Source organism: Candidatus Desulfofervidus auxilii (genome assembly GCA_030262725.1).
In the GTDB taxonomy this organism is placed as follows: domain Bacteria; phylum Desulfobacterota; class Desulfofervidia; order Desulfofervidales; family Desulfofervidaceae; genus JAJSZS01.
The window spans coordinates 1,289-45,162 of record JAJSZS010000016.1; the positions used below are offsets into that span (position 1 = coordinate 1,289).

Genomic DNA, 43,874 nt, shown 5'->3' on the forward strand with positions numbered 1-43,874 from the left:
AACATCCAAATGGTGGTTTTGGACATTTATCAAATCAACAACCTCAAGCACAATTTACTTATAATGCTATTGTACTTCTTAAGGAATTAGGAGTATTAAACAAAATTGACAAGAATAAGCACATAAACTGGCTTAAATTACTTCAAACACCAGATGGTGGATTTAGTCATATTCCAGGTCAATCGTCTCATATCACTCACACTTATTTTGCAGTCAAAGCTTTAATAGAATTAGAATCACTGAATCAGATAAATAAAGATAAACTCATCCAGTTCATATTATCCTGTGAACATCCAAATGGTGGTTTTGGACATTTATCAAATCAACAACCTCAAGCACAATTTACTTATAATGCTATTGTACTTTTAAAAGAGTTAAAGACATACTTCATAGAGCTATATGATAGATGTATTCAAGAATTAGAGAAAATTTCTGATCCCGCAAAAATAGATGAATTAGTAAATAATATTATAAGTGCTCAAGTTTTGGATGATAAATTAGTTAATACGATAAAAAAAGAAGTTGAGAATTTAAAAAACATTACAAAAAATAACTTACTGGAAAAGATTTTAAATATGATTCCGAATTTTGTATACTTTGATAGTATAGATTTTATAGGGGATTCAATCCCTCTTGACGAATACTTAAAGAATACAGAAAAGTATAAAACTTTTACAAACTTATTTAAATTAGCAGGATTAGACGTTAAAAAAATAAGAGCTACAAGAACACCTCATACTATAAGTCGCCTTTTTAAAAGTGCTACAGCAAAAATTACAGGAATGATTAATGAATTCTGGGAACAAGAAGAAGTAACTGTAAACTTAGAAATGATTGGGGATAAAATATTAGTATCTATTGATGATGCGCTCGGTGCCAAAGCTGATCCACCTAGTAAAAGAAGCGATGGTTTTAGATGGTTTTTATCTTTTTACATCAATTTTATGGCAGGAACAAAAGGAGAATTAAAAAATACAGTTTTACTTTTGGATAATCCGGGATGGGTATTACATCCTTCTGGACAAAAAGATTTGTTAAAAGCTTTAGAAGAAATAGCAAAAACAAATCAGATAATAATTGCTACACATTCTCCATTTTTAATTGATAAAAACAAATTGGAAAGAATAAGGATTGTTGAAAGAAAAGAAGATGAGGGAACAAAAGTATATGAAAAATTCTGGGATTCACTATATGATTCGTTGCAAGTAATCAGAGCAAGTATTGGAGCAGATATATCAGATTCTCTCTTTGGTCATAAAAACAACATCATTGTAGAGGGATTTTCAGATAAAGTGTATTTGGAAGCTATGAACAATTATTTAAAAAGAAAAGATAAGAAAACAATTGGCATTGATAAAGTTATGATCATCGGTGCGGGAGGAGCTGATAAAGTTCCTTATCTTGTAGCTTGGCTTAAAGCCGAAAGGTATAATTCATTGGCTTTACTTGATGCGGATAACGAGGGAAGGAGGGTTATTCAAGAAATAGAAAATAGGAATATTGAGATAGATAAGGATTTAGATGTTTTAATGTTAAATGAAATTTCTGAGGAATTCAAAGGAAAAGATATAGAAATAGAAGACTTATTTGATGAAAAGTTTTACAATATGGCTGTCAATAAAGCATACAGAGAGGTCTTTGAAAGTAAATTAAAAAAACTTGAGATTAAATTGGAAGAAATACCTACAAATGGTTTGAAAACTAAAAGATATTACAAGTTTTTTAAAAACAATAACTTAGGAGGATTTGATAAAGTTAAAGTTGCATTAGAAATTAAAAGAATCATAAAGGAAAGAGAAGAAGTAGCAGAAGAAACAATTTCTAATTTTGAAAAATTATTTGAAAAAATCAAAGAAAAATTCAAGAAAAAAGGGATAGAATTGTGATATTAAACTGGTTTGGATATTATGACAGTACCTTATATTTTGTTTCTAGCAGAGTTACTTAAGTATCAGTCTCTAAATAGGCGTTTAGAATTGGAAATAGAATTTATTAAGATTATCAAGGTTCTTGGTAATGGGTCGTTCATCTTAATTTAGATAAATAAATTACTTGATTCTTTAATGTAATGAAAGAGAGCAGAAATAATGTGTTAAAGGAATGGAAGGAAGTAAAATTAGGTGAGGTTTTAGAATTAAAAAATGGCGAAAGGCCAAAGATAAATGATTATGGCATTATTCCAGTTTACGGAGCTAATGGGATAATGGGGAAAACAAATGATTTTTTAGTAGATAATGATTTTACGATTATAGTTGGACGAGTGGGAGCTTCAGGCGAAATTCATTTAGCCAAAGGTAAAGTATGGATAAGTGACAACGCTATTTATAGTCAAAGTTATAAAAGTAAGAAAATTCATTTGCCATTTTTGTTTTACTTACTTACTTTTAAAAATCTTAAACAATTTGCTACAAAAACTACTCATCCAATAATTACTCAAAGTTTTCTCAAAAATCTTCCGATCCCCCTCCCTCCCCTTCCTGAACAACAAAAAATTGCTGAGATTTTAAGCACTGTGGATAGTGCGATTGAGAAGGTAAATCAAGCCATAGAGAAGACCCAGAGGTTGAAAAAGGGCCTGATGCAGGAGTTGTTAACAAAAGGCATTGGGTATAATGAATTTAAAGATACAGAAATCGGCAGGATACCGAAGGAGTGGGAGGTGGTGAGGCTAAAAGAATCGGAAGAGATAAAGCTTATAATGGGACAGTCTCCGCCGGGAAAAAGTTATAACAAAGAAGGAAAAGGACTCCCATTTATACAAGGAAAAGCCGAGTTTGGTAATATGTATCCCTCCGCTATATTATGGACTACTCAGCCTACAAAAATAGCAGAAGAAGGAGATGTTTTAATTTCTGTAAGGGCACCGGTTGGAGATGTTAATATATGCCCTTATAGGTTATGTATAGGGAGAGGGTTGGCAGCAGTAAGAATAAAGAAAGGTTCTAATATATTTTATTTTTATTGGTTTCAAAAGGAAAAACAACACATTGAAAATATTGGTAAAGGTTCCACCTTTAAGGCAGTCACTAAAGATGAATTATCCAATCTTTTTATTCCATTTCCCCCACTTCCTGAACAACAAAAAATTGCTGAGATTTTAAGCACTGTGGATAAAAGGCTTGAGCTTTTGAAGAAAAAGAAAGAAAAATTAGAAAGGATTAAGAAAGGTTTGATGAATGATTTGCTTACAGGGAAAAGGAGGGTAAAAGTATGAAGAGACATCATAATCTCAAAAAATATCTCACTACAACTGAATTAAAAGCTATTGATATGCTTGTTACTAAAATAAGTAAAATATGGCCAAATACGAAATTTAAACTCTTCGGCTCAAAAGTTACAGGAAACTTTGACGAAGAGTCAGATATTGATATTTTGATACTTTTACCTTGTGAAGTGAAAGAAGAGATTAGAGAACGAATAATTGATATCGTTTTCAATATAAATCTCAAATTTGATACAAATATAAGTCCTCTTATCCTCTCAGAAAAGGAATGGGTAGATCTTTCAGTACTTCCGATTCATTATTTTATAGAAAAAGAAGGAGTTACATATGGATGAAAAAGATCAAAAAGAAAAATTTGTTAAATATTGGATAGAGAAATGTCTTCAATCTCTTGAGGCAGCAGAAGATGACTTAAGAGCTGGTCGTCTTTCTTTTTCCGTTAATAGAATTTATTACGCATGTTTTTATATTGTCAGCGCTTTATTGCTCCAAAGAGGTTTTAAATTTAAGAAACATTCTGGAGTTAAAGCTTCGTTCCATAAAAATTTTGTAAAGCAAGGACTTGTAAGCCCTGATGATGGACGCTTTTACAACGAGCTATTTGAAGCAAGACAAAGAGGAGATTATATTGAATTTGTTTATTTTGAAAAATCACAAGTAGAGGAATGGTTAAATAGAGCAAAAATGTTTGTTGATACGGTAAAGAGACTAATTGAACAATTCAAAGAGAAATAAGAGGTATCCAAGATATGAAAATAGCCTTTGATGAGAAACATCTTGTAGAAGACTATATTATTAAACAACTTGGAGGAAAAGGATGGAGGTTTATCCCTGCCGATGCCCTTGAAAGGGAGAGCTATAAAGAACCTTTGCTAATCTCGACTCTTATAAGGGCTATCAGAAGGATAAATAAAGGGCTTGAGATTGGTGATGAAGAGATAAATAAGGTCTTAAATGAGCTAAAACTTGCCGGTACAGGGATAGAAGGGGCAAAGCGGATTTTAAACTTTTATAAATTAGGTGTTCCAGTAAAGTTTGAGAGAGAAAAGGTAGTAAAATATGTTTACCTCTTTGATTTTGAAGATATTGAAAATAATGAGTTTATCATCAGCAAACAAATAAATTATGAGGGCAGAGAAAGGATAAGAACCGATATAATGCTCTATGTTAATGGCATTCCCCTGGTAAATATAGAGTGTAAGAATCCCACCAATCCCTCAGTAAGCTGGTATCAGGCATATAAGCAGATAAAGGATTATGAGGGCATAGTGCCTGAACTTTATAAGTATGTCCAGATAGGGGTAGCGGCTGAGAGCAAGGCCAGATACTTCCCCATTGTCCCCTGGCAAGAGGATACAAAGAAACATGAATGGAGAGAGGAGTTAAGGGACTCTATAGATGCTACTATTGAGATGCTTAGAAGGGATAAATTGCTGGATATAATCAGAAATTTTCTCTTTTACAGGATTGAAAGGGGAGAGGCAACAAAGGTTATTACTAGATATATGCAATACAGGGCAGCCAATAAGATAGTGGAGAGGGTGATAAAAAATCTTAGAGGTAAGGAAGAGAAGAATAAAGGGCTTATCTGGCACTGGCAGGGGAGTGGGAAGACACTGACCATGATATTTGCGGCAAATAAGCTTTACTATATGAAAGAACTAAAGAATCCCACTATATTTTTTATCGTAGATAGGATTGAGCTTGAGGAACAGCTTTATAAAGAATTTTATTCCCTTGATATTCTAAAGCCTGAAGTTATTGGTTCAATAGAAAAACTTAAAGAAGTTTTAAGTTATGATGATTATAGAGGTAAAAGAGGAGTATTTATTACTTTAATTCATAAATTTAGACCTGAAGAGCTTAAAGCATTGCAGAAAGAACTTGAAAATATATCAAAGGAAAAAGAAACAATAATGAATCGTAAAAATGTTATTGCCTTTATAGATGAAGGGCATAGGACACAATATGGTATCCTTGCTGCCCAGATGAAAGGTATCCTTAAAAATGCATTCTTTTTTGCTCTTACAGGCACACCTATTTCAAAGAAAGGAAGAGATACATATCTTGAATTTAGTTATCCACCAAAAGAACTTTATCTGGACAAATATTTTATTACAGAATCTTTAAAAGATGATTTTACTGTAAAGATTGTTTATCAGCCAAGGCTTGAAAAATTACATCTTAAAAAAGATATGCTTAAGACATTTTTAGAGGTGGAGTTTGAGGAATTACCAGAAGAATTTAGGGAAGAGGTAGAAGAAAAAATAAAGAAGAGATTAAATGCTATAAAACTATTTCTTGAAAATCCAGAAAGGATAAAGGTAATTGCAAAGGATATTGCTCAACATTTTAAAGAGCATGTTGATGGGAAATTTAAAGCTATGATTGTAGCATCTAGTAGAATAGCTTGTGTTTTATATAAAAAAGAATTGGATAAGCATTTGCCTTATTATGCTGAAGTAGTGATAAGTTATTTTGGTAAGGAAGATGAAGAGCCGATTAAATGGTGTGTGCAAGAGGCACAAGCAAGATATGGAGGTAAAGAAATAGATAATTTGAGAAAAGACATAGTAGAAAGGTTTAAAGAAGAAGAGTATCCAAAAATCTTGATAGTGACAGATATGCTACTTACAGGCTTTGATGCACCCATTCTTCAAACCATGTATTTAGATAAACCACTTAAAGAACATAGACTTTTACAAGCTATTGCAAGAACAAATAGACCTTTTAAGGGATTGAAAGAAGCAGGAGTAGTGATTGATTATGTAGGGGTTTTGAAGGAATTTAAAAAGGCCCTTGAGATGTATAGCACAGAGGACATCAAAGGGGCATTGTTTAGCTATAATAGCTTGAGAGAAGAGTTTTTAGCATTAATTAAGGAAATTCTTGAAATACTTAAAGAAGTGCCAAGAGATTATGAAAGGGAGGTTTTATTAAAAGCAGTAGAAGTGCTTACAACTGATGCTGAAAGAGAAAAAGAATTTATTGAAAAATATAAAAATCTAAGAAAAATTTTTGAATTCCTTGGGCCAGATGAAGTTAAGCTTGAGTATTTTGAAACTTATAAGTGGATTTCAGCCATTTATACATATTATATGAAAATAGTAATGCAAAAACCCACTTATGAAGGATATGTACAAAAATATTATGAAAAAACAATCAAGTTTGTGCATAAAACAACAGAGATAGAAAAGCTTGAAAGAGAACTTCCGGCTATAACCTTTGATGAAGATTATCTAAAAAAACTTGAGGAAAAAGTAAAAAATAAAAAAGAAAAGGCAGCAAATATTCTTTTTACCTTAAATAGACTTGTCCTTGTTGAAAGGCATAGAAGTCCCATTTATGAATCTTTGGTGGATAAAGTTGAGAGATTGCTTGAATTATGGAAAGAAAAGACAAAGGATTATGAAAGGATATACATGGAAGGGGTAAAGATAATAGAGGAAATAAATGCTCTTTCTAAGAAACAAAAGTCTCTTGGTCTTTCAGACCTTGAATATTCAATGCTTCTTACCCTTGAAAGAAGGTTTGGAGAAAATAATAAATTGATAAATGAAGTACAAGGACTTTTTGAAAAACTTAAAAAATTTATGTTTCCTGGATGGATTAATCAACCTGTAATAAGAAAGGAAGTAGAAAGGGAGGTAAGAAGATTTTCAAGGGGTTTCAAAAATAAATATAATCTTTCCCTTCAACAGATTGATGATTTATATGAAAAGCTTATTGAAAATGTAAAGAATTATGGAGCTTGAATATAAAGTCTCTTATAGAAAAGTGAAGTATCCAAGATTAGAGTTTAAAACAGGAGGACTTTTGCTTATTCTTCCTTATGGTGAAGATCCAAAAACTATTTTAGAAAAACATAAAGATTGGATAATGAAAAAAACAGAATTTATAAAGGAATGCCTAAAAAATTCTTTAGATAAGAAATTGGTTGAACGAGAAGAAAAAGAATTTAAGGAACTTATTTACTCTTTGGTTGAAAGAACATCTAAAGAACTTGGGGTAAAAGTAAAAAATATTTATTTTCGGAAAATGAAAACTAAATGGGCAAGTTGTAGTAAAAAAAGAAACTTAACTATTAACATACTGTTAAAATATCTACCTGAATGTCTTATAGATTATGTAATTTTTCACGAAATTGCTCATATTATAGAGAAAAAACATAACAAAAAATTTTGGAGTATAGTTTCAAAAAAATTTAATCATTATCAAGAGCTAGAAAAAGATTTATTTGGATATTGGTTTGTCTTGGGTAAAAAATATAAAAACTCTTATTAATATTCAATGTCGTTTAAGAAAAAAGGTTATTTTAATTCCTCCTGATAATTTTTCTCCTAAATTGATAGCTGGAGTGGATGTTGCTTATAGTCGAAAAGATGAATATCTTTATGGTGCTGTTGTTATTTTAACGTTGCCAGAATTAAACATTATAGAGAAAAAGATAGCTATAGGTAAGGTGAAATTTCCTTATATACCAGGATTTCTTTCTTTTCGTGAAGTACCTATTTTATTAAAGGTATTTAAACAAATAAAACAAAAACCTCATGTCATTTTGGTAGATGGACAGGGTATTGCCCATCCACGGCGTTTTGGTCTAGCCTGCCACTTAGGGATATGTTTGAATATTCCTACAATTGGTTGTGCTAAATCATGCCTTATTGGTACATATAATCCAGTACCAAATCAATTAGGTAGTTATAGCTTTTTAAAAGATAATGAAGAAATTATCGGTCTTGTTTTACGTACTCGTAAAGGAGTAAAACCTATTTTTGTATCTCCTGGTCATCTTATAGACATAAAAACAACTTACAATATTACTCTTGCCTCTTTAAAAGGTTACCGCATACCTGAACCTATCCGTTTAGCTCATATAGAGGCTAATATAGCTAAAGCTTCTCTAAATCTCGACTAGGTTTAAAAACCACAGTACCATAAGGGGGAATTTCTACTATTTCCCCACTTACTGGATGTTTTACTCTTTTAGCTTGGCGCAATACTGGTTGCCACTTTCCAAATCTAACAATCTTTACTTCCTCTCCTTCAATAAGACATTCTCTAATAATTTCTAACGTTGCATTTACTACCTCTTTAATAAGCAATCTAGGTAATCCTAAACGCCTATGTACCTGTTCAACAATGTCTCTTTTTGTCATAGCTATTGCCTCACATTAATTTTAAATTGTTTTATTATACTTTGCACAATATTATTGTGCAACTTATCTACTTCCTCATCAGTAAGTGTATGGTCAAAAGCCCGATAGATTAAACGAAAAGTTAAACTCTTCTTTTCTTTTTCAAGTGGAGGCCCTTGATAGACATCGATAAGAAAAATGTCTTCTATTTCTGGTATCTTTAAATTAAGAACAAAGTCATTTATTTTTTGTGCAGAAAAATCTTCTGGTACTACTAAAGATACATCCCTTTCACTTGATGGATATTTAGGTAAAGGTTTAAATTGTTTTTCTCTTTCTATTAATTGAAAAACCTTTTCTAAATCAAGCTCAAAGATAAAAGCAGTTCTCTTTAAGTCCCACGCTTCTTTCACTTCAGGATGAATTTCTCCTAAGTAACCAATTTTTTCATTATTAGAATTTATCCAAGTTGCATTTGCAGGATGAAGATAAGGTAAATCTGCTGGTTCAAATCTTACATTTTTTAAACCTATTGCTTCAATTAAAGATTCAACAGCACCTTTTAAATCATAGAAGTCTGCTGATTCTAATCTAAAATGCCAAGAAGGATCAAAGTGATAGCCTGAAAGGATTCCTCCTAAATGATAACTTTCTTTTGGTAAGTCCTTTCCTATATCAAAAAATACTTTACCTAACTCAAATAGACGAAAGTGATAGATGCGTTGACGCTGATTTATATCACAAGCTTCTAAAAGTCCTGGTAATAAGGTGGTTCGCATTACAGCCCTATCACTTGTTAAAGGGTTTAAAAGTTTTATTGTTTTTCTCAAATAAGAATCATTTGGAAGGCGAAGTTTATCAAATACTTTGGGATCAATAAATGCGTAAGTAATAATTTCATGCCAACCTAATCCACATAAAATATCCTTTATTTTTTCTCGCCATCGTTGATAAAGAGGAATAGGTCTTGCTTCTAAAGAGAGAATTGGCATAGTAGAAGGAATTTTTTCATATCCATAAAGACGGGCAATTTCCTCAATAAAATCTATCTCTCTTTCTAAATCATGGCGATAACTAGGTGGCATTACTTCTAAGATTTCTCCTTTATCTTTTATATTTACTTTTAAAGCTTTAAGAATTTCCATAATTTCTTTTTTAGATATTTTAGCTCCTAAAACTTCTTTTACTTTTGATATTCTTATATTGACAACAGGAGGATATTTAGGGGATGGATAAACATCAATTGTTCCCTTTGCCACATTTCCTTCTGCTAATTCTTGCATAAAATAAGCAGCTCTTTGTGCTGCCAAATATGTACCTTCTGGGTCAACTTCTCTTTCAAAGCGATAAGAAGATTCAGTAATAATATTTAACCGTTTAGCTGTACGTCTAATAGTAATAGGGTGAAAATAGGCACTTTCAAGTAATACATCAGTAGTTTCTGAGGAGATTTCTGAATTCATTCCTCCCATTATTCCAGCTAAAGCAATAGGGCCATTTTTATCACAAATTAATAAATCTGTTTCTTTAAGCATTTGTTCCTTCCCATCTAATGTAATGAGTTTCTCATTAGGCTTTGCTAAACGCACAATAATATGTTTTTCATTAATTTTTTTAGCATCAAAGGCATGAAGAGGCTGTCCATATTCTAACATAACATAATTTGTAATATCCACAATATTATTAATTGGTCTCAAACCAGCTAATAACAGTCTTGCCTGCATCCATAAAGGAGAAGGTTTTATCTTTACATTTCGAATCAAACGAGCAACATAACGAAAACAATGTTCTGGATTTTCAATTGTTACTTTAAATTCTTTATCAATAGAAATGCCTGTTTCTTTTATTTCATATTGAGGATAATTTAATTTTAATCTTAAAATTGCTGCAATCTCTCTTGCAATGCCTAAAATACTTAAACAATCTCCTCTATTTGGAGTAATAGCAATTTCAAATACAGTGTCATCTAGTAAAAGTGCTTTAGCTAAATTAATACCTAAAGGAAAATCATCAGGCAAAATCCAGATTCCACTATGATCTTCTCCTACACCAAGCTCTTTTTGCGAACAAAGCATCCCTTCTGATATAATACCCCGGATTTTTATTGCCTTTACTTCTTGACCAGAAGGTAATAAACAGCCAGGAATGGCTAAAGGAGCTTTTATTCCTTTTTTAACATTAGGTGCTCCACAAACAACATTATAAGTAGCATTGCCTGTTGAAACTGAGCAAAGGCTTAATTTTTTTGCTTGCGGATGAGGAGAAACAGATTCAACCTTGCCGATAATAACTTTTTTTAAGTAATTATAAGGTTCTAAAATTTCTTCTACTTCTAAACCAGTCATAGTCAACTTTTCGGCAAGCTCCTCTGGAGAACAATTTATCTCTACAAATTCTTTAAGCCAGTTTAAAGGTATTCGCATTTTAAAATTGCTTTAAAAATCGAAGGTCATTTTCAAAAAAAAGACGAATATCGTCAATGCCATATTTTAACATAGCAATCCTTTCCACTCCCATACCAAAGGCAAATCCTGTATAAACTTCTGGGTCATAACCAACATTAAGAAATACCTTTGGATGCACCATCCCACAACCTAATATTTCTAACCAACCTGTATGGCCACATACACGACATCCCCTTCCACTGCAAATAACACAAGTAATGTCCATTTCTGCACTAGGCTCAGTAAAAGGGAAAAAGCTTGGGCGGAATCTTACACCAATACCCTTTTTAAAAAGAGCTTCCATAAAAGCAGTAAGAATGCCTTTTAATTGTGAAAAAGAGACATTTTTATCAACTAAAAGTCCTTCTACTTGATGAAACATAGGGGTGTGCCTGATGTCAGCATCACAACGATAAACAGCACCAGGGGCAATTATACGTACAGGTGGAGGCTGTTTTTCCATTACTCGAATTTGAATAGAAGAAGTGTGAGTGCGCAAAACAACTTCTTCGGAGACATAAAATGTATCTTGCATATCTCTTGCGGGATGATGAGGTGGGATATTTAGTGCTTCAAAATTATAATAATCTAACTCTACATCCGGACCTTCGGCAATCTCAAAACCCATATTACAAAATATTTCACATATTTCTCTTAAAGTTTGTGTAATAGGGTGAAGTGTGCCAAAGGTATGAGGGCGACGACCGGGTAAAGTAACATCTAAACGTTTAATAACAATAACTTTTTTTTCAGAAATAGCTTTTTCAATTAAATTTTCTAATTTCTCTTTAAGAACATTTGCTTTTTTACCTATAATAGGTCTTTCTTGAGGAGGAAGCTCTTTAACTTTTCTAAGGATTTGTGTAAGTTTTCCTTTTCGACCTAAAAATTTAACTCTTATATCCTCAATTTCTTCAATAGAAGAAGCTCCTTCTATGGCTTTAATAGCCTCTTCCTCAATAGCCTCAATTTCTTCAATAAAGTTTTTCATCTTAAACTGCTAATTGCTGTCGGGCTACCTCAACGAGTCGAGAAAAGCTTTCTTTATCTTTTATTGCCATATCAGCCAATACTTTCCGATTTAATTCAATACCAGCCAACTTTAATCCATGAATAAAACGACTATAACTTAATCCATTTTCTCTAACTGCTGCATTAATGCGTAATATCCAAAGGCGTCTGAAATCTCTTTTTCTTGCTTTTCTATCTCGATAAGCATAATTTAATGCTCTAAATACAGTCTCTCTAGCCCGCGCATAAAGTCTACCTCTACCTCCCCAATAGCTTTTAGCCATTTTAAGGATTTTTTTGTGTCTTTTTCTCCTTTTAGTACCAGTTTTTACTCTAGGCATATCTCACCTCTCTAAAAAGCATTAGGTAACATACGTTTTACTCTTTCTAAATCTGCTTTATGAACAAGAGCAAAATGACGCAAATGGCGTTTACGCTTTGCACTTTTTTTTCTTAATAAATGACTATGCCAACCTTGCCCCCTTCTAATTTTGCCTTTAGCAGTAATTTTAAATCTTTTTGCTGCACTTCTATTTGTTTTTATCTTTGGCATTTCTCACTCCTTTTATTTAGGCATAAGTATCATTGTCATATTGCGCCCTTCCATCACTGGAGGGGTATGTACTTTAGCTATATCTTTTGTTTCTTCTATAATCCGCTGTAATACAGCTTTTCCTAAATCAGCATGTACTATCTCTCTTCCTCTAAACCACATAATTACCTTTACTCTTGCTTTTTCTTCAGTAAGAAAACGTTTAATATGCTTTAATTTAAATTGAAAATCGTGTTCCTCTATTTTTGGTCTCATTTTTATTGCCTTTACTTGAATCTGCGCCTGCTTTTTTCTAGCCTCTTGTTGTTTCTTTTTAAGTTGATACTTATATTTACCATAATCCATAATGCGACATACAGGAGGATTAGCATTTGGAGCAACCTCTACTAAATCTAAACCTTCTTCCTCTGCACGACGCAACGCCTCATTAAGACTTACTATTCCAATCTGTTTTCCATCTATTCCAATCAATCTCACTTGTTTTGCCCTAATTTGTTTATTTACCCTTATTTTATTAATAAGATTCCCTCCTTTTTGGTCTTGGTATGGCAGTTTCTTCTTTTAATAATTCAATAAAGGTTTCAAGACCCATACTGCCTAAATTTTCTCCACTTCTTCTTCTTGGAGTCACTGTTTGTGTTTCCACTTCTTTATCTCCAATAACTACCATAAATGGAACTTTTTGCAATTGCGCCTCACGAATTTTATATCCTAATTTTTCATTTCGAAAATCTGTCTCTACTCTAAATTCTTCCATACAAAGCCTTTCATATACTTTTTGAGCATAAGCTATGTTTCTATCAGTAACAGTTAAAATACGCACCTGTACTGGTGCTAACCAAGGTGGAAATGCACCAGCAAAATGCTCTGTTAACACTCCAATAAATCTTTCTAAAGTGCCAAGGATAACTCGGTGAAGCATAGCCGGGCGTTTTTTTTGACCATCACTGTCTATATAAGTAAGGTCAAATCTTTCTGGTAAGGCAAAATCACATTGAATAGTAGCACATTGCCATTTTCTACCAAGGGCATCCTTTAATTTAATATCTATTTTAGGTCCATAAAATGCACCTTCACCCTCACAGATTCGGTAATTAATGCCTTTATCTTTTAAGGCTTGTTTTAAAGTCTCTGTTGCATGCTCCCATATTTCATCAGAGCCAATAAACTTATCTGGACGAGTACTTAATTCGACTTCATAATTAAAACCAAAAATCTGCATAACATCATCCACAAAATCTAATATTCCTTTAATCTCACTATTCAATTGGTCTGGACGACAAAATATATGAGCATCATCTTGGGTAAATTGCCTTACTCTTAACATACCATGTAAAACACCTGATTTTTCATGGCGACAGACTGTACCCAATTCAAAAAAACGCAAAGGCAAATCTCTATAACTTCTTATCTTTGAACGATAAATAAGAATATGGGCTAAACAATTCATAGGTTTTATGCCATAAAGATGTCCTTCTATTTCTGTAAAATACATATTTTCTTTATAATAATCCAAATGACCAGATTGCTTCCAAAGTTCTGCTTTTAATAACTGTGGTCCCATAACCATTTGATAACCGCGTCGCAAATGTTCTTTTATTTCAAATTCTTCTAAAATATGTCTTAAAATGGCTCCTTTAGGTAAATAAACAGGTAAACCAGCACCAATTTCTTCAAATTGTGTAAATAAATCTAATTCTTTACCTAATCGGCGATGATCACGTCGTTTTGCTTCTTCTAAATGATGAAGATATTTATCTAAATCTTTCTTATCAAAAAAAGCAGTGCCATAAATCCTTTGAAGCATAGGGTTTCTTTCATCACCACGCCAATAAGCACCTGCTACTGAAAGTAATTTAAAAGCCTTAATTTTATCTGTAGATTCAAGATGAGGCCCACGACACAAATCAATAAAATCACCTACTTTATATATAGAAACTATGCCATCTGAAATTCCATTAAGGATTTCTAATTTATAAGTTTCGCCCAAAGATTCAAATAATTTTTTTGCCTCTTCTTTACTAATTTCTTTTCTTTCAAAACGCTCCCCACGGGCAATAATTTTTTGCATTTCTGCTTCTATTTTTTCTAAGTCTTCTGGAGTAAAACCAGGTGGGTAATCAAAGTCATAATAAAATCCTGTTTCAATTGGTGGGCCAATAGTAACTTTTGCTTCAGGATAAAGATGTTTTACTGCTTCAGCCATAACATGAGCAGTACTATGACGTAGGATTTCTAAAGCTAAGGGAGAATCCATAGTGATAGGTTCAATCTCTGCTGATTCTTTTAATACAAAACTTAAATCTACTAATTGACCATTTACTTTTGCTGCTATAAGTTTCTCTTCAGGTATACCTAATTTAAGAAAGATATCTTTGACTTTAGTACCTACTGGAAGACAGATTTTCTTTTTACTACATTTTACCTCAATTTCTTCAGCCATTTTCCCCAAAATAAAAATGGTAGGCACGGGCGGGATCGAACCGCCGACCTCTACCGCGTCAAGGTAGCGCTCTCCCACTGAGCTACGTGCCTACAGTATTTTAAAATTATCAATTCTTCCAACCCCTGTCAAGCACAAAAGAAAATTATCAAAAAAAAGCAAAAAAGTCTAGACAAAAAAAGAAAATATTTTTTAAATATCCTCAATATGGGCAAACGTGTTCTTGTTACAGGAGGAACTGGGTTTATCGGTAGTCATCTTGTAGAATGGTTACTTAAAAAGAATTATGAGGTTTTTTGTTTGGTAAGGAATCCTGCTCGATTGAGATGGTTAAAAGGGTTACCAGTATATTTAATTATAGGTGATTGTCAAGCAAAGGATTTAAGATTGCCTCAGGTAGAGGTTGTTTATCATGTAGCTGGAGTGGTAAAGGCAAAAAAACCTTCTTTATTTTATAATGTAAATTATAAAGGTACAGTAAATCTTGCTCAAGCAGTCTTAAAACAAAAATTGCCTCTTAAGTACTTTATCTTTATTTCAACCTTAGCTGTTTGTGCTGATTCTCTTTCTCATTATGCTCATAGTAAGCTATTGGCAGAAAGAGAACTTTTAAAACTTCCTTTACCTCTTATAATCTTTCGCCCAACAGCTATATATGGCCCAAGAGATAAAGAATTTCTTAGTTTTTGTCGTTTGATTAAGTATGGTTTGGCTCCAATATTAAATCCTGAAGGAATTTTAAGTTTTTGTTATATTGATGATTTAATAGAAATATTAGGTGCTGTTCTTGAAAAGGAGATTCCTTCTAAAAAGATCTTTGCAGTTTCTGATGGAAAGGCATATAGCTGGGAAGAGGCTTTAAAAATAGTTGCATCTGCTTTGCAAAAGAAACCAATTTATTTTAAAATTCCAAAAAAATTAACTTATATTTTAGCTTTGATATTTGAAAAACTTAATATTTTTATTAAAGAACCTATAATTTTTAATCAAGATAAGTTAAAAGAGATCTTTCATAAAAATTGGTTTTGTGATATTTCAGAAATCCAAAAGCTACTAGGTTATACACCAAAGTATGATTTATTTTCAGGAATGGTAAAGACGATAAATTGGTATCAAAGACAGGGATGGATATGAGGTAAGTCATGGATATTTTTGCAAAATGTTTTAGATTTGCCTCCCAAGTAGAGGAAGTGAAATCAGAAAGAAAATATTTTTATTTTCGCACCATTTCTTCTATTCAAGGGCCAGAGGTAATAGTAGGGGGACGTCGTCTAATTATGCTTGGTTCAAATAATTACTTGGGATTAACAGAAGATCCTCGAGTAAAAGAAGCTGCTATCAAAGCAATAAAAAAATATGGAACAGGTTGTGCAGGTTCTCGTCTTCTCAATGGAACAGTAGATTTACATGAGGCATTAGAGGCTCAAATTGCCTCTTTTTTTAAAAAGGAAGCAGCAATTGTTTTTTCTACTGGTATGCAAGCAAATTTAGGCACTATCCAAGCACTTTTAACGCAAGATAGTGTTGCCATTTTAGATAAATTTGATCATGCCAGTATTATTGATGGCTGCCGTTTAGGATATGGAGAGTTTAAACGCTATCCTCATAATGATATGCAAGCATTAGAAAGATTATTACAGAATGAAAAAGAAAAAGCAAAACTTATTATTGTAGATGGTGTATTTAGTATGGAAGGGGATTTAGCTAATTTGCCAGAGATTATTCGTCTTGCTCGAAAATATGATGCAAGGGTAATGGTAGATGATGCTCATGGTATTGGTGTAATGGGGAAAAATGGTCGAGGTATAGCTGAATATTTTGGTTTGGAAAAAGAAGTGGATATTATTATGGGAACATTTAGCAAATCTTTAGCTACTATTGGCGGTTTTATTGCTACTAAAAAAGAAGTAATAGAATATGTAAGACATGTTGGGCGTGCCCTTCTATTCAGTGCTAGTTTAGCACCTCCTTTAGCAGCTGCGGCTAGTATGGCACTTAAAATTATTGAAACAGAACCAGAAAGAAGAGAAAAACTTTGGGAAAATACACGTTTTTGGTTAGATGGTTTAAAAAATCTTGGTTTTGACACAGGTTATAGTGTTACACCAATTGTGCCAGTAGTTATAGGTGATCCTAATAAGACATTTGAGATGTGTCGTCATTTAGAAGAAAATGGAGTATTTGTAAATGCTGTTGTACCACCTGCTGTCCCACCTGGAAGAGCTCTATTACGTACAAGTGTTATGGCTACTCATACTAAAGAACAGTTAGAAAGGGCACTTGAGGCGTTTGCTCAAGCAGGTCGAAAAGTAGGTATTATTCCGTGATAAAAATAAAAAAAGTTATTACTAAATCCCAATGGCAGACATTTTTACACCTTCCTTGGAAAATTTATAAAAATGATCCATATTGGGTGCCTCCTTTATTAAAGGATGTAAAATTCTGTTTGAATGAAAAAGAGAACCCATTTTATGACCATGCTTATCGCGAGCTTTTTCTTGCATATAAAAATGAGGAAGCTCTTGGACGTATAGTAGCTATTGTTGACGAAAATTATAATGCTTATCATCATGAAAAAATTGGTTGGTTTGGCTTTTTAGAAACAGTAAATGATTTTACAGTTATTTCTGCCTTGATAGATATTGTTAAAGAATATTTAGCCCATTTTGGGATAAAATATCTTTATGGCCCGGTGAATCCTTCTACTAATGAGACTTGTGGTCTTCTTGTAGAAGGTTTTGATGATCCTCCCTGCTTTTTGATGGCTTATAATCCACCATATTATGCTCAGTTGTTGGAAAAATGTGGTTTTAAAAAAATAAAAGATCTTCTTGCTTATGAAACTTCCTTACCTTTTTCAAAAACTTTACTTCAAAGATTTGAAAATATTTGTATTTGTTTAAAAAATCGCTATCCTGAACTAAAGGTCAGACATATTTATATGGAAGATTTTGAAAAAGAGTTAAAACGCATACAAGAAGTTTATAATGAAGCATGGTCTAGAAATTGGGGCTTTGTACCTATGACAGAAGCAGAGATAAGAAAGATGGCAGAACGCCTTAAACCTTTAGTTGTGCCAGAGTTTGTTTGGTTAGCAGAAATAAGGGAAGAACCAATTGCTTTTATGATGTTTTTACCTGATTATTTTCAGGTATTTAGACATTTAAATGGACGTTTTTTTCTACTTAATTGGTTAAAATTCTTTTGGTATCGAAGGAAAATAAATAGAATAAGAGTTGTTACTTTAGGGGTTAAAAGGCAATATCATCATAGTGGAGTGGTACCTCTATTTCTTCTTCAAGCAGGAAAAACATTATTAAAATTTCCTTATAAACGTCTTGAATTTTCTTGGATTCTTGAAGATAATCTTCCAGTAATTCGTATTGCTGAGTTAATAAATGCAAGCTTAAAAAAACGATATCGTATCTATGGAATTAAAATAAATTAAGCAAGACTTTCTTGACATAATTAGAAAGACAATATTATACTAAGCAAAAAGAGCTTAGTATGAAAGAAGATATTTCTGAGGTTTCTTTTCCAAGTTTTCCTGCTGTTGTAATGGAACTTTTGCAATATACAGTTAGGGAAGATGCATGTGCTGAAGGAGCGGAGAGAATTATAAAAAAAGATCCTGCTCTTACAGCGGAGATTTTAAAAATAGCCAATAGCCCTCTTTATGGAAAGGGAAAGATCAGTAATCTTCGCCATGCTCTTACTTTTTTGGGATTAAATACTTTAAAATATCTAGCTATTACTATTGCTGTTACTGGTGTATTTTCAAAAATGGAAATGCTTGCTGATGAAACTGGATTTGATTTTACTGAATTTTGGTCTCATTCTTTGCGTATTGCTTCTATTTCTCAACAAATAGCACAAAAGATAAATTATCAAGATCCAGAAGAAGCTTTTATTGCTGGTCTTTTACATGATCTGGGTCGTCTTATACTTGTTCAAAATTATCCTAAAAAATATTCAGAAATAGTAGAAAGTGTAAGTAAAGCAAAAATAAAGTCTTTTGAAAAAGCAGAAGAAGAAATTTTAGGTGTTACTCACACTGAAGTAGGAGCAAAACTTTTAGATTTTTGGAATCTTCCTTCTGCATTTGTGGAGGTAGCCCAGTATCATCATCTTTCTTTATCTGAATTAAAAACCACCCTTGTCCAGATTGTTCATATTGCTCACAATATTGATAGTCTTTCTACCTTACCTCCTTATGACAGACCATTTGCTATGGAAGCAATATTGAGTGAAATACAGCAACATTGGAAATCAACTTGTGAAGATCTTGAAGAGATTTTAAAAACAGCTGAAATGCAAGTAGAAGTAATAGCTCAACATTTAGGCATCTCTTTGGAGGAGGCTGAGCTTAGAGTAAAGATGCCATTTCCTGAACAAGCTGAACTTTTAGCAAAACTTCTTATATTTCAAAACATTTGGTCAGATTTAAAAGATTATTCTATTAAAGGTATATTCAATCAAGCTGCTAGGGCATTGGCATTGGCTTTCGGTGTAAGGAGGTCTCTATATTTTATGTTAGATAAAGAAAAAAATATTTTAAAAGAAGTAACAATTGAAGGATTTCAAAGACAACCATTTATTATTGAAAAAAAAGATTTAGTTTGGGAGGCTATTAGACAAAAAAGAATAGTAAGTTTTTTAGAATTAAAGAAAAAAGGTTTTTCTACTTTAAAAGAAATAGAAAGTTATTTTCCTGCAGATTTTATTATTATGCCTTTGTGGAATGGTGGTGAAATCATTGGTGTGGTTTTGTTGGAAATGTTTTTAGATAAAAAAATAAGTTCTCTTTTGAGTTTTATTGCAGAACAAATAGCTACAAAGATAAAGATCTGTTTGCTTACTAAAGAAAGAGAGTTTTTAGTAAAAGAGAAAGAAAGAATAAGAGAAGCTTATCAAAGGAGTTTAGAAAAATTAATTGAACTGGAAAAAAGAACAGCTGCTATAGAAACAGCAGGTACTATTTCTCATAAGCTTAATCAATCTCTTACTGTAATTCAAGCTAGAATAGAACTTCTCTTACACAAGATTAAAGATAGAGAAGATATTAAATCTATTGTTAAGAAAGAATTGGATATTGTATTAGATGAAAGTAAAAAGATGAATGAATTTATTAAAAAATTACTTGAGTTAAAAACATATAAAACAAAATCTTATATTAATGGTGTTGAAATTCTGGATGTTGAATGAAACTTCCTCATCAAGCAATTTCTCATTTACGTTTTTTACTCGATAAAGGATATTCATCTGGACAAGCTTTACAAATAATAGGAAATCGTTACCAACTCAATTCATGGGAGAGGAAATGGTTAGAAAGAGGAGTTTGTAGTATAAAGCAAGCAAAAATAAGGGAAAGGAAGAAAAAAGGCTTATGGCGTTTAAGACAAGCTAAATTGGGAATAGATGGTCATAATGTATTAATTACTATAGAAAGTGCTATTAAAGGAAAACCTCTACTTTTAGCAGATGATGGTTTTATTAGAGATATGGCTGGTGTTTCAGCCAGTTATCAGCCTAGTTCCACTACAGAAAAGGCTTTAGAATTAATCTTTGAAATTTTAAAGCTTTATCAACCTTTATGGCTTGATTGGTACTTTGATGCTCCTCTCTCATTTAGCGGGGAATTAGCAGCAAATGTGCGTAAAAAATTAAAAGATTATCATTTATCAGGCACAGCTCAAGCAGTACCTGTGCCAGAACATTATCTCATACATCATGAATTAATTGCTACAAGTGATAGTGCATTAATAGATATATGTTCAGAAGTTATTGATTTAGCAGGAGAAGTTTTAAAATTTTGTGGATTTTCTTTTTCTCTTTTTAAATTTAAAAACTTAAATGTAAATGAATAATATCAGGCGTTAAAAAAAACTTACTTTCTTCTACTTTTTTCTTTATTGGAGAAAAAGTAAAGAAGAATTTTTTTTCTGCTTCTATAATTTTAAAGGTTTTAATAGCTTTAAGTGTAATTACTGGAGCAATAGCAAAGGCATAAATAATTTTTCCAGATTCATCAAAGGCAACAATAGACAAAGGTTCTTCTTGAGATTTAGGTGGTCGATAATGAGGTATAGGTATAAGTTTTTTTTCTCTTATCCATTGAAAAAGAGCACATTTAATTGTATCTGCAATAATATTTTCATATCTTAAAGAAGCTGGTAATGTTTTTAAAGCCTTTTTTAAATAACTCTCAAGTTCCTTTTCCATAATTTTCCTCTAAAGCAGTTTTAATTAAATGAGGGATCATTTTTATTTCTTCATTAAGTATTGTGCGAACATCTAAATAAAGCATATCTTCTTCAATACGGGCAATAATTGGTGGATCTATTTGACGAAGTTTTTCTTCTAATTGAGAAACTGAAATATTTTTAGGTCTTAAAGCAACTACATAAGTAGGCAATGCTTCTCCTGGTAAAGAACCACCTCCTGCTTGAGAAATACTGGATTTTATTGTTAAAAAAATTTCTTTTTCTGAAATATATTTTTTAATAGCCCTTTTTAATTTCATTGCTTTTCTTTTTAATTCTTTTTGAGATATTGTAAGTAAATATAATGTAGGTATTTCTCTTATAGCCTTTTCTTCGTCTCGATAAAGTTTTAACGTACTTTCTAAAGCTGCTAATGTAAATTTATCAATACGAAGTGCTCGATTTAAAGGATTCTTTTTAATAGCCTCTAAATATGAACGTTTACCTAAAATAATTCCAGCCTGTGGCCCTCCTAAAAGTTTATCACCACTAAAACTTACAACAGAAACGCCTGTAGCTAGTGTTTCTTGCACTGTTGGCTCTTTTCCTATACCATATTTAGTAAGGTTAATAAAATTACCACTGCCTAAATCTTCAATTACTGGTAAATTATATTTTTCCCCTAAATTTACTAATTCTGTTAAAGAAACCTCTTTTGTAAATCCAATAATTTTAAAATTACTTTTATGTACCTTCATTAATAAAGCAGTTTCTTCATCAATAGCTTGCTCGTAATCATAAAGATGAGTGCGGTTTGTTGTGCCTACTTCTACTAATTTCACCCCACTTTTTCTCATAACATCAGGCATTCGAAAAGAACCTCCAATTTCCACTAATTCACCTCGAGAAACTATAACCTTTTTCCCATATGCCAAAGTGTTTAAAATTAAAAATACAGCAGCTGCATTATTATTCACTACCATAGCTGCTTCAGCCCCAGTTAATTCACAAAGAAGCTCTTCAACATGAACATAACGGCTCCCTCTTTTGCCTATTTTTAGATCATATTCTAAATTGTTATAGTAACGAGCAACCTCAATAAGATGAGAAATTGCCTCTTCAGCAAGAAGAGATCGTCCTAAGTTTGTATGTATTACTACACCAGTTGCATTTATTACCTTTTTTAAATGATTCTTTTGTTTTATTTTCAATCTTTTTATAATTTCGAAGATAATTTTTTTATAATCAACTTTGTTAATTTTATTATCTAAAATCCCTTTTCGATATATTTCAAGCACTTCTCGTATAGTATTTACTGCTAAATGTCTAGGAAAATTTTGTAAAATTAAATTTTCTTTTAATATCTCATCTACAGAAGGTATTTGTCTTAATAATTTTTCTTTCACAATTTTAAATCATATTATAGCATATAATTTCTGTCAAATGCTGCTTGACATTTTTCAAGAAAATTGTTATAAAAAAATTACCCGCCTACAGGTGTATTAAATCTATTAAGTGGGACAGATTTGTTTAAGAAAATTTTAAGGTTTCCTAGGATATTAATTAAGATATCTTGATTTAATGAGGGAGGAGCATGAATTTAACTCAACTTAAAGCAATGAAGATTAGTGAATTACTTAACCTAGCGCGTGAACTTAATGTAGAAAGTACACCTGGGATGAGCAAACAGGAGTTGATTTTCACTCTGTTGCAGACGCAGGCAGAGAGGAATGAAGCAATTTATGGTGAAGGGGTATTGGAAGTTTTGCCAGATGGTTTTGGTTTTTTGCGTTCCAGTTTTAACAATTATTTTCCTGGCCCTGATGATATATATGTTTCTCCTTCTCAGATTAAAAAATTTGGTCTCCGTACTGGAGATACTATTAAAGGTGAAATAAGACCACCTAAAGAAGGTGAAAAATATTTTGCTCTTTTAAAAGTAGAAAGTATAAATTTTGAACCACCAGAGAAAGCGAAAGAAATTGTAGCCTTTGACCACCTTACTCCTCTTTTTCCGAATGAGAAAATTCAATTGGAATATGATCCTAAAAATTATTCTACTCGTATTATGGATTTACTTACACCTATTGGTAAGGGACAGCGTGGGCTTATTGTTGCACCTCCTCGTACAGGTAAAACTATGTTATTAAAAGATATTGCTCATGCTATAGAAGCAAATCATCCTGAAATATATTTAATTGTATTACTTATAGATGAAAGGCCAGAAGAGGTTACAGATTGGGTACGCACTGTTCGAGCAGAGGTGATTAGTTCTACATTTGATGAACCTGCTCACAGGCATATTCATGTAGCAGAGATGGTGATTGAGAAAGCAAAACGTCTTGTAGAATATAAGCATGATGTAGTTATTCTTTTAGATAGTATTACTCGTCTTGCAAGGGCTTATAATACTGTTGTTCCAGCCAGTGGTAAAATCCTTTCTGGAGGTATAGATGCTCATGCTTTACATAGACCTAAACGGTTTTTTGGTGCAGCCCGTAATATTGAAGAAGGTGGTAGTCTTACAATTATTGCTACAGCCTTAATTGAGACAGGAAGTCGTATGGATGAAGTAATATTTGAAGAGTTTAAAGGTACAGGTAATTTAGAGATTCATTTAGATAGACGTTTAAGTGATAAGAGGGTTTTTCCAGCTATTGATATTAATAAATCTGGAACTAGAAGAGAAGAGTTATTAACAGACCCAAAGTACCTTCCTCGTATCTGGTTATTACGGAAATTGCTTGCTCCTCTTAACCCTGTTGATGCTATGGAATTTTTATTGGATAAAATTAGAGCTACTGAGACAAATGAAGAATTTTTAAATTCTATGAACCAATAGCTTGCCAAAATAAAAAAATAAGTTATAAAGCCTCTTTTGAAAAAGGAGGAAAATATGAAAAAAGGTATTCATCCGAAGTATTATCGTACAAAAATTCGCTGTGCTTGTGGTTTTGAGCTAGAAGTTGGTTCTACTAAAAAAGATATTAAAGTAGAGATATGTGCTCGTTGTCATCCTTTTTTTACAGGAAAGGAAAAATTGATTGATGCAGCAGGTCAAATAGAAAAATTTAGAAGAAAATATGGAATTCCTGAAAAAGAAGAATCATGAAGGGTTTTTTGCAAAAATTAGATGAGATAGAAAAAAAATTTAAACACTTGGAGTCTGTTCTAGCAGATCCAAATGCTTTAAAAGATCCAGAGAGATATAAAAAGTATGCTAAGGAACATGCTGAATTAGCTCGTATTGTTCAAACTTATCAAGAATATAAAAAATTGGAAAAGGAATTGGAGGAGAGTAAAGAGCTTTTAAAAGAAAAGGATGAGGAATTAAAGGCATTAGCTAAAGAAGAGATTGCACGATTGAAAGAGAAAATAGCAGAAAAAGAAAAGGAACTTAAAATTTCACTTTTACCAAAGGATCCAAATGATGAGAAAAATATTATTTTAGAAATTAGAGCTGGCACTGGTGGTGAAGAGGCAGCCCTTTTTGCGGCTGAGCTTTTTAAAATGTATAGTAAATATGCGGAAAGAAAAGGTTGGCGTGTAGAGATTTTAAGTTCTCATTTTACAGGTCTTGGTGGTGTAAAGGAAATTATTGCTCTTATAGAAGGGAAAGGAGCATATAGTCGATTGAAATATGAAAGTGGTGTACATAGAGTTCAAAGAGTACCAGAAACAGAGTCTCAAGGTAGAATTCATACTTCAGCAGTGACAGTAGCTATTTTGCCTGAAGCAGAAGAAATAGATGTAACCATTGATCCAAAAGATTTAAAGATTGAAGTATTTAGAGCCTCTGGGCCAGGTGGACAACATGTCAATGTGACTGATTCAGCTGTAAGAATTACTCATATACCCACAGGTATAGTTGTGCAGTGTCAGGATGAGCGTTCACAACATAAAAATAAAGCAAAGGCAATGAAGATTTTAAGAGCACGTTTATTAGAAAAAAAGAGACAAGAACAAGAAGAACAGATTGCTAAAGAAAGAAGAAGTCAAATAGGTAGTGGTGATAGGAGTGAACGTATCCGTACATATAATTTTCCTCAAGGTCGTGTTACAGATCACCGTATTGGTTTAACTTTATATCGTTTAGAAGATGTTTTAGAGGGTAATTTAGATGAAATCATAGATGCCCTTGTTACTCATTATCAAGCAGAGGCCATTAAGGCCATGTAAATGGCAGAAGTCTGGACTATCAAAGATCTCCTTCAATGGACAACAGAATATTTTAAGAAAAAACAAATAGATGCCCCACATTTAACAGCAGAGCTTTTACTTGCCCATGTCCTAAATAAAGATAGGCTTTATCTTTATTTAAATTATGATCAACCACTTAATCAAAAAGAATTAAGTCTTTTTAAAAATTTAATAAAACGTCGTTTAAAACGTGAGCCATTAGCCTATATACTTGGGGAGCAAATCTTTTTCTCTCTTTCTTTTAAAGTAAATTCATCTGTTCTTATTCCAAGACCAGAGACAGAAAATTTAGTAGAAATAGCTTTAAAAATTATTCAAGAAAATTATAAAAAACCTATAATTTTAGATTGGGGTACAGGAAGTGGCGTTATTGCCATTTGTTTAGCCAAAAAAATTCCAAAAGCTACTATTTTTGGTATAGATATTTCTTTTTCTGCCTTAAATATTGCCAGAGAAAATGCCTATAGACATAAAGTAAAAGTTTTTTTTCTCCTTACAAAAAACTTCTGTTTTAAAGAAAAAACATTTGATGTAATTGTAAGTAATCCTCCTTATATAGAAACAGATACAATTCCTACTTTAGCACCAGAGATTCAATATGAACCAAGGGAAGCATTAGATGGAGGGAAGGATGGATTAAAATATATAAAATATCTTATTATTCATAGTCATATTTTTTTGAAAAAAAATGGCTGGCTTATTATGGAAATTGGCTATAATCAGGCAGAAGCAGTGAATAAAATTATATCGTCTAAAAATTGGTATTCACCTCTGTTTTTCAAAGATGATGCTGGACATAAAAGGGTAGTTGCGTTAAGAAAAAGAGGAGATGGCTAAATTTATTATTCAAGGTGGTAGACCATTAAAAGGTGAGGTAGTTATTAGTGGGGCTAAAAATGCTGCTTTACCTATGCTTACAGCCAGTCTTCTTACTAGAGAAAAAATAATATATCACTGTGTTCCTCAATTGATGGATATTTATACTATTAAAAAACTTCTTTCAAATTTAGGAGTAAGATTTTCCACTACAGAACCTCTTATAGCACATGCAGAAGAATTAAAAAGTCATTGTGCACCTTATGAATTAGTACGCACTATGAGAGCATCTATTTTGGTTTTGGGTCCTCTTTTAGCTCGTGAAGGTAAAGCTTATGTAAGTTTGCCTGGTGGATGCGCTATTGGTGCTAGACCTGTAGATCTACATTTAAGAGGTCTGAGTCAAATGGGGGCAGAGATTAAATTAGAAAAAGGCTATATTAATGCTAAAGTAAAACGTTTAAAAGGAACAGAGATTTATTTAGATGTACCTACTGTTACTGGTACAGAAAATTTGATGATGGCTGCTTGTTTAGCTAAAGGGGTGACAATTTTAAAAAATGCTGCTCGTGAGCCAGAAGTAGTAGCATTAGCACAAATGCTTAAAAAAATGGGGGCTGAAATAGAAGGAGAAGGTACAGACACTATTATTATTAAAGGTGTGGAAGGTTTAAATGGTACAGAATGTACAATCATTCCTGATAGGATAGAAGCAGGCACTTATATGGTTGCTGCTGCTATTACAGGTGGAGAAATTGTTCTTAAAAATTGTCGTTTAGAACACTTAGGGGCAGTAATAGGTAAGTTAAAAGAGGCAGGTGTAAAGTTCATTGAAGAAAATGATGTAATAAAGGTGAAAGCACCTGAAATTATTAAAAGTACAGATGTTACTACACTACCTTACCCTGGTTTCCCCACTGATATGCAAGCTCAATTTATGGCACTTATGTGTTTAGGTGATGGGGTAAGTGTTATTACTGAACGTATTTTTGAAAATCGTTTTATGCATGTGTTGGAATTAAAGCGTATGGGGGCTGATATAAAGATTGATGGTGCAAGTGCAATAGTAAGAGGAGTGTCAAAATTAATGGGTGCACCAGTTATGGCTACAGATTTAAGGGCAAGTGCATCTTTAATTTTAGCTGGTTTAGCAGCAGAAGGAGTTACAGAAGTTGACCGAATTTATCATTTGGATCGTGGTTATGAAAGAATGGAGATGAAATTAAAGGCTCTAGGGGCAGAGATTGAAAGGGTGGCTTAATAGTCATCCTTTAATCTTTTTTCTACCATTTTATTGTCTTGGTCTTATTATAGGAGGTAATTGGCCTTTTGTTAAATTGTTTTTATTTCTTTTTCTGTTTAATTCTATTCTTCTTTTCTTTTTTCGCTCTCGCTATATTTTAGCTATATTTTTTATTTTTCTTGGTACATTTTGGCAAAGTTTATTTTTTCAACCACCTCCTATTACCAAATTTGTTAATAAAAAAATAACTTTAAAAGGAAAAGTTATCCATATTATAGATAAAAAACGTTTTATTCTTGATGATATTTTTGTTAAAGAAAAGAAAATTAAGGGGAAAATTCTTTTAAAAATCTATCAAAATATAAATTTATCCCTTGGTCATATTATTGAAGTTAAAGGAAAATTAAAACTTATCAAATCTCCCAATAATCCTGGCACTTATGATTATGCTAGAGAATGGAAAAGAAAAGGAGTGTGGGTAAGGATTAATACAGGAAGAATAAATATTGTTGGTTATGAAAAGCCTTGGTTTTGGTCTTATATTTTGGAAAAATTTCGAAGAAAAATTAGAACATTTTTATTTAAACATCTTTCTCAACCTATTAGAGGCATATATTGTGCTTTGCTTTTAGGAGAAAAACAAAATCTTTTACCTCATATACGTGATATTTTTTCCTTTACTGGTACAAGCCATTTACTTGCCATTTCTGGTTTACACTTAGGTATGATTATGGGATTATTTTATACTCTTTTTTGGTATATTCTTTCTCGTTCAGAAAGATTGCTTTTATATTTTCAGCTAAAAAAGCTTTCTGCTTTTTTAGCCATTTTTCCTAGTTTCTTTTATGCTTCATTAGCCCACTTTTCCCCAGCTACAACTCGCTCTTTTTTTATGCTTTTATTGTTTTGGTGGCTTTATTTTAGCCGACGTTTAAAAAACACTTGGATTTTTCTAGTTACAGCCGCTTGGATTATGCTTTTATTTAATCCTACACTTATCTATTCTATCTCATTTCAACTTTCATTTATTGCTCTTGCTTCTATTCTTTATTTCATTCCCAAATTTTCAAAAACACATCATTGGTTAAAATCTGAAAAAAGATTATTGCATTATTTTATTCTTTGTTTTTATGGTAGCTTAGCTGCCTGGCTAGGAACATTGCCTATAGTAATGCATTATTTTGGTCATTTTTCCCTTATTGCTCCATTTTTAAATCTTATAGCTATCCCCTTAATAGGTTTTATTGTTCTGCCATTAGGTTTTCTCTCTCTTTTCTTTTTACCGTTTTCCGAAACTATTGCTTCTTTTTTTATAAAAATAGGTGGTTTGGCTTTAAAAATTTTAATTTTATTTTTACAAAAAATAGCAAATATACCAGGTACACATTTTTGGCTTTTTATACCCACATGGTTAGAAGTCATTTTTCTTTATATTCTTTTATTTAATTTTTTTCGTCCAAGATATTTAATCTTAACATTTATCAGTCTCTTTTTATTAGAAATGATTTTTTATTTTTCAGCTAAACCAAAAGGATTTGAAGTATCTTTTTTTGATGTTGGTGAAGGAACATCTATATTTCTATATTTTCCAAAAGGAAAGACAATGTTAATAGGTGGTGGAGGCTCTCGTTCAGATTATGATCCAGGCAGACATATTATTGCCAGAGCACTTTGGACAAAGAGAATCTACAAAATAGATTATCTTGTTTTACCTACACCACATTATCGTTATCTTAAAGGACTTAAATTTATAGCAAATCACTTTCACCCAAAAGTTCTTTGGATAAATGGCTTTAAAAGTATTGATAAAGATTATTTGGAATTAATAAATCTTTGTAAAAAGAAACATGTTTCTGTTATTTTTCCAAAAACACAAGAGATAGATGGTGTTAAGATAAAAATTCTTTATCCAAAAAAAGAAGCTGTTACATTAAAAGACAGTCTTTTTATCTATTGTATTTATAATAAAGTAAGTTTTTTATTTCCTTTTTACCTTAAAAGAAGAATCCTTAATCAATATACTTCAAAAATAGATGTGCTTTTAGCTCCAAATTTTGGGAATAAAAAGGCAAATTCTCTGAAATTTATTAATTTAGCTAAACCAAAATATGTAGTATTTTCAGGAAGATATCCAGATGAAGAAATTATAAAAAATTATATTATGGTTGGTAGTCAGATATTTATAACATCTAAACATGGTATGATTAGTTTTGTTACAGATGGAAAATATTTAAAAAATATAAAGCTTGACCGAAAAAACCTTATATGATAGCTTTTTAGTGGCTCGGATCCTATGGGACCGAGACCAGAAAAATAAGCCTTCTGGTCTTTGGTCCAGAAGGTGTTTTTGTTTTTGACCATGGAAGTTATTAAAGAAATTGAAGTTATGAATAAAAAGGCTGAAGAGTGGCGAAAAAATGGAAAGATTATTGCTTTTGTACCTACTATGGGTTATTTTCATGAAGGTCATTTAAGTCTTTTTAGAATAGCCCGCAAAAAAGGGGATATATTAGTAGTAAGTATCTTTGTTAATCCTATCCAATTTGGTCTAACTGAAGATTTTAAAAGTTATCCAAGAGATTTAGAAAGAGATAAATCTTTGGCAGAAAAAGAAAAAGTAGATGTTTTGTTTGTACCTTCAGAAAAAGATATGTATCCAGAAGGTTATCAAACATTCGTAGAGGTGACAAAGTTGACAAATCATCTTTGTGGTCTTTCTCGTCCTGGCCATTTTAAAGGAGTTACAACAGTAGTAGCTAAATTATTTAATATTGTTAAACCACACATTGCATTTTTTGGTTTTAAAGATTATCAGCAATATCTTGTTATAAAACGTATGGTAAAAGATTTAAATTTTTCTATTGAAATTGTAGGCTGCCCCATTGTGCGAGAACCAGATGGATTAGCTATGAGCTCTAGAAACACATATCTTACACCTGAACAGAGAAAATCAGCTCTAAGTTTATTTAAAGGTTTAAGACTTGCTCAAGAAATGATAGATAAAGGAGAGAGAAATGTTAAAGTGATTATAAATGCTGTTTCAAAACTTATTGAAAGTCATCCTTATACTGAAATAGATTATGTGAAAATTTGTGATCCAGAAACCTTAGAAGATTTAGATAAAATAGATAAAAAAGCCTTATTGGCATTGGCTGTTAAGATTGGAAAAGCTAGACTTATAGATAATACTTTGTTAGAGGTAAAGGAATGAGATTTATGTTAAAATCAAAAATTCATCGTGCTAAAGTAACTGATGCTAATCTTAATTATGAAGGAAGTCTTAGTATTGATACAGAACTTATGGCAGCAGCAGACCTTATTCCCTATGAGATGGTGTATGTTTATAACATTACAAATGGAGAAAGATTTTCTACTTATGTTTTACCTGGAAAAAAAGGAGAAATTTGTCTAAATGGTGCCGCTGCTCGTAAGGGTGCAAAAGGTGATATTATCATCATTACTGCTTATACACTTGTGGAGGAATCGCAATTAAAAATGTATAAGCCAAAACAGGTATTTTTGGATGAAAATAATGCCATTGTGAGAAAAGAAGGGTGAAAAAAATCAAAGATATCTTAAAGAGAAACTTTTTAGCAGGTCTTCTTGTCCTCCTTCCTATTTCTCTTACTGTTTATATTATTCTTTTTCTTCTTCGTACAATGGATAAAATACTTAAGTATCTTCCTCCTAAATATAACCCTGAAACATATCTTCCCTTTCGTATTCCTGGATTAGGATTTCTTTTTGTTATTGTTATTATTCTTCTCACAGGATTTTTAGCTAGAAATTATATTGGGAATAAACTTATTGAGTTATGGGAAAATATTGTTAATAAGATTCCATTTATTCGAGCAATTTATTTAGCGATCAAACAATTAATTGAGACGATATTTATGAAAGAAAAAGATTTTAATAGAGTTGTATTAGTGCAGTATCCAAGAAAAGGTATTTATGCTTTAGGATTCACTACTAGTCAGACAAAGGGTGAACCAGTAGAAAAGGTGCAAAAAAAATTAATAAATGTTTTTATGCCTACTACACCAAACCCTACTTCCGGATTCTATCTTCTTGTGCCAGAAGAAGAATTAATTTTTTTGGACATGAGTGTGGAGGAGGCATTTAAATTAATTATATCTGGTGGTATTGTTCATCCAGAAGAAAAATTTGAAAAGAAAAACAAGTAAAATGTAATTTTCTTCTATTGACATTTGTTCTAAGAAAAGGTTTATATAGCCAAATTTTCTGAGAAAGGAGTGAGAAATGGCTAAAGAATATCTTTTTACATCGGAATCTGTTACAGAAGGCCATCCTGATAAAGTAGCTGATCAAATTTCTGATGCCATTTTAGACGCTATTTTAGCCCATGATAAAAATGCAAGAGTAGCTTGTGAAACTTTAGTTACAACAGGACTTGTATTTATTTCAGGAGAAATCACTACTACTTGTTATGTTGAAATACCAGAAGTAGTACGTCAAACTATAAAGGAAATTGGTTATACAAGTTCAGAAATGGGATTTGATTGGGAGACTTGCGGTATTATTACAAGCATTGATCGCCAATCTCCTGACATTGCCATGGGTGTTAACCGTAGTGAAAAGTTAGAAGAAATTGGTGCTGGTGATCAAGGAATGATGTTTGGTTATGCCTGTACAGAAACAGATGTTTTAATGCCTATGCCCATTTATTATGCCCATCGTCTTGCAAAAAGGCTTGCTGAGGCGAGGAAGAAAAAGATTTTAGATTTTTTAAGACCAGATGGAAAAACTCAAGTAACCTTAAAATATATAGATGGAAAGCCTGTTGAAGTAATAGCAGTAGTAATTGCTGCCCAACATGAGCCATGGGTAAAATATAATGTATTAAAAGAAGGCATTATTGAAGAGGTTATCCATTACATTATTCCTGAAGAAATGAGGTCTAAAAATATGAAATATTACATAAATACAACCGGACGTTTTGTTGTAGGAGGTCCTCTTGCTGATACGGGCACGACAGGACGAAAGATTATTGTTGATACTTATGGTGGGATGTCTAGACATGGTGGTGGTTGTTTCTCTGGTAAAGATCCTTCTAAAGTGGATCGAAGTGGAAATTATATGGCAAGATATGTTGCAAAAAATATTGTAGCAGCAGGTATTGCTACAAAATGTGAAATTCAAATAGCTTATACAATCGGTCGACCAAAGCCTGTTTCTATTATGGTAGATACTCACGGTACTGGTATTATTCCAGATAAAGAGATTGAAAAATTGATTGAAAAGGTTTTTGATTTGCGTCCTGGTATGATTATAAAACATCTAGATTTATTAAGACCTATTTACAAACAAACAGCTGTTTATGGCCATTTTGGAAGAAAAAATCCTGATTTTACCTGGGAAAAAACAGACATGGTAGATGTTTTAAGAAAAGAAGTAGGGAGGTAGAGATGGACTATCATATAAAAGACATAGCATTAGCAGAAGAAGGGCAATTACGTATTGAATGGGCAGAAAAGACTATGCCTGTATTAAGGCTTATTAGAAAAAGATTTGAAAAAGAAAAACCTTTATCAGGTTTAAAAATTGGCGCTTGTTTGCATGTTACTACTGAGACTGCTAATTTAGTAAGGACATTAAAAGCAGGTGGAGCAGAAATAGCTCTATGTGCTTCAAATCCATTAAGTACTCAAGATGATGTAGCAGCTGCTTTAGTAAAATATGATGAAATTCCAGTCTTTGCTATTAAAGGTGAGGATAGAGATACTTATTATCAACATATTGAAGCTGTTTTATCCTTTTCCCCAATTGTTACTATGGATGATGGGGCTGATTTAATTTCAACCATTCATAATAAACATAGGGAAATGTTAAATAAAATTATAGGTGGGACAGAAGAGACTACTACAGGTGTCATTCGATTAAGGAGTATGGCTAAAGAAGGAGTATTAGGTTATCCAGTAATTGCTGTAAATGATGCTATGACAAAACATCTTTTTGATAATCGTTATGGTACAGGTCAAAGTACTATAGATGGTATTTTGCGTGCTACAAATCGTCTTCTTGCAGGCTCTGTGTTTGTAGTATGTGGTTATGGATGGTGTGGGCGTGGTGTAGCTATGCGAGCAAGAGGTATGGGAGCAAAAGTGATTATTACTGAAGTAGACCCTCTTAGAGCACTTGAAGCAGTTATGGATGGTTATCAAGTGATGCCTATGATAGAAGCTGCTAAGATAGGCGATATCTTTGTTACTGTTACAGGTGACATTAATGTTATAAGAAGAGAGCATTTTCTTCTTATGAAAGATGGCGCTATTCTTGCTAATGCAGGTCATTTTGATGTAGAAATTGAAAAAGAGGCATTAAATGAGATGGCTAAAAATGTTCGTAAAATAAGAGAATTTGTAGAAGAATATGTTTTAGAAGATAATCGTCGACTTTACTTACTTGGTGAAGGACGTCTTGTCAATTTAGTAGCTGCTGAAGGGCACCCTTCTTCTGTCATGGATATGAGTTTTGCTAATCAGGCTTTAACTGCCGAATATTTAAAAAAAGAAGGAGATAAATTAGAGAAAAAAGTCTATTCTGTGCCAGAGTATATAGATAAAGAAGTAGCTCGTTTAAAATTAAAAAGTATGGGTATCACAATAGATACGCTCACTCCAGAACAGGAGAAATATCTTTCTTCTTGGGAAATGGGTACTTAATGTCAGAATTAATCATTAAACAATTAATAGTAGGTCCACTTCAAGTTTGTTGTTATTTTGTAGGCTGTTCTAAGACAAAAGAAATTATAATTATTGATCCAGGTGGAGACGAGGATTTTATCATAGAAACCATTGAGACATTAAAATTAAAGCCAATAATGATTGTTAATACTCATGCCCACCCTGATCATACAGCAGGAAATCGTGCTCTTAAACAAATCTTTAATCTTCCAATTGCCATGCATGAAGCTGATGGAGGAAGTTTTTTAAGTCAGATAAGTCTCTTTTTAGGAAGTATGTTTGGTGCCCCTTCTCCTTCACCAGATATCCTTTTAAAGGATGAGGATGAAATTAAAATTGGAAAAATAAACTTAAAAATAATTCATACCCCTGGACACACGCCTGGAAGCATTTGTCTTTATTATCCTGGACATATTTTTACTGGGGATACACTTTTTGTTGGAGCAGTAGGTAGAACTGATTTACCAGGAGGTTCTTGGGAAACATTAATAAATTCTATTAAAACAAAACTTTTTACCTTACCTGAAGATACCATTGTTTGGCCTGGCCATAATTATGGTGAAAAACCACATTCTACTATTGGTGAAGAAAAAAAATTTAATCCCTTCTTAAAATAATAGAACAATTTATTTAAGCAAGTCGATATTTAAAAACAAGCCTTTATGAAAAGTAAGATTTTTTTAGTGATATTTTTCTTATTTTTTTCAGTAGGTATTTGGGCAGAAGAGTATAAAAATACAACTATTATGGAAAAATTGAGTGTGATTAAAGATACTGTATACCAAGATTATAAGAATTATTTTACAGGCAATGGTTTAGGGATTAGTTTAATAATAGCTGGTGTACTGGCTAATACCTCCATAGATAGAGAAATTCAGGAGTGGTATCAAAATTCATTACGAAGTAATGACACTGATAATTTTTCAAAAATAATAAAACCTCTTGGGGATGGAAGAAAAACTATTCCTGTGTATTTGGGAACAGCTTTACTTGGAGAAATATTTAAAAACACAAAATTGCTTTCAATAACAGCCGAATGGGGGAGAAAGTCAACAAGAGCAATTCTAACAGGTGTATTTCCAATGTTATTTTTCCAAAGAGCTTTGGGAGCCTCACGTCCAGAAGAAAATGATTCCCATTGGCGCATCTGTGAAGATAATAATGGTGTAAGTGGACACAGCTTTATGGGAGCCATTCCTCTTTCAGGTGGTATTGGGTTGGTACATGGCGTATCTAGCAGCAACGAGTGTAGATATGACAGATAAAAAGATGAAAAAAATAATTATGCCTATAAGTCCTATTGGGATCAAAAATGGTCTAGGAATAAGGATCATCTTTAGATTTTAGATGCCAAATTTAACAAAACAAACCAATCAAACAGGTCGATATTAGAGATAGAGAATTTTTTCAATAAGGACTTTTTGTGAAAAATAAAACTGTATTTCAACACTATTTAAATGAGCTTCATGTTTATTGCCGATTGCGTAATATTGGTTTGCCAAAAGGGATAGCAAAGGCTCTTGCTAAAAGGTTGAGTCCTAAATTTTTTTATACAAAAAATCGGAAAAAAGAAAAAAAATAATTACTTTCTTTTACTTAATTCCCACAATGGACGCATACGATGAATTTGTTTTTGAGAAAGCTTTTCCCAAAAGATTCTTTTTGGTTTGTCTAAAGGCACCTTAACTTTAATGACTTGACTTGGTGTAATAATATAATCTATAGGAACATCTACCATATTTTTTGGCAATGTATTAAGTATTTGTTCATCATGCACTATTGTAATAACAGGAGTGTTTTCATCAATACAACCTAATTCTCTTAATATAGCATATTCTATGTCAAAAAAACCTGCTCCTTTACCCAAACGTTTTCCATCAATACTTACTGCTACTGCTCCTGTAATTAAAAGGTCAATATGACCAATGGCATTCTTTCTAGTTGGAAGCCTTTTACCATATTGTTTTACACCATATGTTTGAATGGCTTTATTCCAAAATTTTCTAGGTATATCTTTTGGTTTTAAAATATAAAAACCATCAGAAAGTCCTGGAGTAGCCATAATTAAAATTTTTCCATCCATAAGAGCATTAAATCTCACTTCCTTTTGTGCCTCATCTGGAGGTACCATAATAGTTTTACTTTTTTGATAAATTAAAAGATGACGCAACCTTTCTGCTGCTTTTCCTTGTCCTTTAAATGGAGGAATACGATGGAACGGTGCCTTTGAAATATTTTTTTCTAATAACAATTGCCATATTTGATAACGTATTTTTTCCTTTTCTTTCATACTTGACACATTAAATCATTTATGTTTTTAAACGCCAAGTATGATAGCACAGAAAAAAAGAGTTTTAAGTGGAATGCGTCCTACTGGAAAAATTCATCTAGGTAATCTCCATGGTGCCTTAGCCAATTGGAAGCAATTACAAGAAGAATATGAATGCTATTTTTTTATTGCTGATTGGCATGCTTTAACAAGCGAATATCAAAATCCTCAAAAAATTAAAGAATATGTTTGGGAAATGATTATAGATTGGCTAAGTATTGGTCTAAATCCAGAAAAGGCAACTATTTTTATTCAATCAAAAGTGCCAGAACACACTGAATTACATCTTATTTTTTCTATGATTACTCCTTTGCCTTGGTTAGAAAGGAATCCTACTTATAAGGAACAAAAGCAAGAATTAGTGGAAAAAGATTTAAATACTTATGGTTTTCTTGGCTATCCTGTACTTCAGGCAGCAGATATTTTGATTTATAAAGCACATTTAGTACCAGTGGGAATGGATCAACTACCTCATATAGAATTAACAAGAGAGATTGCTCGTCGTTTTAACTATTTATATCGTGAAGTTTTTCCAATACCAGAACCTTTATTGACTGAAGTACCAAAGTTATTAGGTATTGATGGTCGAAAAATGAGTAAAAGTTATAATAATGCTATTTTTATCTCTGATCCTCCCAATGTTTTAAAAGAGAAAGTAAGACAAATGTTTACTGATCAATCTCGCTTACGTCGCTCTGATCCTGGTCATCCAGAAATTTGTAATGTATTTTCTATACATAAGCTTTATAGTTCATCAGAGATAGTAAATCAGATTGAGACAGACTGCAGAAGAGCAAAAATTGGATGTGTAGATTGTAAGCAAATCTTGGCAAAAAGTTTAATTCAGGGTTTAGAGCCATATCAGGAAAAAAGGCAATATTATAAGTCACATTTATCAGAAGTAAAAGAAACTGTTATTGCTGGTATTGAAAAAGCTCGTACTATTGCTAGAGCTACTTTAGAAGAAGCAAAAGCAGTAGTAGGGATTTAACCTTTTAATTTTTTTATCCTTTCTATATCTTCAATCCGTCCAATTAAAACTAAAATATCACCTTCCTTTATTTTAAATTCAGGAGAAATTAAAGAAAAAACCTGCTCTGATCCAGCTTCCCTCACGGCAATGACCTGAACACCATAACGACGTCGCACATCAAGCTCTCCCAAATTTTTACCAATAAATGCTTTTGGTGCAGCTATTTCTATTACTTGGTACTCTTGCGATAATGGCAAATAATCAAGTACATTTGGAGTATCCAAACTAGCAGCTAATTTGATAGCAATTTCTCTTTCTGGAAATACAACTTTAGTGGCACCTACAAGCTCAAGAATTTTTTGATGGTCTTCATTTACTGCTTTAACAATAATCTGTTTTACTTCCATTTCTTTTAAATAAAGGGTTAAAAGAATACTAGCACTAAGATTTTCTCCCAAACTAATTATAGCAAGGTCAATATTATTTAATCCCAAATTTTCTAACAATTCTCTATCTGTACAATCAGCTACAATTGCCTGTGTTGTATATTCTTGAGCTTTTTGAACTAAGTCTTTCCTTTGATCAATGGCAATAACTTCATGCCCTCTTTCAAAAAGGGCTTTGGCAACATGGCGTCCAAAAATACCTAAGCCAAAAATAGCAATACGCATGATATTCCCTTATCCAATCATAACGTTTTCTTCTGCATATTGGTAGCGTTTAGCTACTTCTTTTATTTTTACAAAATGTACAACAGTAAGTGGCCCTACTCTACCAATAAACATAAGGCACATAATGATAATTTTCCCCCATGCATTCAAATTAGGAGTAACACCAGTAGTCAGTCCCACTGTTCCAAGGGCAGAAATTGTTTCAAATAAATATGAAATTAAAATACCTTCTTTATGAGGTATGCCGTAACTTTGAGTTAAAATAAGCAATATTGTAGAAAAAAATATTAAACAACAAGATAATCCAAAAAGCACAATTGCTCTATAAACTGTTTCATCTGGAAGTGTGCGAGAAAATACATGAACTTTCTCTCTCCCCATAATTTTATTAACAATGAAACTGATAAATACAGCAAAAGTAATTGTTTTTATGCCACCCCCACAAGAACCAGGAGAAGCACCAATAAACATCAATAACATCAATAACATAAGGGTAGCATCAGTTAAAGAGGCAATAGGGAGGCTATTAAAACCAGCTGTTCTAGGAGTAACGGCTTGAAAAAAAGCATTTAAAAATTTTTGAGAGAGAGAAAGTCCTTTTAAAGTATTTGTATTTTCAAAATAAAATAAAGAAATGGTGCTAATAATTATTAAATAAAATATAGTTGCAAGAGTAAGTTTTGTATGAAGAGAAAGACGTGTCTTTTTTCCTCTTAAACGGAAACCACATTCAGCAACAACTAAAAATCCTACACCCCCAAGAATAAATAAACAGGCTATTGTAAGTAAGACAACATAATCTGTGCAGAAAGACTCAAGACTTGTAGAAAATAAAGAAAAACCTGCATTGCAAAAAGCAGATATAGCATGAAATATTCCATAAAATATAGCCTTTTGCCAAGGGAAAATATTTTTCCAATGAAATGCTAAAATAATGCTTCCAACAAGTTCTGTAATTAAAGTAAAAATAACAACATCTTTTACTAAAGAAAAAATGTCTTTTGTTGGAGAATGGGTCAAGGTATCTTGAAGTACTAAACGACCTTTAAAAGAAGGCGATTTACCCAAAAGCAATAAAATGACAGTAGAAAAAGTCATCAATCCCAATCCTCCTAATTGAATAAGACACAAAATAATGACATGCCCCAAAAATGTAAATTTTGTTCCTGTATCCACTACTATTAATCCAGTTACACAAACAGCTGAAGTAGCTGTAAAGATGGCATCTAAATAAGAAATTGAACCATAATGAGAGAAAGGTAAAAAAAGAAGGAAAGAACCAATTACAATTAAAATAATAAAAGAGAAAGCTAAGATAGTTGGTGGAGAGAGATTTTTAAACATTTTAGATTATTTTCTCCAAAATTCTAGGGTAAATAATACAAGGATTGTATAAATCTCTAATCTACCTAAAATCATGCAAAAAATGAGCAACCATTTACCTAAACAGGGAATAAACTCATAATTTTGAGCAGGTCCTACTATCCCTAAGCCTGGACCAACATTACCTAATGTAGCAGCTACAGCACTAATAGAACTCATGAAATCCATGCCCAAAGTAGCAAGTAGGATAGAAAAAATAATAAACAATACTATGTATAATACAAAAAAACCTATTACACCATTTATAACATCTAAAGGAACAATCTTTTTCCCTAATTTTGTTTGATGTACAACATGGGGATGGATGATTCTAAGCAATTCTTGATAACTATGTTTTAATAATAATAAAATACGTACACATTTTATTCCTCCTCCTGTAGAACCTGCAGAACCTCCTATAAACATACAAATTAATAAAATAATCTTAGAAAGAGTAGGCCATTTATCAAAATCTGTTGTAGTATATCCGGTAGTAGTAATGATAGAGCAAACTTGAAAGATACTATAACGGAATGAAGTTAAAATACCATTAAATTGTTTATATATGTTAAGACAAATTATAAAAGTAAAGATGCCTATTATAGATATAAAAAATTTAAGTTCTGGGTCTTTTAAAACATCTTTTATATTTCCCTTTAAAATCCGATAATGAAGGGAAAAATTTATACCAGCCAAAAGCATAAAAAAGGTAATAACATAATGAAGGTATGCACTTTGAAAATAACCAATACTTATGTTTTTTGTAGAAAATCCACCTGTAGCCATAGTAGTAAAAGTATGGCAAAATGCATCAAAAAGTTTCATTCCGCCAATTTTTAATAAAAATACTTCAATAGCAGAAATTAATACATAAACTTTCCATAAAACTTTTGCTGTTTCAGAAATTCTAGGTCTTAATTTATCTACTACTAAGATAGGAGCTTCTGCTTTATAAAGCTGCATACCTCCTATACCTAAGAATGGAAGGATAGCTATAGAAAGGACAATAATCCCCATACCTCCCAACCATTGAGTTAAACTTCGCCAAAATAAAATGCTTTGAGGTAAAGATTCTATATCTGTTAAAACACTTGCTCCTGTTGTAGTAAAACCAGAAATAGATTCAAAAACAGCATTTGTGAAATTATCAAAAACTTTAGCAAATATGTATGGAAGAGCACCAAAGATGCCTGCAGCCATCCAACCAAATGCAACAATAGCTATACCTTCACGATGGGAGAGTTTATTACTCTTTTTTCTAAATATAAAATAAAGAGATAAACCAAAAAAAATAGTTATTAAAATGGATTTTATAAAAGCGAAATGGACTCCATCTTGATAAAAGATAGAGATAAACAAAGGGGCTATCATAGCAAGCCCGATAAGGGAAATAATAACACCAATAGAGTGAAGTGTATAAGAAAACCTCAATTTACTTTAATGCCAAATTTTTTCTACTTTAGAAACAGCTTCAGTGCTAGAAAAAATGATTACTCTATCTCCAGGTAATATTACAGTCTCACCACTAGGGATAATAACCTCCTTTCCTCTAACAATAGCACCTACAATACTATCTTTTGGAAATTTTAATTTCCTTAAAGGTTTTTCAATCATATCTGAAACAGATGTAGTTATCACCTCTACAGCCTGTAAGTCTTCTCCTAAAGGCATTACTGAAAGCACCTTCCTTTGAAACATACGTTTAAGTAAAGCACTAATAACAGACAAAGCAGGACTTACCGTAATATCTAAACCAATAGCTGAGACTAAAGGTAAATAGCTGGTTTTATTTATACGTGTTAATACCCTTTTTACCCCTAATGCTTTGGCTAAAAGTGAAATCAATACATTTTGATCTTCTTGTCCAGTTACTGTAATTACATAATCAGTATCTTCAATGTTTTCTTCTTTTAACAAACTTAAATCAGTGCCATCTCCTTCTAAAATAGTTGTTTTGTCTAATTTTTCTGCTAAATAAGCGCAACATTTTGGATCCTTTTCAATAATTTTCGTTTTAATACCTCTTTTTTCCAATTCATAAGCCAAATTTTCCCCTACATTACCTCCTCCTACAATAAGGACATTGGTTACAGGTTTTATCTCCTTTCCAAATAACTCTAATATCTTAGTGGATTCTTCACCTTTACTTATTACATAAACCAAATCACCTAATTTTATCTCATCCTCACCTCTAGGGATAATTAGACGTCCATTGCGAATAATAGCAACAATAAGAAAGTTATAAGATAATTCCTTTCCTAAATTTTTTAATTTTATCCCAATAGGGCTGAATGCATCTGCCTTAATCCCAATAATCCTTACCAATCCACCTATAAAATCAACCACATCCGATGCTCCTGGAAATTCTATCAATTTTAAAATCGTTTTTACAATTTCTAATTCAGGATTTAAAACCAGATCTATATTTAAAAAATGACGGCTAAAAAATTTTTCGTATTTAACAAACTCTTGGTTTCTTATCCTTGCCACTTTAATAACAGATGGAGAAAAAAAGTTTGAAAGAAGACAAGCTACTATATTAGTTTCATCACTATCTGTAACAGCAATCAACATATCTGCTGATTTAATTCCAGCAATTTCTAAAACACTAGGATCACTTCCTGAACCTTGAATAGTAGCTACATCTAAATATTCAGAAATATACTTAATTTTCTCTGGATTTCTTTCGACAATTACAATATCATTTTGTCCACTTAATTTGTTGGCAATATGATAACCTACTTCTCCGGCACCTATAACAATAATATTCATTTAAAAAATTGATAATTTAAGGTATTTAATCTTCGCGGTTACCAAGTAAGCCTGCCCTGATTAAAAAGTAAAGTAGTTGTAAGATGGAAGCCAGTGCAGCAGCAATATAGGTCATTGCTGCTGCAGTTAATACTTGTCTTGCACCTCCAATTTCCTCTTCTCTTAATAATGCTGTTTCTCTGATAGCTACAAGAGCACGACGGCTAGCATCAAATTCAACAGGTAAAGTAACTAATTGGAAAAGTACTGCTCCAGAAAAGAATAAAATACCAAGTTTAATTAAGGACATAGCATGCATGATAAAGCCAATAAAAAGGAGAGGCCAAGCAAGATTAGATCCAATCATTGTTATTGGAACAAGAGCAGTACGTAATTTTAAAGGAGCATATCCAAGTGCATGTTGTAGAGCATGTCCAGCTTCATGGCAAGCAATACCCACAGCGGCTATTGTACGGCTATTATAAACTTCAGGTGATAATCTAAGTGTTTTATTTTGAGGGTCATAATGGTCAGTTAAAAAGCCATGACTCATTTCAATTTGAACATCATATATACCTTGTCTTTCCAACATATAAGCAGCTGCTTCTGCTCCAGTGATTCCTCGGGTATTTGGTATGTGGCTATATTTTGCATAGGCACTTTTCACCCAAATTTGTGCAATTAATGATAAAATAAAAGCTGGTGCTAAAAGCAAAAAATATAAAGGATCAAAAAATAACATTTTCTCACCCCTATTATAAATATTTTTTAAATTTTTAACCAAGGTTAAGCTTAAAGTCAAGGGAAGGGTAGTGTCCCAAAATCCGCGATTGATTTTTGTTAAAAAAGACATTTGGGAAAAAAGATGAATCCCTTTGGCATTTGTCTCTCACAGTGTTTTATAAACTCCAAGTTTACTTTAGATCTTGTGAGTGTGTTTTCGCCTTTTAGGTGAAAGGCATTTTTTCAAAATCGCTTTATTATAGCACACTTACGGGGTTTCTTGTAGGACAAACAAGGATTTGAGGGAAAAAATTTTTCTTGACAAAGACAAAAAATAAATTTAGAATAATTTTTTAAAAAAAGAAATTAAAAAGGAGAGAAACATGCAGGCAAAAATTACAGTGATAAGTATAAGTATTTTTATAGTATTATTCCTTTTAAATTCGGCCATAGCCGGAGAAGTCTGTATTTCTTGTCATAAAACAGTTACTCCAGGATTGGTAAAGGATTGGCAGACAAGTAAGCATCGTGAAATGGATGTCACTTGCTCTATTTGTCATGGGGAAAAACACAATAGTCGCAAAAATGTAAATTTGGCTCAATTACCTGATGAACATGTTTGTGCTCAATGCCATGAGACCCAATTCAATCAATTTATTAAAGGAAAACATAATCGGGGTTGGACTGCCTTGAATGCCATGCCTGTTACCCATTTGGAGCCTGATGAATTGATGGAAGGAGGAAGAGGTTGTGGAGGCTGTCATAATATGGGTATTAAAAGTGAAGAGCAGAAGAAGGAATTACATGCAAAAGGTTATCGTTATCAAAACAATTCTTGTGATGAGTGTCATACGAGACATAGTTTTTCTAAAAAAGAGGCATTAGATCCCCATGCCTGTCAGCAATGCCACATGGGTTATGACCATCCCCAATGGGAGATGTGGAGCAGTAGTAAGCATGGTGCTCGCTGGTTTGCCAAAGAGGCAGGAGGACTTTCAAAAGATGCACCTGCTCCCAAGTGTCAAGATTGTCATTTACCTAATGGCACTCATACCAATAGGACTGCCTGGGGATTTTTAGGAGTGAG

The 43,874-nt window shown here is 32.3% G+C and carries 43 protein-coding genes and 1 tRNA gene; 28 read left to right on the top strand and 16 right to left on the bottom strand.

Annotated features, from left to right (window positions below):
• The 7 genes from LWW95_08820 to nfi all read left to right on the top strand — a co-directional run.
• Positions 1-1,886: AAA family ATPase (locus LWW95_08820; GenBank protein ID MDL1957129.1), on the top strand; the 1,886-nt coding region annotated here is incomplete at its 5' end.
• Between the two features lie 182 nt (positions 1,887-2,068).
• Complete coding sequence (locus LWW95_08825; GenBank protein ID MDL1957130.1) at positions 2,069-3,214, top strand: restriction endonuclease subunit S; 1,146 nt, start codon at positions 2,069-2,071, stop codon at positions 3,212-3,214.
• A complete protein-coding gene (locus LWW95_08830) occupies positions 3,211-3,558 on the top strand; it encodes a nucleotidyltransferase domain-containing protein (GenBank protein ID MDL1957131.1) in 348 nt (115 codons plus the stop codon). Before LWW95_08825 ends, LWW95_08830 begins: the two co-directional genes overlap by 4 nt.
• Entirely contained in the window at positions 3,551-3,958 is a 408-nt protein-coding gene (locus LWW95_08835) for a HEPN domain-containing protein (protein ID MDL1957132.1), read from the top strand. The genes LWW95_08830 and LWW95_08835 overlap by 8 nt, the downstream gene beginning before the upstream one ends.
• Positions 3,959-3,972: 14 nt before the next feature.
• A complete protein-coding gene (locus tag LWW95_08840; protein ID MDL1957133.1) occupies positions 3,973-6,978 on the top strand; it encodes an HsdR family type I site-specific deoxyribonuclease in 3,006 nt (1,001 codons plus the stop codon).
• Positions 6,968-7,507 carry a M48 family metallopeptidase gene (locus LWW95_08845; GenBank protein MDL1957134.1) on the top strand — a complete coding sequence of 180 codons (540 nt, stop codon included), beginning with the start codon at positions 6,968-6,970 and terminating at the stop codon, positions 7,505-7,507. Before LWW95_08840 ends, LWW95_08845 begins: the two co-directional genes overlap by 11 nt.
• Positions 7,461-8,141, top strand: a complete 681-nt coding sequence (gene nfi / locus LWW95_08850; GenBank protein ID MDL1957135.1) for a deoxyribonuclease V — start codon at positions 7,461-7,463, stop codon at positions 8,139-8,141. Before LWW95_08845 ends, nfi begins: the two co-directional genes overlap by 47 nt.
• Here the strand turns inward: nfi and LWW95_08855 are convergent.
• The 8 genes from LWW95_08855 to LWW95_08890 all read right to left on the bottom strand — a co-directional run bounded on the left by LWW95_08855 (position 8,116) and on the right by LWW95_08890 (position 14,904).
• Complete coding sequence (locus LWW95_08855; protein MDL1957136.1) at positions 8,116-8,382, bottom strand: HU family DNA-binding protein; 267 nt, start codon at positions 8,380-8,382, stop codon at positions 8,116-8,118. The genes nfi and LWW95_08855 overlap by 26 nt on opposite strands.
• A gap of 2 nt (positions 8,383-8,384) precedes the next feature.
• Positions 8,385-10,784 carry a phenylalanine--tRNA ligase subunit beta gene (gene pheT, locus LWW95_08860; GenBank protein MDL1957137.1) on the bottom strand — a complete coding sequence of 800 codons (2,400 nt, stop codon included), beginning with the start codon at positions 10,782-10,784 and terminating at the stop codon, positions 8,385-8,387.
• Between the two features lies 1 nt (position 10,785).
• Positions 10,786-11,796: a phenylalanine--tRNA ligase subunit alpha gene (gene pheS / locus LWW95_08865; GenBank protein ID MDL1957138.1), complete on the bottom strand. Its 1,011-nt coding sequence runs from the start codon at positions 11,794-11,796 to the stop codon at positions 10,786-10,788.
• 1 nt (position 11,797) lies between these two features.
• Positions 11,798-12,157: a 50S ribosomal protein L20 gene (gene rplT, locus LWW95_08870; protein ID MDL1957139.1), complete on the bottom strand. Its 360-nt coding sequence runs from the start codon at positions 12,155-12,157 to the stop codon at positions 11,798-11,800.
• A gap of 11 nt (positions 12,158-12,168) precedes the next feature.
• Positions 12,169-12,369, bottom strand: coding sequence for a 50S ribosomal protein L35 (gene rpmI, locus LWW95_08875; protein MDL1957140.1), 201 nt, complete (start codon positions 12,367-12,369; stop codon positions 12,169-12,171).
• Positions 12,370-12,381: 12 nt separating this feature from the next.
• Positions 12,382-12,888, bottom strand: coding sequence for a translation initiation factor IF-3 (gene infC, locus LWW95_08880; GenBank protein MDL1957141.1), 507 nt, complete (start codon positions 12,886-12,888; stop codon positions 12,382-12,384).
• Positions 12,884-14,839 (bottom strand): threonine--tRNA ligase, encoded by a 1,956-nt coding sequence (gene thrS / locus LWW95_08885; GenBank protein MDL1957142.1) that lies wholly within the window; start codon positions 14,837-14,839, stop codon positions 12,884-12,886. The genes infC and thrS overlap by 5 nt, the downstream gene beginning before the upstream one ends.
• Positions 14,830-14,904 (bottom strand) — tRNA-Val (locus LWW95_08890). Before LWW95_08890 ends, thrS begins: the two co-directional genes overlap by 10 nt.
• A gap of 115 nt (positions 14,905-15,019) precedes the next feature.
• Here LWW95_08890 and LWW95_08895 point away from each other — a divergent pair.
• Genes LWW95_08895 through LWW95_08915 form a run of 5 tightly spaced genes read left to right on the top strand, consistent with a single transcriptional unit; the run spans position 15,020 to position 20,679 of the window.
• Positions 15,020-15,946 (top strand): NAD-dependent epimerase/dehydratase family protein, encoded by a 927-nt coding sequence (locus LWW95_08895; protein ID MDL1957143.1) that lies wholly within the window; start codon positions 15,020-15,022, stop codon positions 15,944-15,946.
• An 8-nt stretch (positions 15,947-15,954) separates the two neighbouring features.
• Positions 15,955-17,139 carry a pyridoxal phosphate-dependent aminotransferase family protein gene (locus tag LWW95_08900; GenBank protein MDL1957144.1) on the top strand — a complete coding sequence of 395 codons (1,185 nt, stop codon included), beginning with the start codon at positions 15,955-15,957 and terminating at the stop codon, positions 17,137-17,139.
• Positions 17,136-18,260 carry an N-acetyltransferase gene (locus tag LWW95_08905; protein ID MDL1957145.1) on the top strand — a complete coding sequence of 375 codons (1,125 nt, stop codon included), beginning with the start codon at positions 17,136-17,138 and terminating at the stop codon, positions 18,258-18,260. Before LWW95_08900 ends, LWW95_08905 begins: the two co-directional genes overlap by 4 nt.
• Positions 18,261-18,319: 59 nt before the next feature.
• The gene (locus LWW95_08910; GenBank protein MDL1957146.1) at positions 18,320-20,017 is read left to right on the top strand and encodes an HDOD domain-containing protein; all 1,698 of its coding nucleotides are present in this window, start codon (positions 18,320-18,322) and stop codon (positions 20,015-20,017) included.
• A complete protein-coding gene (locus LWW95_08915; GenBank protein MDL1957147.1) occupies positions 20,014-20,679 on the top strand; it encodes a DUF434 domain-containing protein in 666 nt (221 codons plus the stop codon). The genes LWW95_08910 and LWW95_08915 overlap by 4 nt, the downstream gene beginning before the upstream one ends.
• Here the strand turns inward: LWW95_08915 and LWW95_08920 are convergent.
• Together LWW95_08920 and selA are read right to left on the bottom strand one after the other, a co-directional pair.
• Positions 20,654-21,034, bottom strand: coding sequence for a hypothetical protein (locus LWW95_08920; protein ID MDL1957148.1), 381 nt, complete (start codon positions 21,032-21,034; stop codon positions 20,654-20,656). The two genes, LWW95_08915 and LWW95_08920, sit on opposite strands and share 26 nt — an antisense overlap.
• Positions 21,018-22,424, bottom strand: a complete 1,407-nt coding sequence (gene selA, locus LWW95_08925) for an L-seryl-tRNA(Sec) selenium transferase (GenBank protein ID MDL1957149.1) — start codon at positions 22,422-22,424, stop codon at positions 21,018-21,020. Before selA ends, LWW95_08920 begins: the two co-directional genes overlap by 17 nt.
• Before the next feature lie 185 nt (positions 22,425-22,609).
• Here selA and rho point away from each other — a divergent pair, with 185 nt between their 5' ends.
• From rho to LWW95_08995, 14 genes are all read left to right on the top strand, one after another.
• Positions 22,610-23,857, top strand: a complete 1,248-nt coding sequence (gene rho, locus LWW95_08930) for a transcription termination factor Rho (protein MDL1957150.1) — start codon at positions 22,610-22,612, stop codon at positions 23,855-23,857.
• Between the two features lie 54 nt (positions 23,858-23,911).
• The gene (gene rpmE / locus LWW95_08935) at positions 23,912-24,127 is read left to right on the top strand and encodes a 50S ribosomal protein L31 (GenBank protein ID MDL1957151.1); all 216 of its coding nucleotides are present in this window, start codon (positions 23,912-23,914) and stop codon (positions 24,125-24,127) included.
• Positions 24,124-25,194: a peptide chain release factor 1 gene (prfA, locus tag LWW95_08940; GenBank protein ID MDL1957152.1), complete on the top strand. Its 1,071-nt coding sequence runs from the start codon at positions 24,124-24,126 to the stop codon at positions 25,192-25,194. The genes rpmE and prfA overlap by 4 nt, the downstream gene beginning before the upstream one ends.
• Positions 25,195-26,052 carry a peptide chain release factor N(5)-glutamine methyltransferase gene (gene prmC / locus LWW95_08945; GenBank protein ID MDL1957153.1) on the top strand — a complete coding sequence of 286 codons (858 nt, stop codon included), beginning with the start codon at positions 25,195-25,197 and terminating at the stop codon, positions 26,050-26,052.
• Positions 26,045-27,292, top strand: coding sequence for a UDP-N-acetylglucosamine 1-carboxyvinyltransferase (gene murA / locus LWW95_08950; protein MDL1957154.1), 1,248 nt, complete (start codon positions 26,045-26,047; stop codon positions 27,290-27,292). The genes prmC and murA overlap by 8 nt, the downstream gene beginning before the upstream one ends.
• Complete coding sequence (locus LWW95_08955) at positions 27,276-29,543, top strand: ComEC/Rec2 family competence protein (GenBank protein MDL1957155.1); 2,268 nt, start codon at positions 27,276-27,278, stop codon at positions 29,541-29,543. Before murA ends, LWW95_08955 begins: the two co-directional genes overlap by 17 nt.
• A 90-nt stretch (positions 29,544-29,633) precedes the next feature.
• Complete coding sequence (gene panC / locus LWW95_08960; protein ID MDL1957156.1) at positions 29,634-30,485, top strand: pantoate--beta-alanine ligase; 852 nt, start codon at positions 29,634-29,636, stop codon at positions 30,483-30,485.
• Positions 30,482-30,832, top strand: a complete 351-nt coding sequence (locus tag LWW95_08965) for an aspartate 1-decarboxylase (GenBank protein MDL1957157.1) — start codon at positions 30,482-30,484, stop codon at positions 30,830-30,832. The genes panC and LWW95_08965 overlap by 4 nt, the downstream gene beginning before the upstream one ends.
• The gene (locus tag LWW95_08970; protein ID MDL1957158.1) at positions 30,829-31,458 is read left to right on the top strand and encodes a DUF502 domain-containing protein; all 630 of its coding nucleotides are present in this window, start codon (positions 30,829-30,831) and stop codon (positions 31,456-31,458) included. The genes LWW95_08965 and LWW95_08970 overlap by 4 nt, the downstream gene beginning before the upstream one ends.
• A 76-nt stretch (positions 31,459-31,534) precedes the next feature.
• Positions 31,535-32,698, top strand: coding sequence for a methionine adenosyltransferase (gene metK / locus LWW95_08975; protein ID MDL1957159.1), 1,164 nt, complete (start codon positions 31,535-31,537; stop codon positions 32,696-32,698).
• 2 nt (positions 32,699-32,700) lie between these two features.
• Entirely contained in the window at positions 32,701-33,957 is a 1,257-nt protein-coding gene (gene ahcY, locus LWW95_08980; GenBank protein ID MDL1957160.1) for an adenosylhomocysteinase, read from the top strand.
• Positions 33,957-34,595 (top strand): MBL fold metallo-hydrolase, encoded by a 639-nt coding sequence (locus tag LWW95_08985; GenBank protein ID MDL1957161.1) that lies wholly within the window; start codon positions 33,957-33,959, stop codon positions 34,593-34,595. Before ahcY ends, LWW95_08985 begins: the two co-directional genes overlap by 1 nt.
• A 45-nt stretch (positions 34,596-34,640) precedes the next feature.
• The gene (locus LWW95_08990) at positions 34,641-35,243 is read left to right on the top strand and encodes a hypothetical protein (protein ID MDL1957162.1); all 603 of its coding nucleotides are present in this window, start codon (positions 34,641-34,643) and stop codon (positions 35,241-35,243) included.
• A 158-nt stretch (positions 35,244-35,401) separates the two neighbouring features.
• Positions 35,402-35,560 carry a hypothetical protein gene (locus LWW95_08995; GenBank protein ID MDL1957163.1) on the top strand — a complete coding sequence of 53 codons (159 nt, stop codon included), beginning with the start codon at positions 35,402-35,404 and terminating at the stop codon, positions 35,558-35,560.
• Here the strand turns inward: LWW95_08995 and LWW95_09000 are convergent, their stop codons facing one another.
• Entirely contained in the window at positions 35,561-36,268 is a 708-nt protein-coding gene (locus LWW95_09000) for a 5-formyltetrahydrofolate cyclo-ligase (protein ID MDL1957164.1), read from the bottom strand.
• Between the two features lie 40 nt (positions 36,269-36,308).
• On the opposite strand from LWW95_09000, the gene trpS reads away from it, so the two are divergent.
• Positions 36,309-37,298: a tryptophan--tRNA ligase gene (gene trpS, locus LWW95_09005; protein MDL1957165.1), complete on the top strand. Its 990-nt coding sequence runs from the start codon at positions 36,309-36,311 to the stop codon at positions 37,296-37,298.
• Here the strand turns inward: trpS and LWW95_09010 are convergent.
• From LWW95_09010 to LWW95_09030, 5 genes are all read right to left on the bottom strand, one after another.
• The gene (locus tag LWW95_09010; protein MDL1957166.1) at positions 37,295-37,951 is read right to left on the bottom strand and encodes a TrkA family potassium uptake protein; all 657 of its coding nucleotides are present in this window, start codon (positions 37,949-37,951) and stop codon (positions 37,295-37,297) included. The two genes, trpS and LWW95_09010, sit on opposite strands and share 4 nt — an antisense overlap.
• A 9-nt stretch (positions 37,952-37,960) precedes the next feature.
• Complete coding sequence (locus tag LWW95_09015; GenBank protein ID MDL1957167.1) at positions 37,961-39,295, bottom strand: TrkH family potassium uptake protein; 1,335 nt, start codon at positions 39,293-39,295, stop codon at positions 37,961-37,963.
• Positions 39,296-39,301: 6 nt separating this feature from the next.
• A complete protein-coding gene (locus LWW95_09020) occupies positions 39,302-40,684 on the bottom strand; it encodes a TrkH family potassium uptake protein (GenBank protein ID MDL1957168.1) in 1,383 nt (460 codons plus the stop codon).
• A 66-nt stretch (positions 40,685-40,750) separates the two neighbouring features.
• Positions 40,751-42,085: a Trk system potassium transporter TrkA gene (trkA, locus tag LWW95_09025; protein ID MDL1957169.1), complete on the bottom strand. Its 1,335-nt coding sequence runs from the start codon at positions 42,083-42,085 to the stop codon at positions 40,751-40,753.
• A 25-nt stretch (positions 42,086-42,110) separates the two neighbouring features.
• Positions 42,111-42,806, bottom strand: coding sequence for a zinc metallopeptidase (locus LWW95_09030; protein ID MDL1957170.1), 696 nt, complete (start codon positions 42,804-42,806; stop codon positions 42,111-42,113).
• 364 nt (positions 42,807-43,170) lie between these two features.
• Here LWW95_09030 and LWW95_09035 point away from each other — a divergent pair.
• On the top strand, positions 43,171-43,874 hold a 704-nt coding region (locus LWW95_09035; GenBank protein MDL1957171.1), incomplete at its 3' end, for a cytochrome C.

Excerpts from the sequence above, each read along its gene's own strand:
- rplT (MDL1957139.1), bottom strand. The coding sequence starts at position 12,157 with ATGCCTAGAGTAAAAACTGGTACTAAAAGGAGAAAAAGACACAAAAAA.
- trkA (MDL1957169.1), bottom strand. The coding sequence starts at position 42,085 with ATGAATATTATTGTTATAGGTGCCGGAGAAGTAGGTTATCATATTGCC.
- LWW95_08830 (MDL1957131.1), top strand. The coding sequence starts at position 3,211 with ATGAAGAGACATCATAATCTCAAAAAATATCTCACTACAACTGAATTA.
- LWW95_09020 (MDL1957168.1), bottom strand. The coding sequence starts at position 40,684 with ATGATAGCCCCTTTGTTTATCTCTATCTTTTATCAAGATGGAGTCCAT.
- LWW95_08985 (MDL1957161.1), top strand. The coding sequence starts at position 33,957 with ATGTCAGAATTAATCATTAAACAATTAATAGTAGGTCCACTTCAAGTT.
- ahcY (MDL1957160.1), top strand. The coding sequence starts at position 32,701 with ATGGACTATCATATAAAAGACATAGCATTAGCAGAAGAAGGGCAATTA.
- LWW95_08965 (MDL1957157.1), top strand. The coding sequence starts at position 30,482 with ATGAGATTTATGTTAAAATCAAAAATTCATCGTGCTAAAGTAACTGAT.
- pheS (MDL1957138.1), bottom strand. The coding sequence starts at position 11,796 with ATGAAAAACTTTATTGAAGAAATTGAGGCTATTGAGGAAGAGGCTATT.
- LWW95_09015 (MDL1957167.1), bottom strand. The coding sequence starts at position 39,295 with ATGTTTAAAAATCTCTCTCCACCAACTATCTTAGCTTTCTCTTTTATT.
- LWW95_09030 (MDL1957170.1), bottom strand. The coding sequence starts at position 42,806 with ATGTTATTTTTTGATCCTTTATATTTTTTGCTTTTAGCACCAGCTTTT.
- prfA (MDL1957152.1), top strand. The coding sequence starts at position 24,124 with ATGAAGGGTTTTTTGCAAAAATTAGATGAGATAGAAAAAAAATTTAAA.
- LWW95_08910 (MDL1957146.1), top strand. The coding sequence starts at position 18,320 with ATGAAAGAAGATATTTCTGAGGTTTCTTTTCCAAGTTTTCCTGCTGTT.
- rpmE (MDL1957151.1), top strand. The coding sequence starts at position 23,912 with ATGAAAAAAGGTATTCATCCGAAGTATTATCGTACAAAAATTCGCTGT.
- rho (MDL1957150.1), top strand. The coding sequence starts at position 22,610 with ATGAATTTAACTCAACTTAAAGCAATGAAGATTAGTGAATTACTTAAC.
- LWW95_08855 (MDL1957136.1), bottom strand. The coding sequence starts at position 8,382 with ATGACAAAAAGAGACATTGTTGAACAGGTACATAGGCGTTTAGGATTA.
- LWW95_08915 (MDL1957147.1), top strand. The coding sequence starts at position 20,014 with ATGAAACTTCCTCATCAAGCAATTTCTCATTTACGTTTTTTACTCGAT.
- LWW95_08825 (MDL1957130.1), top strand. The coding sequence starts at position 2,069 with ATGAAAGAGAGCAGAAATAATGTGTTAAAGGAATGGAAGGAAGTAAAA.
- LWW95_08900 (MDL1957144.1), top strand. The coding sequence starts at position 15,955 with ATGGATATTTTTGCAAAATGTTTTAGATTTGCCTCCCAAGTAGAGGAA.
- metK (MDL1957159.1), top strand. The coding sequence starts at position 31,535 with ATGGCTAAAGAATATCTTTTTACATCGGAATCTGTTACAGAAGGCCAT.
- LWW95_08835 (MDL1957132.1), top strand. The coding sequence starts at position 3,551 with ATGGATGAAAAAGATCAAAAAGAAAAATTTGTTAAATATTGGATAGAG.
- LWW95_08990 (MDL1957162.1), top strand. The coding sequence starts at position 34,641 with ATGAAAAGTAAGATTTTTTTAGTGATATTTTTCTTATTTTTTTCAGTA.
- LWW95_09010 (MDL1957166.1), bottom strand. The coding sequence starts at position 37,951 with ATGCGTATTGCTATTTTTGGCTTAGGTATTTTTGGACGCCATGTTGCC.
- LWW95_08840 (MDL1957133.1), top strand. The coding sequence starts at position 3,973 with ATGAAAATAGCCTTTGATGAGAAACATCTTGTAGAAGACTATATTATT.
- panC (MDL1957156.1), top strand. The coding sequence starts at position 29,634 with ATGGAAGTTATTAAAGAAATTGAAGTTATGAATAAAAAGGCTGAAGAG.
- LWW95_08920 (MDL1957148.1), bottom strand. The coding sequence starts at position 21,034 with ATGGAAAAGGAACTTGAGAGTTATTTAAAAAAGGCTTTAAAAACATTA.
- LWW95_09000 (MDL1957164.1), bottom strand. The coding sequence starts at position 36,268 with ATGAAAGAAAAGGAAAAAATACGTTATCAAATATGGCAATTGTTATTA.
- murA (MDL1957154.1), top strand. The coding sequence starts at position 26,045 with ATGGCTAAATTTATTATTCAAGGTGGTAGACCATTAAAAGGTGAGGTA.
- pheT (MDL1957137.1), bottom strand. The coding sequence starts at position 10,784 with ATGCGAATACCTTTAAACTGGCTTAAAGAATTTGTAGAGATAAATTGT.
- LWW95_08845 (MDL1957134.1), top strand. The coding sequence starts at position 6,968 with ATGGAGCTTGAATATAAAGTCTCTTATAGAAAAGTGAAGTATCCAAGA.
- prmC (MDL1957153.1), top strand. The coding sequence starts at position 25,195 with ATGGCAGAAGTCTGGACTATCAAAGATCTCCTTCAATGGACAACAGAA.
- LWW95_08895 (MDL1957143.1), top strand. The coding sequence starts at position 15,020 with ATGGGCAAACGTGTTCTTGTTACAGGAGGAACTGGGTTTATCGGTAGT.
- trpS (MDL1957165.1), top strand. The coding sequence starts at position 36,309 with ATGATAGCACAGAAAAAAAGAGTTTTAAGTGGAATGCGTCCTACTGGA.
- rpmI (MDL1957140.1), bottom strand. The coding sequence starts at position 12,369 with ATGCCAAAGATAAAAACAAATAGAAGTGCAGCAAAAAGATTTAAAATT.